Source organism: Pseudomonas citronellolis (assembly GCF_900112375.1).
GTDB classification, from domain to species: domain Bacteria; phylum Pseudomonadota; class Gammaproteobacteria; order Pseudomonadales; family Pseudomonadaceae; genus Pseudomonas; species Pseudomonas citronellolis.
The window spans coordinates 1-51,689 of sequence record NZ_FOLS01000045.1 but is presented as its reverse complement, the minus strand read 5'-3'; the positions used below and the strand labels follow the sequence as shown (position 1 = coordinate 51,689).

Annotated in this window: 39 protein-coding genes and 1 pseudogene; 29 read left to right on the top strand and 11 right to left on the bottom strand. The window is 64.1% G+C overall.

The window, feature by feature from the left end:
* A partial coding sequence (locus tag BM060_RS29545; protein WP_143096609.1) for an integrase core domain-containing protein occupies positions 1 to 308 on the top strand: 308 nt, incomplete at its 5' end.
* Between the two features lie 232 nt (positions 309 to 540).
* Here the strand turns inward: BM060_RS29545 and BM060_RS29540 are convergent.
* Positions 541 to 2,307 (bottom strand): acyl-CoA dehydrogenase C-terminal domain-containing protein, encoded by a 1,767-nt coding sequence (locus tag BM060_RS29540; protein ID WP_074985715.1) that lies wholly within the window; start codon positions 2,305 to 2,307, stop codon positions 541 to 543.
* 57 nt (positions 2,308 to 2,364) lie between these two features.
* Positions 2,365 to 3,987, bottom strand: a complete 1,623-nt coding sequence (locus tag BM060_RS29535; RefSeq protein ID WP_009620014.1) for an acyl-CoA synthetase — start codon at positions 3,985 to 3,987, stop codon at positions 2,365 to 2,367.
* Positions 3,988 to 4,153: 166 nt separating this feature from the next.
* Here BM060_RS29535 and BM060_RS29530 point away from each other — a divergent pair, with 166 nt between their 5' ends.
* From BM060_RS29530 to BM060_RS29510, 5 genes are all read left to right on the top strand, one after another.
* The gene (locus tag BM060_RS29530) at positions 4,154 to 6,406 is read left to right on the top strand and encodes a PAS domain-containing sensor histidine kinase (protein ID WP_074985713.1); all 2,253 of its coding nucleotides are present in this window, start codon (positions 4,154 to 4,156) and stop codon (positions 6,404 to 6,406) included.
* Between the two features lie 23 nt (positions 6,407 to 6,429).
* A complete protein-coding gene (locus BM060_RS29525; RefSeq protein ID WP_074985710.1) occupies positions 6,430 to 7,068 on the top strand; it encodes a response regulator transcription factor in 639 nt (212 codons plus the stop codon).
* 459 nt (positions 7,069 to 7,527) lie between these two features.
* Positions 7,528 to 8,139, top strand: a complete 612-nt coding sequence (locus BM060_RS29520; protein ID WP_074985707.1) for an eCIS core domain-containing protein — start codon at positions 7,528 to 7,530, stop codon at positions 8,137 to 8,139.
* 115 nt (positions 8,140 to 8,254) lie between these two features.
* Positions 8,255 to 9,151 (top strand): universal stress protein, encoded by an 897-nt coding sequence (locus BM060_RS29515; protein ID WP_074985704.1) that lies wholly within the window; start codon positions 8,255 to 8,257, stop codon positions 9,149 to 9,151.
* 11 nt (positions 9,152 to 9,162) lie between these two features.
* Entirely contained in the window at positions 9,163 to 9,402 is a 240-nt protein-coding gene (locus BM060_RS29510; RefSeq protein WP_009620020.1) for a hypothetical protein, read from the top strand.
* A gap of 10 nt (positions 9,403 to 9,412) precedes the next feature.
* On the opposite strand, the gene BM060_RS29505 is transcribed toward BM060_RS29510, so the two are convergent.
* Positions 9,413 to 9,601: a hypothetical protein gene (locus tag BM060_RS29505; RefSeq protein ID WP_074985701.1), complete on the bottom strand. Its 189-nt coding sequence runs from the start codon at positions 9,599 to 9,601 to the stop codon at positions 9,413 to 9,415.
* Positions 9,602 to 9,737: 136 nt separating this feature from the next.
* A complete protein-coding gene (locus BM060_RS29500) occupies positions 9,738 to 10,943 on the bottom strand; it encodes an MFS transporter (protein WP_074985699.1) in 1,206 nt (401 codons plus the stop codon).
* Between the two features lie 470 nt (positions 10,944 to 11,413).
* On the opposite strand from BM060_RS29500, the gene BM060_RS29495 reads away from it, so the two are divergent.
* The 7 genes from BM060_RS29495 (at position 11,414) to BM060_RS29465 (ending at position 19,044) form a co-directional block, all read left to right on the top strand.
* Positions 11,414 to 12,589 carry an acyl-CoA dehydrogenase family protein gene (locus tag BM060_RS29495; RefSeq protein WP_074985696.1) on the top strand — a complete coding sequence of 392 codons (1,176 nt, stop codon included), beginning with the start codon at positions 11,414 to 11,416 and terminating at the stop codon, positions 12,587 to 12,589.
* Between the two features lie 3 nt (positions 12,590 to 12,592).
* On the top strand, positions 12,593 to 13,228 hold the full coding sequence (locus BM060_RS29490; RefSeq protein ID WP_083426864.1) for a TetR/AcrR family transcriptional regulator: 636 nt from the start codon (positions 12,593 to 12,595) through the stop codon (positions 13,226 to 13,228).
* 114 nt (positions 13,229 to 13,342) lie between these two features.
* Positions 13,343 to 14,305 carry a hypothetical protein gene (locus tag BM060_RS29485; RefSeq protein ID WP_245322933.1) on the top strand — a complete coding sequence of 321 codons (963 nt, stop codon included), beginning with the start codon at positions 13,343 to 13,345 and terminating at the stop codon, positions 14,303 to 14,305.
* Positions 14,305 to 15,495, top strand: coding sequence for a CaiB/BaiF CoA transferase family protein (locus BM060_RS29480; RefSeq protein ID WP_074985689.1), 1,191 nt, complete (start codon positions 14,305 to 14,307; stop codon positions 15,493 to 15,495). The genes BM060_RS29485 and BM060_RS29480 overlap by 1 nt, the downstream gene beginning before the upstream one ends.
* 150 nt (positions 15,496 to 15,645) lie before the next feature.
* Positions 15,646 to 16,983, top strand: a complete 1,338-nt coding sequence (locus BM060_RS29475; protein WP_074985687.1) for an MFS transporter — start codon at positions 15,646 to 15,648, stop codon at positions 16,981 to 16,983.
* 287 nt (positions 16,984 to 17,270) lie between these two features.
* Positions 17,271 to 18,149: an alpha/beta fold hydrolase gene (locus BM060_RS29470; protein WP_074985684.1), complete on the top strand. Its 879-nt coding sequence runs from the start codon at positions 17,271 to 17,273 to the stop codon at positions 18,147 to 18,149.
* A 97-nt stretch (positions 18,150 to 18,246) separates the two neighbouring features.
* Positions 18,247 to 19,044: a substrate-binding periplasmic protein gene (locus BM060_RS29465; protein ID WP_255314713.1), complete on the top strand. Its 798-nt coding sequence runs from the start codon at positions 18,247 to 18,249 to the stop codon at positions 19,042 to 19,044.
* A 337-nt stretch (positions 19,045 to 19,381) separates the two neighbouring features.
* Here the strand turns inward: BM060_RS29465 and BM060_RS29460 are convergent, their stop codons facing one another.
* A complete protein-coding gene (locus tag BM060_RS29460) occupies positions 19,382 to 20,296 on the bottom strand; it encodes a LysR family transcriptional regulator (protein WP_074985681.1) in 915 nt (304 codons plus the stop codon).
* Positions 20,297 to 20,400: 104 nt separating this feature from the next.
* Here BM060_RS29460 and BM060_RS29455 point away from each other — a divergent pair, with 104 nt between their 5' ends.
* The 3 genes from BM060_RS29455 to BM060_RS29445 all read left to right on the top strand — a co-directional run bounded on the left by BM060_RS29455 (position 20,401) and on the right by BM060_RS29445 (position 24,684).
* A complete protein-coding gene (locus tag BM060_RS29455) occupies positions 20,401 to 22,140 on the top strand; it encodes an amidohydrolase (RefSeq protein ID WP_074985678.1) in 1,740 nt (579 codons plus the stop codon).
* A gap of 57 nt (positions 22,141 to 22,197) precedes the next feature.
* Positions 22,198 to 23,277 (top strand): C45 family autoproteolytic acyltransferase/hydrolase, encoded by a 1,080-nt coding sequence (locus tag BM060_RS29450; RefSeq protein ID WP_074985675.1) that lies wholly within the window; start codon positions 22,198 to 22,200, stop codon positions 23,275 to 23,277.
* 78 nt (positions 23,278 to 23,355) lie between these two features.
* Positions 23,356 to 24,684 (top strand): MFS transporter, encoded by a 1,329-nt coding sequence (locus BM060_RS29445; protein ID WP_074985672.1) that lies wholly within the window; start codon positions 23,356 to 23,358, stop codon positions 24,682 to 24,684.
* A 350-nt stretch (positions 24,685 to 25,034) separates the two neighbouring features.
* Here the strand turns inward: BM060_RS29445 and BM060_RS29440 are convergent, their stop codons facing one another.
* Positions 25,035 to 25,919, bottom strand: a complete 885-nt coding sequence (locus BM060_RS29440; RefSeq protein ID WP_074985669.1) for a DMT family transporter — start codon at positions 25,917 to 25,919, stop codon at positions 25,035 to 25,037.
* A gap of 261 nt (positions 25,920 to 26,180) precedes the next feature.
* On the opposite strand from BM060_RS29440, the gene BM060_RS29435 reads away from it, so the two are divergent.
* Positions 26,181 to 26,879, top strand: coding sequence for a B3/B4 domain-containing protein (locus BM060_RS29435; protein WP_074985666.1), 699 nt, complete (start codon positions 26,181 to 26,183; stop codon positions 26,877 to 26,879).
* 94 nt (positions 26,880 to 26,973) lie between these two features.
* Here the strand turns inward: BM060_RS29435 and BM060_RS29430 are convergent, their stop codons facing one another.
* From BM060_RS29430 to BM060_RS29420, 3 genes are all read right to left on the bottom strand, one after another.
* Positions 26,974 to 27,246, bottom strand: coding sequence for a hypothetical protein (locus BM060_RS29430; RefSeq protein WP_009620055.1), 273 nt, complete (start codon positions 27,244 to 27,246; stop codon positions 26,974 to 26,976).
* 404 nt (positions 27,247 to 27,650) lie between these two features.
* Positions 27,651 to 28,001 carry a hypothetical protein gene (locus BM060_RS29425; RefSeq protein ID WP_074985663.1) on the bottom strand — a complete coding sequence of 117 codons (351 nt, stop codon included), beginning with the start codon at positions 27,999 to 28,001 and terminating at the stop codon, positions 27,651 to 27,653.
* Between the two features lie 32 nt (positions 28,002 to 28,033).
* Positions 28,034 to 28,360: a low molecular weight protein tyrosine phosphatase family protein gene (locus BM060_RS29420; protein ID WP_024128409.1), complete on the bottom strand. Its 327-nt coding sequence runs from the start codon at positions 28,358 to 28,360 to the stop codon at positions 28,034 to 28,036.
* A 479-nt stretch (positions 28,361 to 28,839) separates the two neighbouring features.
* Here BM060_RS29420 and BM060_RS33630 point away from each other — a divergent pair, with 479 nt between their 5' ends.
* The 3 genes from BM060_RS33630 to BM060_RS29400 all read left to right on the top strand — a co-directional run bounded on the left by BM060_RS33630 (position 28,840) and on the right by BM060_RS29400 (position 34,545).
* On the top strand, positions 28,840 to 29,421 hold the full coding sequence (locus BM060_RS33630; protein WP_083426863.1) for a YkgJ family cysteine cluster protein: 582 nt from the start codon (positions 28,840 to 28,842) through the stop codon (positions 29,419 to 29,421).
* Positions 29,422 to 29,618: 197 nt separating this feature from the next.
* A complete protein-coding gene (locus tag BM060_RS29405; protein WP_074985655.1) occupies positions 29,619 to 32,915 on the top strand; it encodes a DEAD/DEAH box helicase in 3,297 nt (1,098 codons plus the stop codon).
* 40 nt (positions 32,916 to 32,955) lie between these two features.
* The gene (locus BM060_RS29400; protein ID WP_210147030.1) at positions 32,956 to 34,545 is read left to right on the top strand and encodes an LA2681 family HEPN domain-containing protein; all 1,590 of its coding nucleotides are present in this window, start codon (positions 32,956 to 32,958) and stop codon (positions 34,543 to 34,545) included.
* 409 nt (positions 34,546 to 34,954) lie between these two features.
* Here the strand turns inward: BM060_RS29400 and BM060_RS32755 are convergent, their stop codons facing one another.
* Positions 34,955 to 36,082: a PIN domain-containing protein gene (locus BM060_RS32755; protein WP_135499792.1), complete on the bottom strand. Its 1,128-nt coding sequence runs from the start codon at positions 36,080 to 36,082 to the stop codon at positions 34,955 to 34,957.
* A gap of 238 nt (positions 36,083 to 36,320) precedes the next feature.
* On the opposite strand from BM060_RS32755, the pseudogene BM060_RS29395 reads away from it, so the two are divergent.
* The 7 genes and pseudogenes from BM060_RS29395 to BM060_RS32745 all read left to right on the top strand — a co-directional run bounded on the left by BM060_RS29395 (position 36,321) and on the right by BM060_RS32745 (position 47,492).
* Positions 36,321 to 36,791, top strand: a pseudogene (locus BM060_RS29395) (TonB-dependent receptor domain-containing protein).
* A gap of 346 nt (positions 36,792 to 37,137) precedes the next feature.
* Entirely contained in the window at positions 37,138 to 44,247 is a 7,110-nt protein-coding gene (locus tag BM060_RS33560) for a two-partner secretion domain-containing protein (RefSeq protein WP_074985652.1), read from the top strand.
* 9 nt (positions 44,248 to 44,256) lie between these two features.
* On the top strand, positions 44,257 to 44,496 hold the full coding sequence (locus BM060_RS29385; RefSeq protein WP_074985649.1) for a hypothetical protein: 240 nt from the start codon (positions 44,257 to 44,259) through the stop codon (positions 44,494 to 44,496).
* A gap of 361 nt (positions 44,497 to 44,857) precedes the next feature.
* Positions 44,858 to 45,205: a hypothetical protein gene (locus tag BM060_RS29375; protein WP_074985643.1), complete on the top strand. Its 348-nt coding sequence runs from the start codon at positions 44,858 to 44,860 to the stop codon at positions 45,203 to 45,205.
* A gap of 703 nt (positions 45,206 to 45,908) precedes the next feature.
* Positions 45,909 to 46,268 (top strand): hypothetical protein, encoded by a 360-nt coding sequence (locus tag BM060_RS32750; RefSeq protein ID WP_135499793.1) that lies wholly within the window; start codon positions 45,909 to 45,911, stop codon positions 46,266 to 46,268.
* 278 nt (positions 46,269 to 46,546) lie between these two features.
* Positions 46,547 to 46,837: an immunity protein CdiI family protein gene (locus BM060_RS29370; protein ID WP_074985641.1), complete on the top strand. Its 291-nt coding sequence runs from the start codon at positions 46,547 to 46,549 to the stop codon at positions 46,835 to 46,837.
* Between the two features lie 499 nt (positions 46,838 to 47,336).
* Positions 47,337 to 47,492, top strand: a complete 156-nt coding sequence (locus BM060_RS32745; protein WP_342590294.1) for a hypothetical protein — start codon at positions 47,337 to 47,339, stop codon at positions 47,490 to 47,492.
* Between the two features lie 630 nt (positions 47,493 to 48,122).
* Here BM060_RS32745 and BM060_RS29355 read toward each other — a convergent pair.
* The gene (locus BM060_RS29355) at positions 48,123 to 49,082 is read right to left on the bottom strand and encodes a DMT family transporter (protein WP_174672463.1); all 960 of its coding nucleotides are present in this window, start codon (positions 49,080 to 49,082) and stop codon (positions 48,123 to 48,125) included.
* A gap of 88 nt (positions 49,083 to 49,170) precedes the next feature.
* Here BM060_RS29355 and BM060_RS29350 point away from each other — a divergent pair, with 88 nt between their 5' ends.
* Entirely contained in the window at positions 49,171 to 50,040 is an 870-nt protein-coding gene (locus BM060_RS29350) for a LysR family transcriptional regulator (protein ID WP_074985635.1), read from the top strand.
* Between the two features lie 136 nt (positions 50,041 to 50,176).
* Complete coding sequence (locus BM060_RS29345) at positions 50,177 to 51,067, top strand: SPFH domain-containing protein (RefSeq protein WP_009620067.1); 891 nt, start codon at positions 50,177 to 50,179, stop codon at positions 51,065 to 51,067.
* Positions 51,068 to 51,689: the final 622 nt, after the last annotated feature.

Here is a 51,689-nt window from a genome sequence, read left to right as displayed (position 1 = left end):
GTGGTAGCCAGTACGCCAGCGAGGTTTATCGTGCGCTGCTCAGGCGGCATGGCCTGGTGTTGAGCATGAGCCGCAAGGGAAATTGCTGGGACAACGCGGTCATGGAACGCTTCTTCCTGAACCTGAAAATGGAGCGGGTCTGGCAACGTGACTACGCCAATCATGCCGAGGCTATGACCGATATCGCCGACTACATCGTCGGCTTCTACAACAACGTGCGTCTGCACTCCAGCTTGGGCTATCTGCCACCCACCCGCTACGAGCGCAGGCCACCCAGACAACCTATCGAAGTGTCCGAAATTATTTGACCACCACAGGGTTTCAACCGGCAATCTCCGTGCTAGCCGGCTAACGCCGAAACACCAACGCACGCCGAACGGTCCCCTCTCCCTTCAGGGAGAGGGTTAGGGAGAGGGTGCTCTTCAGCACAGGCACCACCCACGACCGGCAGAACACCCTTCGCGAGCAAGCTCGCTCCTACGAAATAAAAAAGCGCGGCACACCCCGAAGGACTGGCCGCGCAACACGCTCAACAGGGAATCAGAACTGCTCAGCCTCCAGCGCATAGAGGCTTTCGCTACCGGCCCGCACCGCACTGGCCAGAGACTCGGTACGCGGCAGCAGGCGGGCGAAGTAGAAACGCGCCGTAGCCAGCTTGCCCTGGTGGAAGTCATCGGCCTGGCCGCTGGCGGCGCGGGCCATGCGCGCCCACATGTAGGCGTAGGCGGTGTAGCCGAACAGGTGCAGGTAGTCCACCGCCGCGGCGCCGGGTTCGCGCGGGTCTTGCTTGGCGCGTTCCTGGAGTTGCCGGGTGAGGGCTTCCAGCTGGTCCAGGGCTTCCACTAGCGGGGCGCTGAACTCGTCGTCCGCCGCGGCTTCGGCGAAGGCGCGGACTTCCCCGGCGAACAGCGCCAGCAGCTCGCCGCCGTTGGCCAGCACCTTGCGTCCGACCAGGTCCAGGGCCTGGATGCCGTTGGTGCCTTCGTAGATCTGCGCGATGCGCACGTCGCGCACCAGCTGTTCCTGGCCCCATTCGCGGATGTAGCCGTGGCCGCCGAACACCTGCTGGCCGTGCACGCAGCTTTCCAGCCCGGTGTCGGTGAAGAAGGCCTTGGCCACCGGGGTGAGCAGCGCCACCAACCCTTCGGCGCGGCTGCGCTCTTCTGCGTCGTCGCCGTACTTGGCGATGTCCAGTTGCTGCCCGAGGTAGGTGGCGAAGGCGCGGCCGCCCTCGGTCAGGGCCTTCATGGTCAGCAGCATGCGGCGCACGTCGGGATGGACGATGATCGGGTCGGCGGCCTTGTCCTTGGCCACCGGGCCGGTCGGGGCGCGGCTCTGGATGCGCTCGCGGGCGTAGCCCACGGCGGCCTGGTAGGACATCTCGGCGCAGCCGATGCCCTGGATGCCGATGGATAGGCGCTCGTAGTTCATCATGGTGAACATCGCCGCCAGGCCCTTGTTCGGCTCGCCGACCAGCCAGCCGGTGGCGCCGTCGAAGTTCATCACGCAGGTGGCCGAGGCCTTGATGCCCATCTTGTGCTCGATGGAGCCGCAGCTGACCGGGTTGCGCGCGCCGAGGGAGCCGTCTTCGCCGACCAGCACTTTCGGCACGAGGAACAGCGAGATGCCCCGCGAGCCGGCCGGCGCGTCGGGCAGCTTGGCCAGCACCAGGTGGATGATGTTCTCGGTCAGGTCCTGCTCGCCGCCGGTGATGAAGATCTTGGTGCCGCTGACTTTGTAGCTGCCGTCGGCCTGGGGTTCGGCGCGGGTGCGTATCAGCCCCAGGTCGGTGCCGGCGTGGGGTTCGGTGAGGCACATGGAGCCGGCCCAGCGGCCTTCGTACATGGCCGGCAGGTACTTCTGCTTCAGCGCTTCGCTGGCATGGGCGTCCAGCGCCAGGCAGGCGCCGGCGGAGAGGGTGGAGTAGAGGGCGAAGCTGGCGTTGGCCGCGTAGACCATTTCCTCGAACTGCACCGAGAGCATCTTCGGCATGCCCATGCCGCCGAAGTCCGGGTTGCCGGCCAGGCCGACCCAGCCGCCCTCGGCGTAGGTGGCATAAGCCTCGCGGAAGCCGGCCGGGGTGCTGACCGCGCCGTCCTTCCATTGCGCGCCCTGTTCGTCGCCGCTGCGGTTGAGCGGGGCGAGCAGGGTGCCGGTGATTTTCGCCGCTTCTTCGAGGATGGCCTCGGCGGTGTCGGCGTCCACCCGCTCGGCCAGGGCCGGCAGGCGGCGCCACAGGGCCGGGGCGTCGAACACCTCGGTGAGCAGGAAGCGCATGTCGCGCAGCGGAGCCTTGTAGTCGGGCATGAATGTACCTCGGCGCCCCGGTCTGGCCGGGGCGCTATCGCAAGTGGGAAGGGGAGGTCAGAGCTTCTGGGCCCAGTCGCGCAGGACGAACTTCTGCACCTTGCCGGTGGAGGTCTTCGGCAGCTCGGTGAAGACCACGGTCTTGGGCACCTTGAAGCCGGCCAGGTGCTCGCGGCAGAAGGCGATGACCTGCGCCGCCTCGGTGTCGGCATGGCCGGCCTTGAGGGTGACGAAGGCGCACGGGGTTTCGCCCCAGCGCTCGTCCGGGCGCGCCACCACGGCCGCTTCCAGCACCGCCGGGTGGCGGAACAGCACGCCCTCGACCTCGATGGTGGAGATGTTCTCGCCGCCGGAGATGATGATGTCCTTCAGCCGGTCGCGGATCTCCACGTAGCCGTCGGGGTGCCACACCGCCAGGTCGCCGGTGTGGAACCAGCCGCCGGCGAAGGCTTCCTCGGTGGCGCTGGGGTTCTTCAGGTAGCCCTTCATCACGGTGTTGCCGCGCATGAAGATCTCGCCGACGCTCTGGCCGTCGCGGGGCACCGGCTCCAGCGTCTTCGGATCGGCGACCATCACGCCTTCCAGTGTCGGGTAGCGCACGCCCTGGCGCGACTTGATCCTGGCCCGCTCGTCCAGCGGCAGCTCGTCCCATTCCTCGTGCCAGGCGCACACGGTGACCGGGCCGTAGACCTCGGTGAGGCCGTAGACGTGGGTGACGCGGATGCCCATTTCCTCCACCGCGCCAATGACCTTGGCCGGCGGCGCGGCGCCGGCGACCATGGCGTGCACCGGGTGGTCGATGGCGGCCTTGGCCGAGTCGGGCATGTTGATCAGCGCGTTGAGCACGATGGGCGCGCCGCACATGTGGCTGACGCGGTGCTCGCGGATCAGGGTGAGGATCTTCTGCGGGTCGACGCGGCGCAGGCACACGTGGGTGCCGGCCAGCGCGGTGACCGTCCAGGGGTAGCACCAGCCGTTGCAGTGGAACATCGGCAGGGTCCACAGATACACCGGGTGCTGGCCCATGGACCAGGTCATCTGGTTGCCCAGCGAGTTCAGGTAGGCGCCGCGGTGGTGGTAGACCACGCCCTTGGGGTTGCCGGTGGTGCCGGAGGTGTAGTTCAGCGAGATGGCGTCCCACTCGTCGCGCGGCCAGGCCCAGGCGTACTCGGGGTCGCCCTCGGCCAGCAGGGCCTCGTAGTCCAGGCTGCTGACCGGCTCGCCCTCGCCGTATTCCGGGTCGTCGACGTCGATCACCAGCGGCGGGTGGTCGAGCATGCCCAGGGCGGCGCGGATCACGTCGTGGAACTCACGGTCGGTGATCAGCACCTTGGCCTCGCCGTGCTGCAGCATGAAGGCGATGGCCTCGGCGTCCAGGCGCACGTTGAGGGTGTTGAGCACCGCGCCGATCATCGGGATGGCGAAGTGCGCCTCCAGCATCTGCGGGGTGTTGGGCAGCATCACCGCGACGGTGTCGCCACGGCCGATGCCGCGCCAGGCCAGGGCCGAGGCCAGGCGGCGGCAACGCTGGTAGGTTTCGCGCCAGGTGCGGCGCAGGCTGCCGTGGATCACGGCGGTGCGGTCGGGGTAAACGCTGGCGGTGCGTTCGATGAAGCTCAGCGGGGTCAGCGCGGTATGGTTGACCGAGGCAGGCGCGAGACCCTGTTCGAAGATCGACATATGGACACCCTGTGGCTGATTGTTAGCTCATTGTTCTTGGCTGCCCGCAGGCGGGTCGGGCGGCTGATGGGGCGATTTATAGCAATGCCGAGATAGTTATGGAAGTACAACCATATGCTTATGGTATAAATACTATATTCCAATAAAAGCGCCCGGAACTGCCTCCATGCCTGAACTCAACACCCTGGTGCGCCTGCTCCGCGAGCCCGCGCCGGCGGCCGCCCAGGCCGATGCGCTGCTCGCCCTGTGCCGCGCCCGCGCACCCCTGGAACGCGCGCTCTACCTGGCCTGGCGGCCGCGTTCGCGCAGCTACGAGGCGCTTGGCGACGAACGCCTGCCGCCGGGCGCCGGCGACCCGCTGCAGGCCAACGACGAGGCCCTGCATGCCGCCTGCGCCGGCCGCCGCGACATGCCCCTGGACGAACTGCTGGCGCTGCCCGGCTGGCTGGGCGGGCGCCTGCGCCGCGCCGGCTGGAGCCATGGGCTGGCGTTGAACCTGGCCCTGGGCGGCGAACCCGGGCTGTTGCTGCTGGCCGCGCGGGATGCCGCCGCCACGCCCTGGCTGGGCTGGGTCGGCGAGCTGCTGGGTGAAGTAATGGCGCTGGCCGGCGGCGCACGCCGCACCGCGCCGCTGCTGGCCGCCGAGCCGTTGCCGGCGTTGCTGCTGGATGGCGACGGGCAGTTGCTCGACGGCAACCCGGCGCTGCATGGCCTGGCCGCCGAACTGGGCCTGGACGACGTGCGCGAGCTGCTGCCGAGCAACCACCGCGAGCTGCTGCGCAGTTGCCTGGCCCAGGCCCGCGCGGTGCAGGACGCGCCCAGCGAGCAGGGCGGCCGGCACTTCCTCTGGAGCTTCATCCCCGACGCCGGCCAGGCCGAGGTGCTGGTGCGCGGCCGCGAGGCCAGCGCGCAGATCCAGGGCGAGCGCGAGGCGGCCCAGGCGCGGCGGCTGTACCGGCAGATCATCGAGAACACCAGCGACCTGATTTCCCGCCGCACCCTCGACGGCGTCATCCTCGACGCCTCGCCCTCGTCCTGGCCGCTGCTGGGCTACTGGCCGGAGGAGATGCGCGGCCAGTCGGTGCTGCCGCTGCTGCACCCGGGCGACCGCAAGCGCGTGGCCCGCCACACCCGCGACGCCCTGGAGCAGGACGGCTACGCGACCCTGACCTACCGCCTGCGCCACCGCGACGGCCACTACCTGTGGTTCGAGACCGCCAGCCGCGCCATCCGCGAGACCTACACCGGGGCGGTGGTGGAGGTGGTCAGCGTGTCCCGCGATATCACCGCGCGGGTGCGCGTCGAGGAGAACCGCCGGCGCCTGGCCGAGGTGGTGGAGGCCAACGCCGACCTGGTGCTGTTCGTCGATGCCGGCGCTCGCCCCAACTACGCCAACCCGGCGGCGCGCAAGGCGCTGAACCTGGGCGAGGACGGCTTGCCGGAGAGCCTCGCCGGGCTGTTCGACGAAGCCCTGCTGCAACGCCTGGCGGAGGAGGGCTGGAAGGCGGTGGACAGCCAGGGCGTGTGGCGCGCCGAGGGCCAGCTGCGGCCGCTGGGCGATGGCGCGCCGGTGCCGGTGTCGCTGGTGCTGCTGGGCCACCGCGCGGCCGGCGGCGAGCGCTACTACTCACTGGTGGCCCGCGACATGACCGAGCGCGAACTGCGCGAGCACCAGCAGCGCCGCCACCAGGACGAGCTGGCCCACAGCGCGCGCCTGGTCACCCTCGGTGAGCTGGCCTCGGGCATCGCCCACGAGATCAACCAGCCGCTGGCCGCGGTGGTCAACTACGCCGGCGCCAGCCAGCGCTACCTGGCGGCCCTGGGCAGCAACCCGGAGGCGGCGCAGCGCGTGGCCCAGGGCCTGGCGCGCATCACCGAGCACGCCAACCATGCCTCGGAAGTCATCCGCCGCCTGCGCGCCTTCCTGCGCAAGGGCCAGCGCCGCCTGCAGGCGCTGGACGTCAACGAGCTGGTGCGTGAGTCCCTTGGCCTGTGCGCCTGGGAAGCGGGGCAGGGCGGGGTAGCCATCGGCCAGGCGCTGGCGGAGAATCTGCCGCCGGTCTACGCCGACCGGGTGTTGCTGCAACAGGTGCTGCTGAACCTGCTGCGCAACGCCATCGAGGCCAACCGCGAGCGCCACGCCGGCGCGCCTTCGGCCATCGCCATCGGCTCGGCGCTGGAGGCGGACGGCCGGCTCTGCGTGTGGGTGGAAGACAACGGCCCGGGGGCCGACGAAGAGACGCTGGGGCGCATGTTCACGCCCTTCTACAGCAGCAAGCCGGACGGCCTGGGCCTGGGGCTGTCGATGAGCCGCGGCATGGTCGAAGGCTTCGGCGGCACCCTGGACGCGCGCCCGGCGGCCGACGGCCTGCGCCTGGAGTGCCGGCTGCCGGCGGCCGGCGAAGGGGGCAAGGCATGATGGAAAAAGCACAGGAGCAGGGCATGGAAGTACCGCAAGAGGCGGTGGTGTACGTGGTGGACGACGACCCGGGCATGCTCGAGTCCACGGTCTGGCTGTTCGAGTCGGTGGGTCTGAAGGCGCTGCCCTTCACCAGCGGCCGCGACTTCCTCGACGCCTGCCCGGCCGACGCCCACGGCTGCGTGCTGCTGGACGTGCGCATGCCCGGCCTGGGCGGCCTGAGCGTGCAGGAGGAAATGCGCCGGCGCGGCCTGGAGCTGCCGGTGATCTTCGTCAGCGGCCACGCCGACGTGCCCATCGTCATCCGCGCCTTCAAGGCCGGCGCGCTGGACTTCATCGAGAAGCCCTACAACGAGCAGCTGCTGCTCGACAGCGTGCAGCAGGCCCTGCAATCCCGCGCCCGCCAGCACGCCTCGCAAGCCGGCCTGGGCGAGGTGGACGAACGCCTCGCCGCGCTCACCCCGCGCGAGCGCGACGTGCTGCTGCCGCTGGTGCGCGGCTACACCAACCGCGAGGTGGCGGAGCAGCTGGATATCAGCGTGAAGACCGTGGACCTGTACCGGGCGCGGGTGATGAAGCGGATGCAGGCGCAGACGCTGGCCGACCTGGTGGGGATGGCTATTGCGGCGGGGTTGGTGGATCCGCTGCGGTTGCGGCCGTAGAGCACCCTCACCCCAGCCCTCTCCCGCAAGCGGGAGAGGGGGCTGTTCGGCGTCAACCTGTAGGAGCGGGCCCTGCCCGCGATTCGCGCGCAGGGCGCGCTCCTACAGGGGAATGGCGCGAGCGGGGCAGCGTAGGAGCGGATCTTATCCGCGATTGTGCTGCCCGGGATCGACATATCGCGGACGGAGTCCGCTCCTACGACCGTGCCTCCCTGGAGCCGTAGGGCGGATAACCGTTCGCGGTTATCCGCCGATACACCGGGGCCATAGCCAGCGCCAAGGTCAACCCTGGCGCCGCCGGAAGCCAGGGCCAAACGGCGGATAACGCCATAGGCGTTATGCGCCCTACGTGAAACGCCGCTGACCACCGAGGCATCCCCGGGGAGCTAACCCCCCACCGCCGTTGTCTGAAACAAGGCGGGTATACTCGCCCGCCTGCCCGAACCCCAGGAGCCACGCTTGTCGAAGTCCCGTCCGTCGCGCCCGCTGCTTTCACTGGTCCTTGCCGCCGGCCTCAGCGCCAGCGCGGCGCTGTATGCCTGCCCGGCCGGGCAGTCGGAGGTCTGCCTGGGCGGCTGCATCTGCGTTGCCGACCCTGACGGGATATTCGGCGTGCTCCAGGAAGACGCCCGCAACGTCGCCGCACCCGCCCTGGCGCAGTGGCTCAGCCAGTCCCGCGAGCGCATGGTGGCCGCCGGCGTGCAGCCGCTGCCGCTGGACCTGCGCGCGCAACTGCAGGCCTGGTACCCGGACGACCTGCTGCAGGCAGTGCGCTACCGCGTCGGCCAGGGCCAGGACGTCGACGCCGCCAGCGCCATGCTGCAGAACCAGGACGTGGTCGCCGTGACGCTGATCGACGTGGTGGTGTTCCGCAACGAGGACGACGCGCTGCACAACCTGGCCCTCTGGGCCCACGAGCTCAAGCACGTGCAGCAGTACCGCGAGCTGGGCGTGGACGGCTTCGCCCGCCAGTACGTGCGCAACTTCAGCGCCCTGGAAGACCCGGCCTACGCCATCCAGAACCAGGTCTCCCGGGAAGTGCGCAGCGCACGGGCGCCGGCCGGCGACTAGCCGGGTTCGCCGCCGGTTGGCAGGCGCTGCGGCGCGTTTGATGCACATCAAGGGGCCGATAACGACGAAGGCGCAGGCTTAGGGCACAACCCCTGTCCCCCTCCGGAGGTCCCCCATGAACGCCTACACGCGCCTGCTGCTGATCTGCGATCCCCTGCTCCGTGACTCCGCCGCCATGGCGCGGGCCAAGGCCCTGGCGCTGGCCGGTGGCGGCCACCTGCACATGGTTACCCTGGATGCCCTGCCGGTGGGCCTGGGCGTGCTCGACAGCGTGCTGCAGACCCGCGCCCGCGAAGAAACCCGGCTGCGCCAGGAGCGCTGGCTGGAGGAACGCGCCGGGGAGCTGCGCGCCCAGGGCGTCGAGGTCGGCGTCGAGGCGATCTGGACCGAGAACCCGCTGGAGGAGGCGCTGCGCCTGGTGGAGCAGCACGGCATCGACCTGGTGGTGAAGGACAGCCAGTACGAGCCGGCCCTGAGCCGGGCGATCATGACGCCCCTGGACTGGCAACTGCTGCGCCGTTGCCCGGTGCCGCTGCACCTGGTCAGCACCGCCGACAACCCGCGCCCGCAGCGGGTGCTGGCCGCGCTGGACCTGTCCCAGGACGACGTGCTCGTCGACCAGCTCAACGACCACATCGTCGAGTCGGCGCAGGCCCTGGCCCGGCAGTGCGGCGCCGAGCTGCACCTGCTGCAGGCCTATGACCTGGCCAGCGGTTACCTGGCCTATGCCGCCGGGCCCGTGGCCTGGTCGCCGGAAGTCGCCGAGCAGATGAGTGGCCGCTCGCGCCAGCGCATGGACCGCATCGGCGAGCGCTTCGGCGTCGGCCGGCCCTACCAGCACCTGGTCAAGGGCGCGGCCACCCAGGTCATCAGCGAATTCGCCAACGAGAAGCGCTTCGACGTGGTGGTCATGGGCACCCTCTATCGCCCGGGCCTGGCGAAGATCATCGGCAGCACCACCGAACAGGCGCTGTACCGGGTGCATTCGGGCATTCTCGCGGTCCGGCCCTGAGGCGCGCGGCCATGAAGATGGTCGCGTTCCTCGCCCTGCTGCTGTCGCTCTGGGCCATCGCCGTGGTGGCCTGGATGATGCTGCGTTACACCCCCGCCGGCGGCGACGCCCAGTACGTGTTCCTCTGGGACCGCTGGGAGAACCGCGTGTGCCTGGTGTCCATCGGCAACCCGTCGCGGATCATCTGCGACCCGCGCTCGCTCTGGGTGGAACAGCAGAAGGACGACGGGCCCACGGCGCGTCGTCCTTGATAGCAGGCGCTCAGCTGCCGTGGCGCCGTTGCTCGGCGTCGCGGCGACGGGCCTCGGCCAGCGCGTGGGGCGCGGACAGGCGTTGCTGCAGGCGCTCCAGGTAGTCGCGAGCCTGGGTTTCGTCGTGGAAGGGCACCCGGAACTGGTCGAGCTGGACGTAGCAGTGGCCATCGCGGGTGTGCAGCAGTTGCGTGCGCATGGAAGCCTCCTGGCGGAGCCGACGGGGAAGTGGACTGCAACCACTTGTACGCCGCGCAGGGGGCGACGGCTTGATCCGCATCAACCTAGCGCAGCGGGCGCTGCCGGCCACAGCCGGACGGCAGCGCGGCGCTTTCTCAGCAGTCGCCCTGCAGGGCGGCCCTTTCCTGGCGGCGGCTGGCGGCCAGGGAGATCGACCAGAGCACGAAACCGCCGATGGCCAGCAGGCTGCCCACCCAGCCCGGCGAGGTCCAGCCGTAGCCGGCGGCCAGGGCCAGGCCGCCGAGGAACGGGCCCAGGGCGTTGGCGAAGTTGAAGGCCGAGTGGTTCAGCGCCGCGGCCAGGCCCTGGGCGTCCTCGGCCACGTCCATCAGGCGCGTCTGCAGCACCGTGCCGAGGGCGCCGCCGAAGCCGACGAAGAACACGCAGACCGCGATGCTCCAGATGTTGCCGGCGGTGAACGGGAAGATCGCCAGCACCACCGCGCTCCACACCAGCAGGCCGCCGGCGGTGGGCATCAGCGCGCGGTCGGCGAGCACCGGGATGAACATGTTGCCGAGGGTCATGCCGACGCCGAACACCGCCAGCACCAGCGGCACCACGGCGGGGGAGACGTGGGTGACCGCGCCGAGGATGTCGGCCAGGTAGGTGTATACCGCGAACAGGCCGCCGAAGCCGATGGCGCCGATGCCCAGGGTCAGCCACACCTGGCCGCGCTTCAGCGCGCCCAGCTCGCGCAGCGGGCTGGCGCCGGCCTCGGGCGGCGAGTACGGCGCCAGCAGGCGCACGCAGAGCATGGTGGTCACGCCCAGGGCGGCGACCAGCGCGAAGCTCCAGCGCCAGCCCAGGGCCTGGCCCAGCCAGTTGGCCAGGGGCACGCCGATGATGGTGGCCACGGTCAGGCCGAGGAACATCCGTCCGACCGCCACCGTGCGCCGGTGCGGCGGCACCAGCGAGGCGGCCACCAGCGCGGCGATGCCGAAATAGGCGCCGTGGGGCAGGCCGCTGATGAAGCGGAACAGCAGCATCCAGTGGTAGGTCGGCGCCAGCGCGCTGAGGCCGTTGCCGATGGCGAACAGCCCCATCAGCAGCACCAGCAGGGTGCGCCGCGGCAGGCGCGCGCCGAGCACCGCCAGCAGCGGCGCGCCCACCACCACGCCCAGGGCGTAGGCGCTGATCACATGGCCGGCGGTGGGCGCATCGATGCCCAGGGCCGGGGCGAAGAGCGGCAGCAGGCTCATGGTGGCGAACTCGGTGGTGCCGATGGCGAAGCCGCCCACGGCGAGGGCGAATAGCACCAGGGCCGCACCGCGGCTGCGCGGTTCGGTTGTGGAGGTAGTCATCAGGGGTCCTTTGGTCTTATGCGGTGCGCCGGGGCGCGGCTGTCACGGGGAGCACGGTCAAGGCAGTGACCGACAGCGAAAGGACGCACAGGATAGCAGAAGGTTCCGCCGGGGTGGACGGAAGGCTCGGAATAGACGGGTAGGGCGTTGGTCGTTTGGACTGGGTAAAGCGGCATCCATGTTTGTAGGAGTGTTCCTGGTAGGTGTGGCTATCAGGGTGATGGGTATCGCTTCGCTCTACCCATCCTACGTCAGGGTTTGTGCTGCTTTGCGGGATGGGGGCTGGGTCGGGAAGCGTCGGCGGAAGGGGGCTGGAGAGGGGCGACACCTTGCTTGGCGGGCAGCGGGGGCGGGCTGCCGGCGGGGCGATGACGGATTTGGATACTGAGTAGTATGTTGATTGCAAGACGGGATTCCGGCCTGCCCGGGATTCGTCGTCACTTTTCGAAACCTACTCGGTAGTATTTCCCATGAGCATCATCTGGAGCCCACCGCTGACCGCCGACGAGCGCCGCTGGCAGGAGATCGCCCGGCTGCTCGGCGAACGGCATTTCCGCCCGCTGGCCGCCGAGATCGACCGCGACCAGCGCTACCCGCTGGAACACCTGCCCGTGCTGCTGGAAAACCGCCTGAGCGGCATGTTCGTGCCCCGCGAACATGGCGGCGAAGGGGCGTCGCTGTGCGCGCTGGTGGCCGTAGTCGAGGAGCTGGCGCGCGGCTGCGCTTCCACCGCCGCGATCATGGCGGCCTTGTCCCTCGGCGCGTTCCCCGTGCTGCTCGGCGGCAGCGACGCGCAGAAGCGCCGGCTGCTGGGCGGGCTCGCCGAAACCGGGGCCGCGGTGAACTTCGCGCTCAGCGAGCGTGGCGCGGGTTCCGACCCCGCCGCCCTGCAGACCACCGCCACCCGCACGGGCAAGGGCTGGCGGATACGCGGCGAGAAATGCTGGCTGGGCAACGGCGGCCACTCCCGGCACTTCATCGTCTTCGCCGCCACCGGCGAGAACGCCGGGAGGAAGGCCATCAGCGCCTTCGTCGTGGCCCGGGACGCCGAGGGCGTGGTGATCGACCACTACGAAGACAAGCTGGGCATCCGCGGCACCACCACCACCAACCTGAAGCTGGACACCTACGTCGAGGACGACGCCGTCGTCGGCGAAGCCGGCAAGGGCCTGGGCCTGGCGCTGGCCACCCTTGGCGTGGGGCGCGTGGTCATCGCCGCCCAGGCCAACGGCATCGCCCTGGCGGCATTCGAGGAGGCCGCGGCCCATGCGGTGGAACGCAGCACCTTCGGGCGCCCGATCATCGACCACCAGGGCGTCGGCTTCAAACTGGCCGACGCCGTCACCTCGCTGTCCGCGGCCCGCATGCTGACCTACGAAGCCGCCCGCGCATACGACCGCGGCGACGACATAACCGGGCTGGGGGCGATGGCCAAGCTGTTCTCCAGCGAATCTTCCCACCGCATTGTGGACGATGCCCTACAGATTCTGGGTGGCCGGGGCTACGTAAAGCCCAGCGCGATGGAACGTTATTATCGCGACCAGCGGATCACCGAAATCTACGAAGGCACTTCGGAGATCCAGCGGGTGGTCCTGGCGCGCCAGGTAAAACATTCGTTGTGTGCAAACCCGAACAAGAAGGAATGAAGTGTGGCTAATAAATCCGTCCGTTACGAAAACATGCCGCTGCGTCAGTCGGCGATATTGGATGCCGCGGCAGAGGCGTTTTCCAGAGTTGGTTATGAAGCAACTTCGATCGATTACGTGGCGGATCAGATACAGGCTACCAAGGGCAGTGTTTATTACTACTACCGGAGCAAGGGGGACCTGTTCGCCGCCGTGCACCGGCGGGCCATGGAAATGAACCTGGAAAGCGTTGCGCCCATCGCCGCGGACGTAGCCCTGGGCGCGGACCAGCGGCTGCGGCGGATGGCGATCGAACATACCCGGCTGATGATGGAATACACGTCCTACCAGCGGGTGACCGTGCAGGGCGTCGAGATGCACCTCACCGGCAGCCTGACCGATGCCCAGCGCGCCGAGATGCAGCGGCTCATCGTCATGCGCGACGAATACGAAGCGCTGTTTCGCGAAGTGATAGAGGAGGGAATCGTCGCCGGCATATTCAAGTCCGTCGATTCGCACCTGTTGGTCAAGCCGCTGTTGGGGGCATTGAACTGGACGACCATGTGGTATCGCCGGCAACCGGGCGAAACGGATATGCAGCGGCTGAAAGTTGCAGAAGATATTGCGGATTACGTCGTAGATGGTCTCAGGCAAACCTAAAACAACTAGAAGGTAGTAGAGATGAATACGGTAGTCGATAAAGAAACCAGCGAGGCATGGCATGCGGTAGCGCACTGGTACCACTCGTTTTTCACTGGGATGGTACTTTCCTCGGTGACCCGGCAAGGCACATCCCGCGCGGCGGAACTGGTCTACCAGGTGTTCTGCCGCCAACGCTCGGAACGGTTCCTCCAGGGCCTGGCGAAACTGGGCATCGACAAGCTCCCGCCCGCGGTGGCCGCCGCGCAATATCACTACCTGTCGAACAACATCGGCGGCGTCTGCGTCGAGTACATGTACGAGAGCGACCGCAAGGCCTGGGTGCGCTACACGCCGCCGCGCTGGATCTGGTCGGGCACCGCGCTGTGCGGCATCCCCTCGGAGGTTTCCGCGGCCATGCTGCGTGGCTGGCATGCGCAGAACGGCGTCACCCTGGGCAACCCGCGCCTGGGCTTCGTCTGCACCAAGCAGACCGCCGACGGCCAGTCCGGCCTCGAAGGCTACTACTACGAATACGACGCGCCCCTGGCGCCCCACGAGCGGCTGCGCTTCGCCCGCCACGAAGACGCCCCGGACTTCGACCCGGCCGCCGCGCCCACGCTGCCCTCCAGTGATTGGCCGCAGGCGCGCATCGAGAAGGCCAGCCGCAACTATGCGATGGAATACGTCCGCTCGACCCTGCCCACCGCCGTCGACCTCTTTGGCCCCAGCGAGGCGGTGAACGTGCTGCGCCTGTCGGCGCGCCAGGTCGCCATGCAGTGTTATCACGAGACGGCGGCGCGTCTGGGCGTGGCGCAGGACAAGTCGCTGCACGCCTTCGTCGACTTCCTGGCCAGGCTGGCCCGGGCCCAGGGCGACGAGGTCACGGTGCAGGAAAGCGCCGACGGCTACGCCATCACCCAGCATGGCTGGACGCTGTTCGGCCAGGCCCGGGCCCTGCACCCGGCGGTCTTCGACATCTGGAACGGCCTGCTGGAAGGCGCCGCCGATGCGCACAACCACCGGCTGGCGCTGAGCGTCACCCACAAGGACCTGGCCAACGGCCGCTTCACCTGGCACGTCGGGGGAGGTGTGTGATGGCCGGCGCACTGGAAGGACTGCGCGTCATCGACGCCTCGCGGGTTCTCGCCGGGCCCTTCGCCGCGCAGATACTGGCGGACCACGGCGCCGATGTGGTCAAGGTGGAAGGCCCCGAGGGCGACGAGTGCCGGGGCTTCGGCCCGCCGTTCGTGGAGGGCAGCGCGGCCTACTTCAACGCGGTGAACCGCAACAAGCGGGCGATCACCCTGGACATGGGCTCCGAGGCCGGCCGCGAAGTGTTCTGGACGCTGCTGGAAAGCGCCGACGTGCTCATCGAGAACTTCAAGGCGAGCACCTTGCGCGCCTGGGGCATCGAGTCGCCGCTGGAGATCACCCGGCGCCTGCCCAGGCTCGTGCATTGCCGCATCACCGGCTTCGGCGACGACGGCCCGCTCGGCGAACTGCCCGGCTACGACGCCGTGGTCCAGGCGCTGTCCGGCCTGATGAGCATCAATGGCGAACCCGGGCGGCTGCCGGTCAGGCTGGGCTCGCCCATCGTCGACATGTGCACCGGCATGAACGCGGCGCTCGCGGCCCTGCTGGCGCTGCACGAGCGCAACGGCAGCGGCCGCGGGCAGATGGCCGACGTCGCCCTGTACGACAGCGGGGTGAGCATGGCGCACCCGTACCTGGCGAACTTCCTGGCCTCGAAGGTGCCGCCCAAGCCGGTCGGCAATGGCCATCCGAACATCGTGCCCTACGACCTGTTCGAGACGGCGGGCGCGCCGATATTCGTCGCCGTGGCGAACAACCGGCAGTTCCGCCTGCTCGCCCAGCTGCTGGGGGCGCCCGGCCTGGCGGACGATGCGCGGTACGCCAGCAACGGGCTGCGCGTCGAGAACCGCGCCGCGCTCGAAGTCGAACTGAAAAGGCTGTTCAGGCAAGTCCGCGGCGAGGCGTTCGGCGAGGAGCTGCTGCGCAAGGGCGTGCCGGCCGCGGCCATCCTCGACGTCGGGACGGTGGCGCAGGCGCCGCATACGCTGCATCGCCAGATGGTCATGGACGAGGAGGGCTACAGCGGCCCGGGCATCCCGGTGAAGCTGGCGCGCACGCCGGGCGCCTTGCGCAGGCGGCCGCCCCGGCTCGACGAGCACCGCGACGAAGTGCTCATGGCGTATGGCTTTTCCAGTGCGCAGATAAAGGCGCTCGCCGAGCGCGGCGTATTCGGCGCCGAACGGGAGCCTTGAGGCTGCCCGCGCGCCTTTCGCGCCTGGGCCGGCCGCAAGGCTGACCCGCACTCACCAGCACGATCAATCGAATAGCGGCTGTCCCTCTGCGAAGAGCGGGCAAGGGCCTTTGCATGCTTTTCGCAGGCAGCCAACGGGTGGAGAACAACGATGCAATCAGCAACCCCCGCAATAACGCTGGCCGATCTGAACCCGTCGGACGTCGACGCGACCTATCGGAAACTCAACCTGAGAATCCTGCCTTTCCTGTTCATCTGCTACGTGCTCGGCTTCATCGACCGGGTGAACATCAGCTTCGCCCACCTGGAGTTCAGCGCCGACATCGGCCTCAGCGAAGCCGCCTACGGCTTCGGCGTGGGCCTGTTCTTCGTCGGCTACATCCTCTTCGAAGTGCCGAGCAACCTGTGCCTGCAGCGATTCGGCGCGCGGGTCACCATCTCCCGGATCATGATCCTCTGGGGGCTGATCTCCACCTGCATGATGTTCGTGCAGACCCCCATGCAGTTCTACGTCGCGCGCATAGCGCTGGGCTGCGCCGAGGCGGGCTTCCTGCCCGGGGTGATTCTCTACCTGACGTATTGGTACCCGTCCGGGCGCCGCGCCCGCGTCACCTCCAGGTTCATCCTCGGCATCGCCGCGGCCGGCACCATCGGCGGCATCGTCTCCGGCTGGATCATGCACAACATGGGCGGCGTGTACGGGCTGAAGGCCTGGCAGTGGCTGTTCCTGCTCGAAGGCTCGCCGTCCATCGTCGCCGGCGTGGTCGCCTACTTCTACCTGGCCGACAAGCCGGAGCAGGCGAAGTGGCTCAGCCCGGCGGAAAAGGCCATCGTCCAGGCGCACCTGGCCGAGGACGCCAGCGCCAAGGCCGCCGTCGAGAAGGGCCACGACTTCTCCGCGGCGCTGCGGAACCCGTGGGTCTACATCGCCGCCTTCGGCTACTTCGTCATTCCCTGGGCCGGCTCGGTGCTGAACTTCTGGGCCCCCACGCTGATCAAGCAGTCGGGCGTGACCAACGTCTGGTACATCGGACTGCTGTCCGCGCTGCCCTGGCTGGTCGGCGCGGTCGGCATGCTCATCGTCTGCTGGAACTCCGACCGGGTGGTGGAGCGCCGCTGGCACTTCATGACTTGCATCCTGGTGGTGGCCGGGGCCGTCGCCGCCATCGGCTACCTGCCGTCGAACTGGACGCTGTCGATCGTCCTGCTGTCGATCATGTGCGTCGGCTATCTCTCGGTGACGGCGCTGTTCTGGACCATTCCCACCGCGTTCCTGTCCGGCACGGCGGCGGCCGGGGGCATCGCGCTGATCAGCAGCCTGGGGCAGGTGGGTGGGTTGACCGCGCCCATCGTCATTGGCTGGGTGCGTGGGGCGACGGGGAGCTTGTCGTGGGGGATGTATACGGTTGCGCTGGTGTTGATCGCGGGGGGCCTGACCATTCTGCTGGGGATTCCCAGGCGTATGTTGCGGGAGAACAAGGCGAAGTAGGGGGCTTTTCACCGATGGGGCCGAGGTGCTTTTCGTAGGATGGGTTGAGCTTGCGAAACCCATGCGGTTGCGTTGATGGGTATCGCTTCGCTCAACGCCATCCTACGGGGCGTTGTGTTCACCGGTGGCTTCGGTGTTTCGGTTTGGCGCCTTTCCCTCTCCCTGAAGGGAGAGGGCTGGGGAGAGGGCGCGGAGTCGACCAGACACACCAAGACAACAACATATCGCTGATCTGAAAATAATGATTATCATTCGCCACCTACCGCCACACCCCACCAGGACACCCCATGCCCCCAGCCCCCGCCCCAACCCAGGGCACCCCCGGCCTGGCACTCACCCGCGACGGCCGCGAGCTGTTCTACCAGACCCTCCCAGGCCCGACAGAAGGGCAGGCCCCCACCGTGGTATTCGAAAGCGGCCTGGCCGCCAGCCGTTCCTTCTGGGGACTGGTCCAGCCTTTGGTGGCGCAGTGGACCCGCGCCGTGGTCTACGACCGCAGTGGCCTCGGTCGCAGCCCGGCGGACGCCCAGCCGCGCAGCATGCAGCGGATGGCCGACGACCTCAACGACCTGCTCGACCACCTCGGCCCCGGCCCCTTCGTGCTGGTGGCGCACAGCGGCGGCGGTCCCCTGGTGCGTGCCGCCACTGCCGCGCGGCCGGAGCGCATCGCCGGCCTGGTGCTGGCGGACGTCTCCGACGAAGCCTGCGAGCTGATCTTCACCCCGGCCTTCCGCCGCCTGGAGAAGTTCGCCCACGCGGCCAGCTGGCTGCTGGCCCGCTGCGGCTTGCTGGAGCGCTGCTACCGCAAGGCCATCGCCGTACTGCCCGAGGACGTACTCGCCGACCTGCGTCGGGAAGGCTTCAGCATGCCGGTGATGCACACCCGCGGCGCCGAGCTGGCCGGCCTGGTGGCGGCGCTGGAAACCTATCGCAACCAACCGCCGGTGCTGCCGGACATCCCGCTGACGGTCATCTCCGGCGCCCTGGCGGACTTCGGCATGAGCGAGCGCATCCGCGCGGCGGCCAACGCTGCCCATGCCTACCGCGCCCGGCAGTCGCCCCAGGGCCGCCATGTGCTGGCCGAGCGCTCGGGCCACGGGCTGATCCTCAGCGAGCCGGCGCTGGTGGCCGAGGAGATCGCGCGGCTGCTCGGCGTGGCGGTCTAGCCCGGCGGTTGCTTTTGCCTGACGGAATGGTCTTACGGCTCTGGCTGACAGAGGCTGCGAACCACTAGACTCGCCGGACACAAGAATGCCGAGAGCCGTGACCTTGTCCCGAGCCGTAACGAGATTCGCGTCCCTGCTGCCCCGCCTGTGCCTGGCGTTGCTGGCGCTGCTGCCGGCCCTGGCGCCGGCCTGCGACAAGACCCTGCGCTGGGACGACGACCCGCCCTTCAGCATGCTCCTGCCCAATGGCGAGATCGGCGGCATCAACGTCGACATCAACCGGCTCACCCTGGAGCGCCTGGGCTGCCAGGTGACGCTGGTCAAGCTGCCCTGGGCGCGGGCGCTGAAGGAGCTGGAGCAGGGCCGCCTAGACGTGTTGCCGGGCGCCTTCCGCCGGCCGGAGCGCGAGGTCTACGCCTACTTCTCCGGGGTCATCCTGCAGCCCTCGCGGAACATCCTGTTCATGCGCAAGGGCGACCCCGCCCGGGACGGCCTGCATGGCCTGCTCGACCTGCTGGGCACCTCGTTCCGCCTGGGCGCGCAGGTCGGCGTGAGCTACGGCGAGTCCTACCAGCAACTGCTCGCCAACCATGACTTCGCCAGCCGGGTGTTCTTCAATCCCAGCCGCGGCAACCTCTGGCACATGATCGACAAGGGCCGCCTCGACGGCATCATCGCCGACGAGAACAGCGGCCTCTACGAGCTGGAGCAACTGGGCCTGAACGAACGCATCGGCCCCACCGCCGTGGTGGTTTCCAGCGACGCCGCGGAAGTCGCCTTCAGCAAACGCACCACCACGCCGGCGTTCGTCGAGCGCTATGCCCGGGCGATGCGCGAGCTGGTCGAGGGCGGGGAGTACCAGGCGATCCTGCAGCGCTATCTTAGCCCCCTGTAGGAGCGCGCCCCGCGCGCGAATCGCGCTCCTACAGGTCAGGCACGGTAGTCCTCTCCCCGAGCGGACCTTGTCCGCGATAGCCGGACATATCGGCGCGATTCGCGGATGAGATCCGCTCCTACGCTGCTCCACCCACACCATTCCCCTGTAGGAGCGCGCCCTGCGCGCGAAATCGCGGACAGAGTCCGCTCCTACAGGTCAGGCACGGTAGTCCTCCCCCCGTAGGAGCGGACCTTGTCCGCGATAGCCGGAGGTATCGGCGCGATTCGCGGATGAGATCCGCTCCTACGCTGCCCCACCCGCACCATTCCCCTGTAGGCGCGTCATGCGCCGGGCCTCAGCCCAACCCCTGCGCCCGCAGGTGCGCCTTCAGGGCCTCGATGAACACCCGCACCTTGCGCGTGTTGCGCCGGTGCGGCAGGAACAGCACGTGGATGGTGGCACCGAAGGCGCTCTGGTCGCGCCAGCAGTCCGGCAGCTGTTCCACCAGTTCGCCGCGGGCCAGGTAGGGCAGGGCGCTCCATTGCGGCAGGAACTGCACGCCGCGGCCGGCCAGCAGGCAGGCGAGCAGGAAGTCGTAGTTGTCGCTGGCCAGGCGCGGCACCGGCTGCTTCAGGCGGATGCGCTCGCCGTCGCGGTTCACCCACCAGAAGTTCCGGTTGAGCATGGGGTGGCGGAAGATCAGCCAGTCGTGCTCGGTGTAGTTCTCCAGGGTCACGTCCATGCCCTTGCGCGCCAAGTATGCGGGGCTGGCGCACAGCAGCAGGTGGTTTTCCAGCAGCGGCTGGGCGATCACCCCCGGCAGGTCGACAGGGCCGTCGCGCAGGGCCAGGTCGTAGCCGCCTTCCACCAGGTCGGCGAACTCGTCCTGCAGGTCCACCTCCAGGCGCACCTGCGGGTATTCCTCGAGGAAGGCGCCGCACACCTGGTTGAGGAAGGCCGGGGCGAAGGAGGGCGGGGCGGCGATGCGCAGGGTGCCGCGCAGGTCCTTCTGCAACTGCTCCACTTCCGCGCCGGCCGCCTGCAGGTGCAGCAGCGCCTGGCGCGCGCCCTCCAGGTAGATCTGCCCGGCCTCGGTCAGCGCCATGCGCCGGGTGGTGCGCTCGAACAGCCGCGCGCCCAGTTCCGCCTCCAGCTGCGCCACGCCCTTGGTCACCGCCGAGGGCGTCTTGCCCAGGTGTTCGGCGGCGCGGCTGAAGCCGCCGTGGTCGGCGGTGGCGACGAACATGGTCAGGGCGGTCATCTTGTCCATTTATCTATTCCTGTCAGGCACAGAAGTTGTGCAAAAAATCGGCATTAAAGCCGTGCCGGGCTTTGGTTAACCTGCGTTCACACAACAAGAACCTGGGCGAACCCATGAAAATACTGATTCCGGCGCTGGTGTCCATGGCCTGTGTTTTTTCCTCAGCGGAAAGTATGGCCGCCGCTGACCTCATCCTCCACGGCGGCAAGGTCTACACCGCCGAGCCCGGCCAGGGCCTGCAACAGGCGGTGGCCATCGAGAACGGCAAGGTCCTGGCGGTGGGCAGCGACGAGCAGGTGCTACGCCTGAAGGCCGCCGGCACCCGCGTCGTCGACCTGCAGGGCAAGGTGCTGATGCCCGGCTTCATCGACTCCCACAGCCACACCGTGAAGGGCGGCCTGCAGATGCTCCAGGCCAACCTCGACGGCGAGCTGCTGCCGGTGCCCGAGCTTGAGAAAAAGCTGCGCGAATGGCGCGACAACGGCAAGGCGAAGCGCGGCGAATTCCTCAGCGTCGGCGGCCTGCCGTCCACCTACTGGGGCGACATCCCGGCGCTGGAGAAGACCTTCAACCAGGGCGAATGGGCCCAGGTGCCGATCCTCTTCGTCGGCTGGGACCTGCACACCGGCTGGGCCAACCAGGCCATGCTGAAACTCGCCAAGGTGGACGCGGCGAAAGTCGCCACCCTCAAGGGCGAGGAGAAAGCCACCCTCGGCGTCCATGCCGACGGCACCCCCAACGGCTTCCTGGTGGACGCCGGGCTCTACCCGCTGCAGGCGCTGCTGCCGCTACCCAGCACCGAGGAACTGACCCGCGGCGCCTACGCCGCGCTGCGCTACTACAACAGCCTGGGCATCACCGCCTGGATGGACCCGCTGGCCAACGAAATCCCCGGCGCCGACATCACCAACGCCTCCACCGGTGTGCTGCCGATCTACAAGGCGCTGGCCGAGAAGGGCGACCTCTCCGCCCACGTCGCCGCGTTGCTGATGGCCGACTCCAAGGCCACCCCGAAGGACCTCGACGAGCTGGACAAGGTGCGCCAGCAGTTCCTCGGCGTGCCCAACCTGACGCTGCCGGGCATCAAGATTTTCGCCGACGGCGTGGCCGAAGTGCCGGCGCAGAGCGCGGCCATGCTCGAGCCCTACAAGAACTCGCACAAGTTCGGCGAACTGCTGATCGACCCCAAGCACTTCGGCGAGCTGGTCAGCGCCGCCGACGCCCGCGGCTGGCTGGTGCACGTGCACGCCATCGGCGACCGCGCCATCCACGAGTCGCTCAACGGCATGGCCCAGGCGCGCCGCGACCGCCACAGCGGCATCCCGCACTCCATCACCCACCTGCAGATGGTCAACCCCAAGGACTTCGACCGCTTCAGGCAGTTGGACGTGATCGCCTCCATGCAGCTTTACTGGGCCAGTGCGGATGAATCGAGCATCGACCTCGTCAAACCCTACGTGGACGCCATGGTCTTCATGTACACCTACCCGGCCCACTCCCTGCTCAAGCACGGCGCCACCCTCGCCGGGGCCAGCGACTGGCCGATCACCACGCCCGACCCGTGGAAGGCCATCTACCAGGCGGTGACGCGCAAGGGCCCCAAGGGCGTACTCAACGCCGACGAGGCCATCGACCGCCAGGTGATGTTCCAGGCCTACACCCTCAATGCCGCGCGGATGATCCGCCTGGAAGACAGCATCGGTTCGCTCAAGCCCGGCAAGCAGGCCGACATGGTGGTGCTGGACCGCGACGTCTTCACCGCGGAACCCGAAGCCTTGCGTGACACCCAGGTGCTGACCACCTGGTTCGCCGGCCGCGAAGTCTACAGCCGGCCGCTGACAGCCCAGCGCTGATCAGCCGGGCGGGGAAACCCGCCCACTGTTTTTCCAAATCGACAAAGGAGCCTTGCAGTGATCATCCATTCCTTCGTGAGCGAAACCCGCGAGCCGTTCGAGCGCGGGCGGCAGATTGGAGAGCGGTGGGCGGAACAGATTCGGCGCACGGTGGCGCTGTACCTCGACTTCTTCCCCCGCGTGGGCGTGCCCGCCGAACAGGTGCGCGGCATCGGCGAGGCCAGCCTGGCCGCGCTGGACGCTTGGTGCCCGGCCCTGGCCCGTGAGGTCGAAGGCCTGGCCGCCGGCGTGCAACTGCCGCTGTGGCAACTGGCGGCGCTGAACGCGCGCACCGAAATCCTCGCGGTGATGCCGGCGCTACCGCTGGAAGGCGAGTGCTCCACCGCGGTCTACGCGCCCCATGGCGCCGCCGCGCCGCTGAGCATCCAGACCTGGGACTGGCACGACAGCCTGGTGCCCCACGGCCTGCTGCTGCAGCTGGTCGCCGGCAGCGGCCTGACGGTCAAGCTGTTCACCGAGTTCGGCATGCTCGGCAAGATCGGCGTCAACAGCGCCGGCCTGGGCATGCACTTCAACATCCTCCACCACGCCGGCGACAACGCCGAAGCCGGGGTGCCGGTGCACGCCATCGCCCGCCGCGTGCTGGAAGAGGCTACAAGCGTGGCCGAGGCCATCGAGCTGGTGGGCTCGGCCCGCGTCAGCGCCTCCACCGTGCTGACCTGCTTCAGCCGCGACGACGCCGAACTGCGCGCCGCCAGCATCGAGATGAGCCCGGCGGCCACCGCCGTGGTGCCGCCGCGCGCCGACGGCTGGGTGCTGCACACCAACCACTTCGTCGACCCGCAGCAGGCCCGCGGCGAGCGCACCGCCGACGTTTCCACCACCTACGCGCGCTTCGACCATCTGGCGGCCATGGCCCCGGGCATGGCCCGCGAGGGCCTGGCGCAGCGCGCCGAAGCCTTCTGCGGCGAGGCCGGCGAGCAGGCGGTGGTGTGCTTCCACCCGGACCTGTCGCAGCCGGACACCGAGCGCTGGGAAACCCTGCTGACCATCGGCCTGGACAGCATCGGCTGCAACCTGGAGTACCACGCCGGCAACCCGAAGGCCCTGGCCCGCGACGGCTTCCAACGCTTCTGAGCTGAACGACCCACCCCCGCGGCGGCCACCCGGCCGCCGCGCGGAACACTGCTGCCACAAGAACAAGAGCAGACCACCATGATCGACCACACCCCCACGCCCGGCTCGCGCTCGGCGTTCAAAACCTTCTGCGTCTCCGGCATGGGCACCGCGCTGGAGTTCTACGACTTCGTCATCTACGGCTACGCCGCCGCTCTGGTCTTCCCCAAGCTGTTCTTTCCCGGCATGGACCGCCTCACCGCGGTGCTGGTGGCCTTCGCCGCCTTCGGCGCCGGTTTCCTCGCCCGGCCCCTGGGCGGCGTGGTGTTCGGCCACCTGGGCGACCGCTACGGGCGGCAGAAGGCGCTGGTCGCCACGCTCCTGCTGATGGGCGTGAGCACCCTGCTGATCGGCTTCCTGCCGGACTACGCCAGCCTCGGCATCGCCGCACCCATCCTGCTGGTGGGCCTGCGCCTGGTGCAGGGCTTCGCCGCGGGCGGGGAGTGGGGCGGCGCCGCGCTGTTCGGCATCGAAGTGGCACCCCGCGGCCGCCGCGGCCTGTGGGGCAGCTTCACGAGCATGGGCATCGGCATCGGCGGCATCTTCGGCTCCGCGGTGTTCGCCCTGGTCAGCCTGGCCTTCGACGACGATCTGGGCGGCATCGCCTGGCGCATCCCGTTCTGGCTCGGCGGCGTGCTGGTGCTGGTCGGCCTCTACGCGCGCCTGCAGAACCCGGCGCCGGCGCAACCGGCCAAGGCCCAGCCCAAGGCGCGCCTGCCGTTGCTCGAAGCCCTGCGCCAGCACCCGCGCGAACTGCTGCTGTGCACCGGCATCGCCTTCGGCTACATCACCGTGGCCTACATCAGCACCTTCTTCCTCGCCTACGCCACCGACATCGGCTACAGCAGCAGCCAGGCCCTGCTGTTCGACTTCGCGCTGTCCATCGCCATCGTCATCTCGGCGCCGTTCTTCGGCCACCTGTCCGACCGCTATGGTCGCCGCACAGTGATGATCTTCGGCGCGGCCATCATGGCCCTGGGGCTGTTCGCCTTCTTCCCGCTGCTGGGCACCCACCACCTGGCGCTGGCCCTGCTGGCCTACCTGGCCGTGGGCTTCTTCATGGGCGCCACCCAGGGCCCGATCCCGGCCTTCCTCGCCGAACAGTTCCCGCGGCGGATGCGCTACTCCGGTATTTCCGCCAGCTATCAGCTGGGGGCTGCACTGGGTGGTGGGACTGCTTCCAGCGCGGCTACTGCGATCCTTATCGCCAGTGGTCACCAGCCGGTCTACGTGGCGCTGTATGGCGCGGCGGCGATGGCGCTGGTGGCGGTCTGTTCGTTGGTGATGCGTGAGACGGCGTATCTGGAGATGGAAGAGGTGGACAGGGGCGTGGCGTCGACGGGGGAGGGGGTGCGTAGCTTGTCCTGAGGCGGGGAGCTTTTTGTTTTTTGTAGGAGCGAGCTTGCTCGCGAACAGGGCTCCGAATTGGGCATGGTGTGGGCCCTGAAGAGCGCCCTCTCCCTAACCCTCTCCCTGAAGGGAGAGGGGACCGTTGGGCAGATGCTGATAGTTCGGCGTTAGTCGGCTAGCACAGTGATTACCGACTGAAACCATTCCTTCTCTCGGCACGGACAAGCCCCCTCTCCCTTCAGGGAGAGGGCTGGGGAGAGGGGACGGAGTCAATCCGAAGTACCACAGCTACCGGGTAACTCTGTTCGCGAGCAAGCTCGCTCCTACAAAAGCCCAAAGCCCAAAACCCAAAACCCAAATCCCCAACCTCAAACCACCCCCCGCCGCCGCACCCCGGGCACCAACCCCAGCACCAACGCACACCCCGCCAGAATGATCAGCGCCCCCAGCCCCTGCACCAGCGACAGCGGCTCGTGCAGCCACAGCGCCCCCACCAGCACCGCCACCACCGTCACCACGAACTCCACGCTGATGGTGCGAGTAGCCCCGATGCGGGCGACCAGGTGGAAGTACACCACGTAGTTGAAGGCGCTCATCATGCAGCCGCACAGCAGCAGGTAGAGCACGTCCAGCGCCGAGGGCACGCCCGGCGGCGGCACCCAGTACAGCAGCGGCAGGGTCAGCAGCCCGCCCACCAGGAAGGCGCCGCAGGTCACCTCCCAGGGGCCCGCCGTGCGCAGGCGCAGCGCCGCGTAGTTGCTGCCGAAGGCCGCGCACACGCCGCCGAAGATCGAGGCCGCGCAGCCGAGCATGAAGGACGGCGTCACTGGCACCGCCGGGAAGCCCACCAGCAGGAGCATGCCCAGCAGCCCCAGGGCCAGCCCGGCGGCTCCGGCCAGGGTGATGCGCTCCAGCCCCCAGAGGCGGCCGATGACCATGGAGAACAGCGGGATGGCCGCCACGAAAATCGCCGCCATGGCGGTGCCGATCAGCGGCGTGGCGAAGGTCATGCCGATCAGCTGGCCGGCCACCGTGGTGGCGCCCACCACGCACAGCGGCCGCCACAGGCCGCGGAAGTCCAGCACCCGGCCGCTCAGCCGCGCCGCCGCCAGCAGGGTGAGGCTGGCGATCAGCGCGCGGAAGCTCACCGCGCCCACCCAGCCGAAGCCGGCTATCGCCTTGAGCAGCACCAGGAACGACAGGCCCCAGGCCACAGCGAGATACAGGTAGGCGACGAGATCGCGAGGTTGCATGGGGCACCGGCAGAAAAGGGAAGGGGACACGCGCGAAAGCGCCCCGGCGGGGCGTGCCTATCTTGTCCGAACGGCCAGCTCGGCGGGAAGGGGGCTGTCGCTTCTGGCTGCCTGCATGCCGCAGCGATGCCGGCCGGCGTGTATTAGGAAAACTGATCGCGCATTCGCTTAAATCATCGGGATCGATCTGGAGTGCGCCCCGCCGCGGTGCTAGAAATAGCCCGCGCCAGCCCCTTCGACCGCCGATAGAGAGATGCCTCGATGCAACCCGTACTGCCCCTGATCGACCCTGAGGTCGCCCGCCTGGCCCCCGGCTTCCGCGCCCTGAGCCTGACGGTCGAGGCCGCGCCCATCCTGCGCCCAGAGGTCGCCCGCCAGGCCGTGGAGCGCGCTTGCCGGGTGCTGCTCGATGGCGGCCCGGCCTGGGCCGAGGCGCACATCGCCGCCTGGGCCGAGGTGTTTCGTGGCTTCGGCGCCAAGCCCCAGCGCACCCCCTGCTCGGTGGAAGCCCTGCGCAAGCGCGTGCTGCGCGACGGCAGCCTGCCGAGCATCGACCCGCTGGTGGACCTCTACAACGCCATCAGCATCCGGTACGCGCTGCCGGTGGGCGGCGAGAACCTGGCCGCCTACGTCGGCACGCCGCGGCTGGCCATCGCCGACGGCAGCGAGCCGTTCGACACCTTCAAGGAAGGCCAGCCGGCCAACGACCCGCCGCTGCCCGGCGAAGTCATCTGGCGCGACGACCTGGGCGCCACCTGCCGCCGCTGGAACTGGCGCCAGGGCGTGCGCACGCGCCTGGACGCCGAGGCCCGGCAGATGTGGTTCATCCTCGAAAGTCTGCCGGCCATGCCGCTGGAGGCCCTGCACGAAGCCGGCGAGCGCCTGGCCGAGGGCCTGCGGCAGATGATGCCGGGCGTGCGGGTGGAGCAGCGGCTGGTGAGCGCCACCGGAGCGAACTGACCCGGCTACCCATTGCCCATCAAAGCCGAAGGCCGGAGCCCGCGCCTCCACAAGGAAGCACAGGCCCCGGCCTTCGGCCATCCAGGCGGCGCGATCAGCCGCCGCTACGCTCGGCCCGTTGCTGGGCCAGCTCGTACAGGTGCCGCGCCTCGCCGGCCAGTGGCACCAGCGCCGAAGCCAACCGCGAGGTTTCCTGCACCAGCACGTCGTCGCCATCGTGGCATTCCAGCACGTGCAACAGGTCCTCCAGCGCCGCCAGGCGGCGCGCGGCGGCATCGTACAGATGCGCCGCGGGCGCGCCGGCATTCACGAACAGAACATCCTCGAAGGACTGATGGTGCAGCGGCACCAGTTTCGGATCAGCCATGGCACACCTCCAGGGCGAGGGCGCAGGGCAGGGGGGACGGCAAGGTGAACACAGCAAGATGTAAGCGACAGTGCATTTCCGTTGCTCCTTCTGGGAGGGAGAAACCGCCAGCCTGGAAAGAGGGGCGGCGGATCGTGCGGGGGTCGCAGTACCGGGACGAAACGCGCAAAGAACCGGCCAGGCTTCGGGGCCTGCCCCGCACGACCCGCCATGACTGCACGATGCAGCAGGCAAGAAAAAGCGCCTTTGCAGGTGCCGAGGCGCTTCGTGCACGCAATTCATCCGACGGGCTGCGACACCCGGCCACGGGATTGACCGTGACAGGGAGCGAATCTAGCGACGGCCTTTGTAGGCCCACAAGGGAGAATGTGGGTGGGAAATTTCAGGTGAATCCGCAGCTCGCGTCACAGGCCCAAGAGGTAGCCCAACACAGCCGCCGTCATGGCCAAAGCCGCCACCACAAAAGCCGGCCTGGACGTAACCAGCCTCAGGAAAAGCTGTCGGTTCCGCCGACGTATCTCCACCAACTCCCGCGCCGCCTCCGGATGAATGTCCCGGAGAAGCTGCTGGCTGCTATAGATCAAATGCCGCGCCTGCCCAAGCTCGCTCGCATTCAGGCAGACAATGGAAAACATCGCCTCACCCTCCGGGCTGACGCCGGTGTTGAAGACATAAGAGTCCAGCCCATGCCTGCGCAGCGCCGAGTTCAGGTACTCGGCGAGGGCTTCTTCCTTGAAGTCGAGGAGGGTGTACATGGGGTAGTCCGCCTATTCGTTTTGTGCGCGCCTCAGACGGCAAGGCAGGACGTCACCATATCGTCGAGCATGTCCACCAGTTCAGGATCCATGAAGCGGTAGTCATCGGGAATATCCAGAACGTGAAGCCGCTTGTGTTCAAGCAGGCGGGCATATTCCGCCCGCAGACGATTCAGGTGCTTGCGCTCCATCACGAAGATCACATCGGCCCAACGGATATCCGCTGGGCCGACGGGTTTGCGGGCGTTCGGGCTGGTGCCTGCCGAACGGGCATCGAAGCCGGGCCGGCGGCGCCAGATAGCTTCCGCGGTGGGGCTGCGCCATTGATTTCGGCTGCAGATGAAAAGCAGGTTGGTCACTCTTGATCCAGCAGTTGTCGGACAGTGCGGATGGGATAACCCAGGCCAAGTTGGCGTGCCCTGAACAGCTTGTCGGCACGGGTGTATAACAGCTTCCAGTTCTTTTCTGGCCGGGGCCGCGGCGGATGAAACGCCTTTTTGGGGGCATGTCTGTGGGCCTGCGAGCGTCTCCAGGCGCGAGTTCTTTCCATGGTCATATCCTCATGAATACCGGGTTCAGCAGCCGCGGTAATACGGGATGGGGCGTATGGTAGGCGTGAATCGAGGCGGTGGCCAGGATGGCGAGACGGCGGTTGCTCCTAGCCGAGCCTGGAACTGCCATGTACTTGTCTGTTGTTTACTGCAAGCGCCGGATTTGGGTCGGTAGCTACCTCTCGCCAGAGGCAGAAAACGGCCAGAAGCAGACGGTCGTATTTGGCGGCATTTAGGCGATAGAGGCAGGTAGCCATCGCATATGCCTGATCGGTACGATTGGCTCTATGTTTCCAACAAACGAGAGGGACAACATGGGACTTAAGGAAGATCAGGAGTTCGCCCGCATCGCCTGTGAACGTCTGGTAGAGGGCCTACCTGTCAAGCTCATAAAGAAAGAATCTTTGATTGCATCCCGCCTCGCTCAGGCAAAGTTGTCTCCCTTGAAGAAGCTCGAAGCCATCTACGAACTTCTCGACGAATTAGGCTCCTATGTGGCGTCATCAACGCCTTGCAGAAAGGGATGCTCGTCCTGCTGTCACTATGCAGTTACGGTATCTGAGGTCGAGGTACAATTTATCGAGGCCCACACAAGGAACAAGCGGTTAAAGCAGGAACTTCCCAAGCGAGACTATCATGGTCATGCTTGCCCCTTCCTCAAGAATAATGCCTGCAGCATCTACGTCGCCCGCCCGTTCGTTTGCCGCCGGTTCCATTCTCTAGCACCATCAGCTGAGTGGTGTGAGCCTGAAAGATCCTTCGCCGGCGACTTTCCCCACCTCAAATCTAGTGAGCTGGACGTAGCTTTTGATGCTCTCCGTGTCGACAGTCCAGTCCAAGACATTCGCCAAGTCTTTCGGCCACAGTAGTTGGTGTCAGACGGCGTAGCACCTGTGTACAGGGAGGTGATGTGCTTCAAGCAGAAGTAGGTTAAACCTCAGGCTCCTAGAGAAGCCATAACAGCCCAAATGATAGTACCGACCTGGGCTGGAAAGGCTTGGTTCTACACAAGTTGGGCTCGACACTCCAAGCAGAAATCAAATTTCAATTTTTGGCGGAGCTTCACATGAGTCTGTTTGCAGTCTGGCGCGGCACCCTTGATTTACCAGCTCTTCCTGAGCGTGGCTTGAAGGTCGGCGGAAATCGCATAGTGCAGCGCATCTTTGACGGTGTTTCCATCAAAGCGCAGATCGCACCATCGCAGATCAGAGGGCATGATCTCATCACTACGGAACTCAGCCCTCCGTACCGAGAGATCCTCCTTCGCCGAAAAGGGGCGAACCGGGTAGACACATCATTGCCCGTGCTCGTGGCACCCGGAGTCGACGATCCGGACAATCTCCCCGTGAACTTTGAGATTCAGTGGGACTCTCAAGGCGAGTTGGTGACATACGCCAACACACCAGAAAAGGTGTTGGATTCATGGATTAACAGGTTCGACTTTCGAACCGAGGACGAGGAACGCGACCTTCCAGGTCTGCGTACGCCGCAGATAGGGGCACTTCATGCGATCTCCGCCCACTTTGCAGTTGGCTCCACCTTTGAACCAGCCACTGTGGTACTTCCTACCGGAACGGGCAAAACAGAAACCATGCTGGCGACGCTCGTCTATCGACGACTGAAGCGTACATTGGTTCTCGTTCCTAGCGTCACGTTGCGAACTCAAATCTCTGAGAAGTTCATAAGCCTCGGTGTTCTGCCTGACGCGCAAGTCATTCCTCATGACCTTGCGAAACCTCATGTCGCGATCATCACTACTGGTATCAAGTCGACGGAGGAACTAGATGCGATCATCCAGAACGCAAACGTCATCGTTGCCCTTCCCAATGTCCTAGAAGCATCGGATGCCGAAATAGTCTGCCGTCTCGCAGACGCTTGCTCCGACCTCATTGTTGACGAGGCACACCACATCACTGCCGATACCTGGCAGCGCGTCCGGGTGCACTTCGCCACAAAGCGGATCCTCCAGTTCACCGCAACGCCTTTCCGGCGCGACGGCAAACGCGTCGATGGCAAGATCATTTTTAACTACAAGCTAGGGGATGCGCAGGCCGCAGGCTACTACCGCGCCATCAATCTCAGAACGATCGAAGAGTACGGCGACGAGGAGGCTCGCGACGTTGCGATCGCCAAAGAAGCCATTTCCGTACTCCGACATGACCGAGACTACCTGAAGCTCGACCACCTGTTGATGGCACGAACATCGTCGAAGAGCCGTGCCGAAGCAGTGGGCCGCATCTATCAGCGCCTCGCTCCAGACCTCAAACCGGTAATCGTGTACTCAGGTTCCGGACGCACCTTGATCAATCGTATGGCAATGACACAGCTCTTTGATCGGAGCGACGCGGGCGCTCGAATTGTCGTCTGTGTCGACATGCTGGGCGAAGGATTCGATCTTCCTTATCTAAAGGTCGCAGCTCTTCACGACACTCATAAGTCGCTGGCCGTGACACTCCAGTTCATCGGTCGCTTCACCCGAAAAGGCCCTGCTGACAAGATCGGTGAAGCCTCGGTCGTCGTTAACATTGCCGATCCCGATGCCGAAGCGAAGCTTGCCAGCCTCTACGCGGAGGGGGCTGACTGGGACCGGCTCATTAAACGCTTGAGCGAGGAAAGAATTGCACAGGAGTTACGTCTACAAGATGTCGTGCTCGCGCTCAAAGAGTCTGGCAATCTCCATACAAATCTTTCTCTTTGGAACCTTAGGCCGGCGCTTTCAGCGCAGCTCTTTCGGACGAGATGCTCGGAATGGAGCCCTTTAGCCTTTAGGTCAGTACTTCCGAAAGGCTCAGAGAGCTGGTACGCGCTCAGCGAGCCTGACAACGTCTTAGTTTCCGTGGTGTGCCGCTCTAGCGATGTAGCCTGGGGCAATTACCAGAATTTCTATGACACTATCTATGACCTTCTGATTATCAAGTGGGACAAAGTTTCCGGAGCACTTTTTATTTTTGCAAGCGATTACGATGCGTTGCGATCTGAGAAAATAGCTAAAGCAATCACAAGTGAGGAAACAGCCCTCGTTTCGGGGACGCCCATATTCAACATTCTCAACAATGTTGAACTGCCGTTGGTGAAGAGTCTTGGTTCATCGCGAATCGGCGCAATCAGCTTCACCTCGTACTTTGGTCCTAACGTAACGGAAGGACTTGCCAGTATTGAAAAAGCCGAGTCATCACTGAACAACCTTGCCTGCCTTGGGTACGAAAATGGAGAACGTGTCCTATGGGGGGGAACCCAGCGTCGCGGTAAGGTGTGGCAGCAGAAGTCCGGCACAATATCGGATTGGATCGAGTGGACCACCTCTACGTGGGTGAAGGTCTCGTCCGAAGTAGAAAGCGAGAGCAATATCGTCCGCGATTTCCTTCGCCCAGAAAAAATCGCAAGACCGCACTCTGCGTGGCCAATATCGGCTCAATGGGGCGAGCAGGCGCAAATGCGCTTCAATGATCGGCAGTTCGTCATCTTTGGTTCATCCGAGATTCCGGTATTCGCTGTTGATTTGACTCTCGGAGATGTGGGTACCAACGGCGAGATTGTCTTTCGTATCGAAAGCGATGAAGCGAAGTCCGAATACGCTCTCGTCATCAGCGAGGAAATTCCAGGCGGATACCGACACGACCATATTTCCGGCCCAGCCGTTACGTTCCGGCATGGCACACTTACAGCAGTGCCGCTGGAGGAGTACCTTCAGAAGGATCCCTTTATCGTTCGATACTCTGACGGGACTTACTCCTACAACTGCTACCATATTCCTGTAAAGCTCGATGCAGGGCTTTACCAGCGCGATAAGCTCGAGTCTTGGGACTGGGATGGCATCGAGCTAAACAAGGAATCAATGCATAAGGTTGGCAACCAAAAGACTATACAGTTTCGGACTTTTGAGCAGATCAATGGCGAGTTTGACATCATCTTCAATGATGATGGCCATGGCGAGGCCGCTGACCTCGTGTGCCTGAAAGATGTGGATGACAATACGATCCGGTTATGCCTCGTCCACTGCAAGGGCGCGCATGAAGCTAGAGTGTCGAAGGACATCCGAAACTTTTACATTGTCTGTGGACAAGCACAGAAGAGCATCGCAGCAAAGCACGCCGGCCTTCCTGCGCTATATCATGACCTTAAGAGGCGACAGGAAACCTGGGTTCGCGAAGGCCATAACCGCTTCCTGAAAGGAAACATCAAAGACCTTTCCTACTTTAAAGAAAAGTCGCGTCGAGCGAGACTCGAGTTCGAAATGATTCTTGTCCAGCCAGGTGGCTCGGTTGCCTCCATCACAGATGACGCTTTGCGACTACTGGCAACGACCGAACTTTATCTGCTCAAGACCACTCAGGCGAAGCTCCGAGTCGTGCTCTCACCCTAGGTGCGAGCTCGCCCCGCCCATCTATGGAACTATGAAGGCGATGACTACCAATCCAGGCCTCGAGAGCCTCAACAAGCAGTGCGAACGTAGCATCACGAAAATGAGCGATGCAGATGCGTTAGCACACATCGGCCAATTGATCGACGATGCCTTCGACGCATCATTTGAGCGAGCCGCCAAGCGTGCGCTTTATTTGCTCGACGAATTATCCAACCGTGAACTCATCGACAAGGATGGCGCACTGGTCGAGTATTTCCGAGCCAATGCATGGGCGGCACTGTCGCATATCGCGAACGTCCGACGATCCTGGTCCTGGGAGGCTCCCGAGCGGCAGGCGGAACTGCTTGCGCTGTCGCGCGCCTCAAACCATGCCGGCTTTGCGAGCCTCGATAAAGTCCGTCAATGCCAGATACTCACCAACCACGCGAATCTCCTCAATATGGTCGGGCGCACGATCGATGCGATCACTGTCTGGGACGAAGCTCTTAAGATCATTCCGGGCTTTGCGATGGCGCGAGGCAACCGTGGTTTTGGACTCAGATGCTATGCCGGTATGGTGGTTGATAACCGCGAGCGCGCGATCCTGGCTTTGCATGCGTTCGATAGTCTTCGTTCTACGATGGCCGAGGACGCAATCTATGACTCCGAGGATCCGCGAGCCGCACTAACCTACTTCGCCGGTCAGGCGATGGAGCTCTCCGGTGTCGTTAATATTGATGCAGTTCGGGCGATGCAGAACCTCGATCATGGCAACGAAGGTCGGTCGAAGGCTGAACGCACCTATCGCCGCTGGTGTCTTGAGCACCGTCTCTTTCTATGTCCTTTGAACGATCTTGGACCACATCTTGCGGCAGCCACTGATGACTTGATGTTGCCGCCTCTGATCGAAGGGTTTGACGACCGTCCTGACAGACATTTTCCTCCACCAATCGTTGGCTTCTTCAGTCAGATGAAACAAGAGTACGTTTCAGCACGCTTCATGCTGTTCGAGGGAGTAAGTAGTACGCAGGTTCACTTTTCCGATCACAGAGTCGCACTCACTGACACGCTAGATTATCCACTCTATTCGTTAGCTAGTGAGCGAGTACGCACAGCGTTCCGCACTGCTTACTCGCTACTCGACAAGGTCGCCTTTCTCGTCGATCGCTACTGGGGCTTGGGCAAGATTCCAGATAGGATTAGTTTCAAGAACGTCTGGATGGTCGAGAAAAAGACGCGACTGCTGCCTCAGTTTGAGGAGCGCGATAATTTGCCACTGCGAGGATTGTTCTGGCTATCGAAGGAGCTGTTTGACGAACAGCTAAAGCAGACTACTGCTGCCGATGCTCGTGAACTGCACGGTATCCGCAACGCATTGGAGCACACCTATCTGCGTGTAAGTGAAGGCTGGGCCAAGCCTTTCATGATCAATGGAACGAACAACAGCGGCTTCGGCATCTCCATCGGCAGTGATGAACTTGAAGCCAAAGCGATCCGAGTCATGCAAATAGCGCGATCCGCGCTGTTCTACGTATCCTTCGCAATTGGTGTCGAAGAGCAGAAGAAGCGACTCGCAAATCCCGGCCAACTTATCGGATCAATGCCACTCTATGGCCTCGATGATAAGCGGAAGCGACGCGATCCCCTATAAGTCAGTGCGAGGCAACCTCCTGCGTACGAGGTTACTGGGGCAGCCCCTAGCACATCTCCATGAGACAGCTTTCCTACAGCAATAAGCCTAGCCCCAGTTCTTATAGACACTTTTGAGCGTCCGCTTCTGGCCGATTCTGTTGAAAAAGTCGGCTCCATCCCGACGCACTCGCCTGAAGCCAGAAAAATGCCCGATTGACGCGTTGCTATACGAAATCTGGAGCAATTCAGTGCCGGCAGTGGCTCAGATTTCAACGTAGGCCGCCCACTTTCGCGGGCGAAAATCACAGAGGGACTTTTTCAACAGAATCGGCCATTAGCAGCCTCTCGCGAAAGTCTTCTATTGGCCGCTAGTTGCCCTCCATCAAGGGCAGCTATCGGCAAACAGCAGGTCGCCATGGGCTGTATACCTAGTGATCTTCTGTCACGCTCTGGGTTAGCTCGTCTGGTGTAATTGCTCCCAAGTCTAAAGTCGTTTTCGCGTCAAAGTTAACTTCGACATCAATACATTCGCCTGCTATCTTGACAATTGAAATCGTGGGTATGGGCAAGAAGTGATAATAGCTACTGCAGCCAATATAGCTTTCGTCATCATTAAAAAAATCAACATCTACGGCAATATGGCATACAGCGTCTAACTCAAGCGCCCAAATCGTCTTGCTTAAATCATCCCGGATTTTTCCGAATGTTTTATCCTCTCCGTGGGTAATGGAGACAATCTTTATGCTTGAACAACGAGCGTTGTAGAAATAGTTGGTCCTAGCAGTAAAAAGCAACTCGCGCTTGAGCCTTTCGATCAGGTTATCGCTAATTGCTGCCTTGAGACCTCCGCCATCATTGAGTTTCTGAAACTGTAAAGAGCGTTGGCTAGCGATCTCCTTGACATCAGTTTCTATTGAATTTATCAGCGAAAGTGCAGTTGTCAGGTCTGGTATGCAATGAAGTCTTTTATTTTCAGAACTGTTGCAGAATTCAATCCAGTCCTTGTCCGAGGAGACGACTAGAATACCGCTGTTCTCTGCATATGCTTCCAGGCTTAAAAGCGCCACCGCATCAGGAAATTCGTATTTTTTATCGTTGCCTTTGTGGAAAGGAGGCTTGTTATTAAAATAAAGCTCAAAGAGATTGCTGATGGATATTTCGTCGTAGAATGCTAGTTCGGCATTCGTCGCTAGGAAAAAATCATTTACTTCATGAAAGGCGATTTGCTTTGGGGTAGCCCTTGCTTGGAGTTCTTCACATATCTCATCAACTAAATCATCACTCAAATTCTGGGCTACAAGCGCAAATGCGTCATCAACTCGCTTCTGCCTTGCACTGTGCATTTCAAGCATATGTTTTTCTGCCTCGTCACGAACCAACTCAGTGATAATCAGTTGGATTTTGGAGTTTTTTATCTGTGCCAGTTGTGCTAAGAGCCCCTTCCTGAAAGTTCTGCCGTTCCTGTCAAATACCTGTGTATCAAAGGTGAGTGCAGTAATAGCACCTGAAATAAGCATTTCGCGCAATTTTTCAAAGTGTTCAGGTTTAATACTCATAACTTCTTCATTGGGCGCAGACAAAGCTCCACGATACCGTAATGCCACGATAGATGAGTAGAAGTAATTCAGACTGAGTAAACCACCCCTGTTCCCGTAGGAGTTTCAAACCGTCGTGCGGCCAACTGTGGCTGTAGGCCGGCTGGAGTCCTAGGCGATGACTGCAGAGGGTCGAAAACTATCCTCATTGGACGGCTGCTTCTGGCCGGTTGTTGCCTGCCACGACTGATCGGCCACCATCTTCCAGCTGGACCAGGAAAACCGCGCCAAGGCCATCACCGACCAGAGCCTTTGCCCCAGCTATCCCACCACTTCCTGCTACGAGGCGGCCGGCGAGGTACGCAGCAAAGGCATCGAACTGGAACTGCAAGGGCAACTCACGCCCAACTGGCAACTGGGCACCGGCTACACCTTCACCGAAGCCAAATACCGCAAGGATGCGAACAAGGCCAACGAAGGGCGCCTGTTCGATACCGACATACCGTGACACCCGTTCAAGATGAGCACGACCTACACCTTGCCCGGCGCGCTTGACCAATGGCGCATTGGTAGTTCCCTGTACCGGCAGAACCGCATCTACAACAAAGGCACCACCTACATGATCGAGCAGGACGCCTACACGCTGGTGGACTTCATGCTGGGGTTCAAGCCGACTGCCCATATCGATGCGCAGCTGAACCTGAACAATGCGTTCGACAAGAAGTACTAAAACTCGCTGAGTTCCTCCGTCACGGTGCCAAGCAACGTGTATGGGGAGCCGAGGAACATGATGTTGTCGGTCAAGTACAGTTTTTGAAGCGGAGCGCCGGGATGCTCTTCGTACGAGCGAGCAGTGCCCTAAACACAACGTCCCGTAGGATGGGTTGAGCGAAGCGATACCCATCGCCACAGCCGCATGCGAAGTGCGCCCTGGCGCACCTGGGGGCGGGGAGTTCCGCCAGGCGGCTTGATTCGGAAAAGGCTTACGCAAGGGGGCTGGAAACCCTCAAGGCCCCATGCCGAGTAGGGGAATAGAGTCCGCCGGGTCAACGATTACCCCGCGCGAGCCCCCCGATATGGACATCCGCCGCCCCCTCCACCAGGCCATCGCCAGCGCCCTGGCCGGCCTTCTGTTCCTCAATCCGATAGTCGCAGCCGCCGCCCAACTGGCGGTGGATGCGGCCGCCGGCGGCAACACGCAGATCGGCGCGGCGGGCAACGGCGTGCCCATCGTCAACATCGCCACGCCCAACGGCAGCGGTCTCTCGCACAATAAATTCAGCGACTACGGCGTTGGCCAGCAGGGCCTGATCCTCAACAACGCCACCGGCAAGACCCAGGGCACCCAGCTGGGCGGGATCATCCTCGGCAACCCCAACCTCAAGGGCCAGGCGGCGCAGAAGATCCTCAACGAAGTCACCGGCGGCAGCCCCTCGCAACTCAAGGGCTACACCGAAGTGGCCGGGCAGGGCGCCCACGTCATCGTCGCGAACCCCCACGGCATCACCTGCAACGGCTGCGGCTTCATCAACACTCCGCGCGCCACCCTCACCACCGGCAAACCGATCCTGGCCGGGGAGCGCCTGCAGGGCTACGACGTGGATGGCGGCGAAATCGCCATCGAAGGCGCCGGCCTCAATGCCAGCAACCTCGACCAGTTCGACCTGATCACCCGCAGCGCCAAGCTCAACGCCGACCTGTACGCCAAACAGCTTACCGTGGTGGCCGGGCGCAACACAGTGGACGCGCAGACCCTGGTCGCCACCGCCAAGCCCGACGACGGCAGCGCCAAGCCGCAACTGGCCATCGACAGCTCCGCCCTGGGCGGCATGTACGCCAACACCATCCGCCTGGTCGGTACCGAACAAGGCGTGGGCGTGAAACTGGCCGGCAACATGGCGGCCAGCGCCGGCGACATCCGCATCGATGCCAACGGCAAGCTGCAGCTGGCCCAGGCTTCGGCCAGCGGTGATATCGCCCTGAAGGGCCAGGACGTGGCGCTGAACGGCCCGGCCTATGCCGGGGGCAGTGCCAGCGTGCAGGCCAGCGGTGCGCTGAGCAATGCGCAGAGCCTGGCGGCGGGTTCGGCCATTGAACTGAAGGCCAACCAGCTCAGCAACAGCGGCGTGATCGAGGCCGGCGTCAATGCCGACAACAGCCGCAATGCCCGCGGCGATGTGGCGATCGATGCGCAGAACCTGCGCAATAGCGGCAGCCTGATCGCCACGCGCCAACTGCAGGCCCGCACCGCCGTGCTCGACAACCGCAACGGCCAGATCGGCGGCCAGCATATCCACATCAGCGGCGGCGCCCTGGACAATCGCCTCGGCCTGTTCGCCGCCGAACAGAGCCTGCGCCTGGACCTGGCCAGCCTGGACAACCGCGAGCAGGGCCTGCTGAGCAGCCAAGGCGGGCTCACGGGACGCGTCGGCAGCCTGAACAACCAGCAGGGCGGCATCACGGCCCGGGCCGTCGAACTGCAGGGCGACAGCCTCGACAACCGCGGCGGCCAACTGTACGCCGAGACCGAACTGGCGCTGGACCTCGGCGCCAACCTGGATAACCGCGGCGGGCGCCTGGAAGGCCAAGGCGTGCGGGTGCGTACCGCCAACCTGGACAACTCCGCCGGCGGCATCCTCAGTGGCGCCGGGGGCTTGCTGCAACTGGCCACCGGACACTTCGACAACCGCGCCGGCATCGCCCAGGGCGCCGCGCTGCTGCTCGACGCCAACAGCATTGCCAACAGCGATGGGCACCTGGCGGCCACCCACGGCGACGCCCGGGTGAACAGCGCCGGCTTCGACAACCGCGCCGGCGGTCTCTTCGCCAGCCAGGCCCTGGCCCTGTATGCCGGCGACTTCCTCAACCACGGCGGCCAGGTCGGCGCCCGGGACATCGACTTCAGCCTGCGCGGCACGCTGGACAACACCCACGGCCTGATCGAAGCCGGCAACCAACTCACCCTCACCGCCGCCGGCCTGTCCAACGCACAGGGCCGCGTGCGCGCCCTTGGCCAGCAGGGCGCCACGCGCCTGAGCATCGGCGGCCTGCTGGACAACCGCGAAGGCCTGCTGGAAAGCGCCGCTGCCGACCTGCTGCTTACCAGTGGCGACCTGCGCAACGATGGCGGCAGCGTGCGCCACCTGGGCAATGGCGGGTTCGGCATCGACCTGGCGCAACTGGGCCTTGCGGGCGGCAGCTTCGTCACCAACGCCGCGCTGAACCTGAGCGCGGCCAGTTGGACTAACCGCAGCAGCCTGCAGGCGCGCGAACTGACCCTGGATATCGGCCAGCTGGAACAAGCGGCCGAGGGACGTCTACTGGCCAGCCAGGCCCTGCGCGGCACGGGTGGCGACTGGCGTAACGCCGGCCTGATCGCCAGCGACGGCGACCTGGCGCTGAACCTGGGTGGACGCTACAGCGGCAGCGGCCAACTGAGCAGCCTGGGTAAGTTCGGCCTCGATGCCGCCAGCCTTGCCCTCGATGGCAGCGCCAGCATCATCGGCGGTGGTGCCACCCGCATCGGCATTGGCGGCAGCCTGGACAACGCCGGTCGCATCACCGCGGCCGGCGACCTGCTGGCCCGCGCGGCCAGCCTGAACAACACCGGCACCCTGGGCAGCGCCGCCGACCTGCGGATCGAGAGCGCGGACCTGCTCAACGAAAACGGTCTGCTGTTCAGCGGCGGCGACATGGCGCTGCGCGTGGAGCGCTTCGTCAACCGCTACGCCGACGTCTACAGCCTGGGCGCCCTGGACATCGCCGCGGACGACCGACAAGGGCGCGCCCGTGTGGTGGAGAACCGTTCAGCCACCCTGGAGGCGCAGGGCGACCTGGCGATCGCCAGCGACAGCCTGAAGAACACCCAGGACAGCTTCCGTCTCGGGCAGAAGCTGATCTCCGGGGAAATCATCGTTCGCTGCTACGACTGCTCCGGCGACCACTACAACGTCGACTACATCGCCCGGGAGGTCTATGCCAGCGAGGTGCAGGAGGCATCCCCGGCCGCTTTCATTCAGGCCGGCGGCAACCTGCGGGTGGATGCCCAGGACTTCGAGAACACCGCGAGCACCCTGGCCGCCGGTGGCGACATCGCCATCAGCGCCGGTAGCTTCGTCAACCAGGGCATCAGCGGTGGCGAGAGCATCCGCACGCGGATATTCAACAGCGGCAGGGTCACCGACGGCACCGTCGAACGCTTCGTCGGCCATTACGTCCTGCCCTACAACCTGGCGAACAATGCCGATCCCTCGGTGTTCAGCTACTGGGACAACCTCATCGGCGGGCTCAACCAGGGCACGGTGACCCCCACCGAACTGGCCAACGGTCTGCTTCTGCACGTCTACCGCGACGCCAATGGCAACCTCCACCGGCCGATGCACGTGCCGGACTACCAGGCCAACCACTACGACCCGGACAACCTGCTGGAACTGCCATCGGCGCTGTACGACCTCGGCTTCCTCAGCGACGTCTGGGAATACCGGCCGGGCGGCGCCACCTCCGCCAATGCCGTCATCCAGGCGGCCGGCGCGGTGCAGATCAGCGCCGGCGAGCGCCTGGACAATGGCGTCATCCACCCCGGCATTGCCTACGACGGCGGGGTGGCGCGGATCGAGGCCGTTCAGGTCGACGGCCAGTCGCAACCCCTGGTCGCGGTGCTCAACCCACAGCTGCCGCCGGACCTCGCCCAGCAGGCGGTCAACCCCATCACCCTGCCGGGTTTCCGCCTGCCCCAGGGCGAGCATGGCCTGTTCCGGCTCAACGCCCCGGACAGCGGCCACCCCTACCTGATCGAAACCAACCCGGCGCTGGCCGGGCTCAAGCAGTTCCTCGGCTCCGACTACCTGCTGGCCCAGCTGGGCTACGACCCGGCCCAGGCGCAGCAGCGCCTGGGCGACGGCCTCTACGAACAGCGGCTGATCCGCCAGGCGCTGGTGGCGCGCACCGGCCAGCGCTTCATCGCCGGGCTGTCCAGCGACGAAGCGCTGTTCAGGTACCTGATGGACAACGCCATCGGCTACAAGGACCGCCTGGGCCTCAGCCTCGGCGTGGCCCTGAGCGCCGAGCAGGTGGCGGCGCTGACCCACGACATCGTCTGGCTGGAAGAGGCCGAGGTGAACGGTCGCAAGGTGCTGGTGCCGGTGCTCTACCTGGCTCAGGCCGAGCATCGTCTGGCACCCAACGGCGCGCTGATCCAGGGGCAGGACCTGGCGCTGATCAGCGGCGGCGAACTGAACAACGCCGGCACCCTGCGCGCCAGCAACGACCTCGGCGCCACTGCCGCCAACATCGGCAACAGCGGCCTGATGGAAAGCAACCGGCACCTGCAACTGCTGGCCACGCAAAGCATCCGTAACGCCGCCGGCGGCATCATCAACGGGCGCGATGTCAGCCTCGCCGCGCTGACCGGCGATGTCGTCAACGAACGGACCCTGACCCAGGCGCAGGGCCAGGCCAGGGGCGCCAGCCTGCAGACCAGCCTGCTCGACAGCGCCGCGCGCATCGAGGCCGGCGGCGACCTGTCGATCAGCAGCGGGCGCGACCTGCTCAACCTGGGCGGCCAGCTGCAGGCCAAGGGCGACATCCAACTGCAGGCCGGGCGCGATGTGCTGATCGGCGCCGTCGAATCCGTCGACAGCAACGCCCGCCAGGACAAGCGTCATAGCTGGGAACAGACCGAGGTCCTCCAGCACGCCGCCGGCGTCCAGGCCGGCGGTGACCTGCAGATCAGCGCCGGCCGCGATATCGGCGTGCTGGCCAGCCACCTGGAAGCCGGCGGCGACGCCAACCTGGCCGCCGCCGGCAACCTGCTGCTGGGCGCCGCGCAGGAGCAGAGCAGCCGCGAATACCACTACCGGCGCAGCGGCAAGAAGGTCGACAGCGAAGACAGCCGCGTCAGCCAGCGCGGCACGACCCTGAACGCCGCCGGCGACGTCACCCTCAGCGCTGGCCAGAACCTGACCCTCGAAGCGAGCCAGGTCGGCGCCGGCAAGGAAGCCTTCCTGGTGGCTGGCGACAAGCTCCAGCTGCTGGCCGGTCATGACAGCGAACACTCGCTGTACCAGAAGCAGAAGAAGGGCAGCCTCGGCAGCAAGAGCTTCAAGCGCGACGAAGTCACCGACGTGAAGGCCGTGGGCAGCCAGGTCAGCGCCGGCGGCGACATCACCCTGCTCAGCGGCGGCGACCAGAAGTATCAGGCCGCCAGGCTGGAAAGCGGCAACGACATCGCCATCGTCAGTGGCGGCAGCGTGACCTTCGAAGCGGTCAAGGACCTGCACCAGGAAAGCCACGAGAAGAGCAAGAGCGACCTGGCCTGGCAGTCCGCCAAGGGCAAGGGCCAGACCGACGAAACCCTGCGCCAGAGCCAGCTGATCGCCCAGGGCGAACTGGCGATCAAGGCCGTGGAAGGCCTGAAGATCGACATCAAGCACATCGACCAGAAGAGCGTCGGGCAGACCATCGACGCCATGGTGCAGGCCGATCCCGACCTGGCCTGGCTGAAAGAGGCCGAGGCGCGGGGGGATGTGGATTGGCGGCGGGTGCAGGAGGTGCATGACAGCTGGGAGTACAGCAGTTCGGGAATGGGGCCGGCTGCACAACTGGCGGTAGCGATCGTACTCAGCGTTGCCACATATGGGGCCGCAAGTACCGCAGTCGGCACAGCAGCAGGGGCCACCGCAGGTTCCAGCACCGCTATGGCCGCTGCGGGAGTCAGTGCAACGGGGGCAACAGTCGCGGCGGGTTGGGGCAATGTGGCGCTGGCCAGTGGAGCGGCCTCACTCGCCTCTACTGGCGGTGTCAGCGCCATCAACAATAAAGGCGATATCGGTACAGCGCTAAAGGACACCCTGAGTAGCGACGGCCTTCGCCAAGCGATGATCGCTGGTGCGCTAGGTGGATTGACCACGGGCTACTTCGACGATCTGGTCGGCACCCAGACCAAGTTCGTCAACGGCAAGGTGGTCGTGGACCTGAGCAGCCCGAATGGCGTCGCCGCCTTCGCAGCCAACCAGGCGTTGCAGAACATGACCAGTGCCGCCCTGAACAAGGCCACCGGTGGCTCGGCCAGCTTCGGGGATGCGCTCAAGGGCAGCCTCTACAACACCTTGGCGGCGGCCGGCTTCAATGCCGTGGGTGATTTCGGCCAGGCCCACAAGCTGGATACCGGCAGCGGCCAGATGGTGGTCCTGCACGCCTTGATGGGTGGCCTGGCTGCCGAGGCGCGAGGGGAAAGCTTCGCTACCGGTGCGCTGGCTGCTGGTCTCAACGAAGCCGTGGTGAAGGATCTAGACGCGCTGGTCAGCAGTTACTCGCCCGAGAACCGCGAGGCCCTGCTGAGCATGAGTTCGCAGTTGCTCGGTCTGGTCGCCACGGTGGCGCAGGATCCGGATGCGGACACGAACAAGCTGGAAACCGGCTCCTGGGTAGCGAAGAACTCGACGCAGTACAACCACGAACTGCATCGAAAAAATGCCGAGAGTTTTGCTGAAGGCGCCCTGGATTTCTGCAAGAAGCAGCCGGCGTACTGTGGCCCTGGAGCCGATCAGGTCAGCGAGCAGGACATGATGGATGCCCTGGCTGCGACTGCGGCACACGGCGAGGGGATCGATAAGGTCAAGCCGGAAGCCCTGCGCTTGGTAAACCAGTTCCTGGTCAATCCGGACCTTGCGGATACACTGCAAACCGATCTGTTCGCCCCTACGGCTTCTGAACAGCAACGCCTGAACACCTTGGAAAAGGCGGAGCTGGCAGCAGCAGGTGTTTCAGCAGCGGCGCTGGCAAAGGCTGTAATGGCAGGTGGTGGCCAACTGCTGAGTAAGCTAGCTGGGGCGTTGAAGGGGCAGGACTCAAAAGGATCGGCGACGGCTCTTCAGATCTTCGGTGGCCGCCGTGTTGATGATCTTGCAGCAGCCGCTTCGAATCCGATTAATAAAGAGGGTTTAACACAGGCGGCTAGAGCATTGACTAAGCATGCATCCGGACAGAGGGAAACGGGGACATTCCCTAAACTTTCTGGCGGTATTAAGCAGCAGAATGAAACTGCTCAGAAGATAGTTGATGAGATTCTTAATAATCCTAAATCAACATTCACAAATTTGGGGCGAGGTGGTCTTGAGGTTCGAGCACCCGATGGCCGAGGGCTTCGCTATAATAGTGATGGCTCGTTCTCTGGGTTTGTGGATTAAGTGATTAGAATGATAATACTTGAAAGCAATCCTGATTTTGAAGTTGTGCGATATAGCGATTCGCGCTATGAGAATTTAACTGCTGAGATCCGGTACAAAGGAGAGCCAGTTGCGCAGGTAAATCAAGACATGGGAGTTGACAGTCTTGAGCTTGAGGTGTTTGCTGACTTAAAGGATTCTATATTACGAGTTCCATTGGATGGTTTTTTGGAGTCTTTAAAGCTGGCAAAAGAGTTGCTTGTTCAGTAATTTTTTGGTGCAAAAGGAATAGAAATTGCGCCGGGTAAGTTTGATTATCTATTTGGCCGTGTCGCTAGTAACTCCCATAATGCTGCTCGTTCAAACCAGCTTGCGCTCGAAATGAAAAGACTTGGTGTTCCAGACAATTCTGCTGGACGTCAGATGCTAACTGATCACTTGACGCTTTCTGCCAAAACTGAGGGTAATGTGATAAATACCTTTTCCAATCAGTACGGAAAATTTGAGGTCAGAGAATCATTTTTTATGGGGCCATCAGGTAAGGCTGCTAACTTCCAGAGCACGTTCCAGGTTCTTGATGATGGCACTCGTAAGCTCAGCAAAGTCATACCGCTTCACTGAGGAGGTCGCAGTGGAATTTCCAAGCCCAACCGATTTTTTGGAGGAGTTTGGTATCGAACCTGTTGAGGTAGATCCAAGCTTGGCTTTATGCCGTTATACAAGAAAATCAAAAAAATACGAGATCGAAATTGATATTTCTTTTAGCGCTGTCATGGAGTCGTTCCAAGTGGTTCTGAGACTTGCCATGCAGGAGTTGGCAATTTTTTCCTCGGAAAACGTCAAATCTATTGAAATAGTACGTGATAGTTCGGGAGCGGGAGTCCGAGTTGTTTTTGATAATTGCGGATCAACTTCGGAGGCTAGGGTGATGCTTGAACCTGAGGTGAGTCTTCGATGGTGGACGTTGCGTAACGTTTAAATTGCGGCAAAAGGGGTTATAGATGCTCCAAAGATCACTATCAGAGATCATTACCTGAACATGGTGGACGACATTAAAGTTCAGCTTTCGTCCCAAGAATACAGAGTTAATACGAAAGAAGTTTTTGGTAGTTCCCGCGGAGCTGGTCGCTGTAGACCAGGTATTGTGGCGGCACCCCTAGATGGAAAGCTGAGAATTATTGAGATTAAGACAGGAAATGCGGATTTGAGTATTCGGCAATCTGAAATATTCCCGCAGATTCGGGATGGTAGTTCAATTCCAAGAGAGAAAGTTGCTGATAGCTTCGGTCTGGCTCCAGGGGTGCCGCTCAGAGATCAGGGCTATCCAAACGGTATTCCTAGACGAAATCTGATGATATTGGAGCAATGCTAGTCTCGTTGGACTGGAAGATTTGGTTGAATAATTCGGGGCCTGCTGATCCAGCAGCATGGGGAGATTGGCTAGATGCTGTAAAAAAGCGCGGAAAGATAACCTGAAGTGGTAGTTTTGTCTTTAGGCCGAAAAGGGGCAGATTTATTTTTCCTGCTCTAAAGCTGGCTGACTGGACAGAATTAGGGTGTGAGAAATAAATCGTCCCTTTTGTTCTGGCAACGGGGAAATCACCGCAACCAACGAAAGGTCTTTCTAATGCTGAAAGGAAACAATGGATTAGAGAAAGAACGCATATTGAGCAGGTGAACTAATGTTTGATTTCCTAAGGGTTGTTATGTCTTTTCTTCCTCTCGATATAAAAAATGTTGAGTGGGATAGTGATTCCTTGGTTGTTTCTGGTGACGATTGGAGCTTTGTCACCACTAGTGCATGGCGGGTTTCTCAAGGTAAAGAGCTATTGTTTACATGCTGGGATAATCAGCTAGATGTAAATATAGAAGGTCTGGTAGGGCTTACAATTGTTGATGTTTCATGGGTCTCTGATGGTCAGCCAATTGATCCGTCATTTATTCTCTCTGATGGAAGAAGACTTGATGTGTTTTGCTCTTTTATTTGTGAGCCCTGGGTGATGAATCTTCCGGGTAACAGCGTTTATGTTGGGAATTCGTAGGTGGAACAATATTTCTTGTGCTCAACTCTGTAGAGTTTGGAGTACTTGATTAGGTTAAAATGATTATTAGTGTCAGTTAGTTGGCTAGGGTTGATATTGGATAAGGCCGAAAAGGGGGGCTTATTTTTTCTGCTCTAGAGCTAATTGATTGGGCAGTATTAGAGTTCACCCCTATTTTTCATCACATATAATGGTGTTTAGCAATATGTCTCAATTGGCGTCGACTCAAACGGTTTCGTGGTTCGAGCGAATCCAGTCAGCTCTTGGAGACCATTGCCATGATCAAGTTGAGATTAGCGAGTGAATATTTGGCTGGACCGATATTTTGTCCGGAGCCGGATATTATGGGGCACATTGATATTGACGACTTGCCCCTTTCTCAAGAACTGAAGGCTGAAATCACCGCATGGGACAGTGAGTATCAGGCGACGTTCAATAGCGACTACCCGCCTGATTCTGGGTTTAGCTCGCCTGAGGTGGCGTTTCGACATATAGCTGAAGGGCAAGAATTGGCCAAAAAATTACAGCAAGAACTAGGAGGGGGGTATGCGGTTGAGTACTGCCTATAACAGATAGTTCTTCGGTGCGAAAGGTAGCGTCGGTGCAGGGACCGAAATGCCGAAATGGGGGCGGATTTGAATGGCACTTACTTAAGCGCTAACTAATTTATTCAGAAAAGAAAGGCTGGTCTTGGTCTACGGTGATGGTTGCGAACACACCGAGCCCAAGGAGCCGCCCAGATGAATCCTAGGCGCCAGGCCGTCATTCATCAACAGCAGTGCGCCCGTCGGTATACATCGAATACGGATGCTTACGCCTTCTTCAACCTGCTAATCGGCCCTGAATTATTCGACCCTGTCGAGTTGCTGCTGCCGGTTCATCGGGAGCGCTTGTTCCCGCCGCCAGCCGCGAACACCAGCTGATCGGCGAAGGCCAGCTGTCCGGTCCCTTCGAGCTGTTCGACCGCCAGCACGAGCTGACCCTCGGCGCCAACTACGGCCGCTCGCACCTCAAGGCTGGCGCCGACACCATCGCCGCCAACGGCTACTACACGCCCTGGTGGACCTGATGGCCAGCTACGACATCGACAGCCACTGGAGCACGGCACTGAACCTGAACAACGTCACCGATCGCAAGTACCTGCTGTCGCTGCACGAAAGCACCACTACCGCCAACTATGGCGTGCCGCGCAACCTCACCGCCTCGGTCACCTGGAAGTACTGACCCGCAGCTCTCGGCTGCATGCCCGGCAGGTTCAACACCAACCTGCGGGAGCGGGCCCTGCCCGCGATTCGCGCGCAGGGCGCGCTCCTACATGGGAGCGGAGTGGGTGGGGAGGCGTAGGCGGATCTCATCCGCGAATCGCGCCGGAGCCTCCGGCTATCGCGGACAAGGTCCGCTCCTTCCGGTGGGCACCCCGGCGCGACCTGCAGGGCAGTTGCTCCTACGGGCAGGCATGGAACGGAGTGGCACCCGCCAGCGGCGGATAACCGCTAGCCGCGTTCCTCGCTGGGTGCACCTGATTCAGTCTTCCGCCTTCCGACGCCAATCGGGGAGGGCGGATCGCACAGGTTATGGCCGCTTTTGGCCCAAATCTGCCCGTGATGGCGGGAGCGCCTGGCAATCCAATTTGACTCGGCCTCTCTATAGCTATCGAGTCAGACTGAACTGAGCAACTGACAACTGCTGAGGCCAACAGAGACCCAAACTAGTTGTGGGACAGGATACGGGTTGCTTGGTCGCGGATGCTGCAGACTTCGTCTTCGGTAAGTGGAGAACCTTTTCTGTTTTCGGCAGCGGTGAGCAGTGTCATGAGAGCGGGTACAAAAACCAGGGATTGAGGATCGGCTGACATCAAGTCCGCTCCCTTTCCCCATTGCGCTCGGTGAACCAGATGGCAACGGCCATCACCGCAACGCCCGTCAGTTGCAGAGCACCCAGGCGCTGCCCGTAGAACAGCCAGTCGATGACGATGGCCACGGCCGGGTAGATGAACTGGTAGACCGCGATCCTGTCGGTGTTCAGGCGCGCCATGCCGGCGTACATCAGCGAATAGGCGAGCCCGGTGTGGATCAGCCCCAGGCCCGCGAGCCATGCCCAGGAGGAGCCCCATTGCGGCCAGCCGTGGAGCATGGGCCACGCCAGCAGGGCCAGCGTTCCGATCGCGCATTGCCACCAGGCGAGGATGCCGGCCGACATGTGCCGTAGCCGCCGGGCGACGATGGTGACGCAGGCGGTGCAGAAGGCGCCGACCAGGCAGAACGCCACGCCCCACCAGTAGCTCGCGGGGTAGGCCTGCTCCGCGCCGAACAGCGAAAGGTGCTCCAGTATGCCGGTCGCCAGCACCAGGCCGGCCATGGCGACGATCACCGATACCACGCGCCGCTTGGCGATCGGCTCCTTCAGATACCAGGTACCCAGGATCAGCACCCACAGCGGCTGCACATGGAAGAGCACCGTGGCCACGCCCGCCGAGGTGCGCTCGATGGCGGCGAAGAACAGGCTCCAGGCCAGCACCATCAGGCCGCCCGCCGCGAGCAGCGCGAAGGTCGCCTTCCTGCCCGGGAGCAGGCCGCGCAACTGGCGGCGACAGGCTGCCCAGAGCGTCAGCCCCAGCAGGCCGAAGGCGCAGCGGAACCAGGTCGCGGTCAGCGGATCGGCGCCGGACTGGTGCAGGAAGAGGCCGATGGTGCCCAGGACGACGCTGCCCAGTACGAAGGGCAGCGTTCCGCCGGTGGCGTCGGAAGCGGAGGGTGCGGTTCGCTGGCTGAAAGGCGAAGCCTGCGGCCCCGCTATCTGTTCATGTGTGTTCATGCGGCGAGTGTGGGGCTGGCCCGTTGGAACGAGAAGCGCATAATGCCGCATGCAAGTATTCGATAAACGAATGGAAAGGGCGATCAAGATGATGCCGCGTGACCTGCAGCTGGACTGGCTGAAGTGCTTCGTTTCCGTGGTCGATGCGGGCTCGCTGTCGAACGCTGCGAGCGAGGTGCATCGCTCGCAGTCGGCGGTCAGCATGCAGTTGAAGAAACTGGAAAGCGCCCTGGGCCGGCAACTGCTGGTACGCGGTCCGCGCAGCCTGCAGCTGACCGCGGACGGCCAGACGCTGCTGGGCTTCGCCCGCCGTATGCTCGACCTGCACGCCGAAACCCAAGCCGCCTTCCATGGCGAGGAACTCAGCGGCCGGGTTCGCCTTGGCGTGCCCGATGACTATGCGGCCAAGTACCTCACGCCGGTGCTCAAGCGTTTCGCCCAGCGCTATGGCAGCGTGGAAATCGAACTGAACTGCGAGCAGTCGACGGCGCTCATCCCGCGGGTGGCCAGCGGCGATCTGGACCTGGCGCTGGTTTCCCGCGACCACTCCCGGCGCGGAACGCTGCTGTTCCACGAACCCATGGTCTGGGTGGGCTCGCCGCAGTTCGAGCTTTGGCGGCGCGACCCGCTGCCGATCGCGGTCTACGAGAGCACGAGCCTCGCACGGCGCAGCGCGATCAACTCCCTGGCGCTGCAGGGCCGGCGCTACAAGGTGGTGTACAACAGCTCCAGCCTCGCCGGGCAGCTCGCCGCGGTGGAGAGCGGCCTGGCGGTGGCGGTGCTGACGCAATGCAGCGCCCCCGATCACTTGCAGATACTGGGCGTCGAGCAGGGGCTCGGCCCGCTGGAGCCCATGGAGGTCGCCGTCTATCGAAGCCGCGCTTCCCAGGGCTCCAAGGCCGTGGACAGCCTGCGGAACCTGTTGATCAGGACGTTGAGGTTGTCGAGCGAGGGCTGAAGGATTGCTGGTGGAGTTCGTTTCCTTCGAGGCGAGCGACATTCGATGCTGGTGCCGGCCCAGGTCAATCCGCTAGGCTTGCCGCTCCCGGCGCAGGTGCCGGGCCCCAGGAACGCCACTTTCAAGGAGATGCCCCATGGCGAACATTCCCCAGGCGCTGCCGCGCGCCTTTCCCCTGAAACTCGTCGCCGGCGGCCTGATCGGCCTGCTGGTGCTGGTCGCCGTGGGCGGCTCGTTCTACACCATCGACGAGAAGGAGCGCGGCGTGGTGCTGCGCAACGGCAAGCTGGTGGACGTGGCCGAGCCCGGGCTGGGCTGGAAGGTGCCGTTCATCGAGACGGTGAAGACCCTGTCGATCCAGAACCACACCAGCCGCTACGAGCAACTGCAGGCGTACAGCCGCGACCAGCAGAGCGCGGCGCTGGTGGTCTCGGTGTCCTGGCACGTGACGCCGGACGAGGTGGCGAAGGTCTACTCCGGCTATGGCGATCTGCAGGGGCTGGTGGACCGTCTGATCAGCCGCCAGGTGCCGACCCAGGTGGAAAACGTCTTCGGCCGCTATACGGCGATCCAGGCGGTGCAGAACCGGGGGCAGTTCGTTGCCGACGTGGCCACCGCGGTCAAGGCCGCGGTCAAGGGCCCGGTGGTGATCGACGGCGTGCAGGTGGAGAACATCGACTTTTCCGACGCCTACGAACGCTCCATCGAGGAGCGCATGAAGGCCGAGGTGGCGATCCAGACCCGCCAGCAGAACCTCGCCACCGAGCAGGTGCAGGCGCAGATCCAGGTCACCCAGGCGCAGGCCGAGGCCGACTCCAAGCTGGCCCAGGCCAAGGCCGACGCCGAGGCCACCCGCCTGCGCGGCCAGGCCGAGGCCGATGCCATCCGCGCCAAGGCCGAGGCCCTGGCCTCGAACCAGAACCTCATCGAACTGACCAAGGCCGAACGCTGGGACGGCAAGCTGCCGGAAACCATGCTGCCGGGCTCGACGCTGCCGTTCATCGATGTGAACCGCGCGCGTCCCTGATCCTGGCATCGGTTCTTTGTGGGGCCGGGCCCCGGTGGGTCCGGCGCCAACCTGTAGGAATAACTGTCTGCGCCGAGGCGCTTTCCGTAGGATGGGTTGAGCTTGCGAAACCCATGCGGCCGCGGTGATGGGTATCGCTTCGCTCAACACCATCCTACGAAAAGCCATGCTCGCTCATGCGGGAGCGGACTTTGTCCTCGATGGAGCGTGTCCTGAGCGGGGCCAATCGCGGACGGAGTCCGCTCCTACGTTCGTGTGTCCCTGGAACTGGACTGTGTTCCGTGCCGAGGTTGAGATCGGAGCGGGGGGCGTAGAAGAGCACCCTCTCCCCAGCCCTCTCCCGCAAGCGGGCGAGGGGGCTGCCCGGCATGCTCGGGGAGTTCGGCACCAACCTGTAGGAGCGGGCCCTGCCCGCGATTCGCGCGCAGGGCGCGCTCCTACAAGGGGCTTGGTGCGGGGCAACCCGTAGGAGCGGATCTCATCCGCGAATCGCGCCGGAGCCTCCGGCCATCGCGGACAAGGTCCGCTCCTACCCCCGCCGGCAAACCACCCCGTAGGATGGTGTTGAGCGAAGCGATACCCATCACCGCGGCCGCATGGGTTTCGCAAGCTCAACCCATCC

Bases quoted from the DNA above. Each gene is read 5' to 3' on its own strand.
- BM060_RS29540 (WP_074985715.1), bottom strand. From the start codon at position 2,307: ATGCCCGACTACAAGGCTCCGCTGCGCGACATGCGCTTCCTGCTCACC.
- BM060_RS29535 (WP_009620014.1), bottom strand. From the start codon at position 3,987: ATGTCGATCTTCGAACAGGGTCTCGCGCCTGCCTCGGTCAACCATACC.
- BM060_RS29530 (WP_074985713.1), top strand. From the start codon at position 4,154: ATGCCTGAACTCAACACCCTGGTGCGCCTGCTCCGCGAGCCCGCGCCG.
- BM060_RS29525 (WP_074985710.1), top strand. From the start codon at position 6,430: ATGGAAGTACCGCAAGAGGCGGTGGTGTACGTGGTGGACGACGACCCG.
- BM060_RS29515 (WP_074985704.1), top strand. From the start codon at position 8,255: ATGAACGCCTACACGCGCCTGCTGCTGATCTGCGATCCCCTGCTCCGT.
- BM060_RS29510 (WP_009620020.1), top strand. From the start codon at position 9,163: ATGAAGATGGTCGCGTTCCTCGCCCTGCTGCTGTCGCTCTGGGCCATC.
- BM060_RS29505 (WP_074985701.1), bottom strand. From the start codon at position 9,601: ATGCGCACGCAACTGCTGCACACCCGCGATGGCCACTGCTACGTCCAG.
- BM060_RS29500 (WP_074985699.1), bottom strand. From the start codon at position 10,943: ATGACTACCTCCACAACCGAACCGCGCAGCCGCGGTGCGGCCCTGGTG.
- BM060_RS29495 (WP_074985696.1), top strand. From the start codon at position 11,414: ATGAGCATCATCTGGAGCCCACCGCTGACCGCCGACGAGCGCCGCTGG.
- BM060_RS29480 (WP_074985689.1), top strand. From the start codon at position 14,305: ATGGCCGGCGCACTGGAAGGACTGCGCGTCATCGACGCCTCGCGGGTT.
- BM060_RS29475 (WP_074985687.1), top strand. From the start codon at position 15,646: ATGCAATCAGCAACCCCCGCAATAACGCTGGCCGATCTGAACCCGTCG.
- BM060_RS29470 (WP_074985684.1), top strand. From the start codon at position 17,271: ATGCCCCCAGCCCCCGCCCCAACCCAGGGCACCCCCGGCCTGGCACTC.
- BM060_RS29460 (WP_074985681.1), bottom strand. From the start codon at position 20,296: ATGGACAAGATGACCGCCCTGACCATGTTCGTCGCCACCGCCGACCAC.
- BM060_RS29455 (WP_074985678.1), top strand. From the start codon at position 20,401: ATGAAAATACTGATTCCGGCGCTGGTGTCCATGGCCTGTGTTTTTTCC.
- BM060_RS29445 (WP_074985672.1), top strand. From the start codon at position 23,356: ATGATCGACCACACCCCCACGCCCGGCTCGCGCTCGGCGTTCAAAACC.
- BM060_RS29440 (WP_074985669.1), bottom strand. From the start codon at position 25,919: ATGCAACCTCGCGATCTCGTCGCCTACCTGTATCTCGCTGTGGCCTGG.
- BM060_RS29435 (WP_074985666.1), top strand. From the start codon at position 26,181: ATGCAACCCGTACTGCCCCTGATCGACCCTGAGGTCGCCCGCCTGGCC.
- BM060_RS29430 (WP_009620055.1), bottom strand. From the start codon at position 27,246: ATGGCTGATCCGAAACTGGTGCCGCTGCACCATCAGTCCTTCGAGGAT.
- BM060_RS29425 (WP_074985663.1), bottom strand. From the start codon at position 28,001: ATGTACACCCTCCTCGACTTCAAGGAAGAAGCCCTCGCCGAGTACCTG.
- BM060_RS33630 (WP_083426863.1), top strand. From the start codon at position 28,840: ATGTTTCCAACAAACGAGAGGGACAACATGGGACTTAAGGAAGATCAG.
- BM060_RS29405 (WP_074985655.1), top strand. From the start codon at position 29,619: ATGAGTCTGTTTGCAGTCTGGCGCGGCACCCTTGATTTACCAGCTCTT.
- BM060_RS29400 (WP_210147030.1), top strand. From the start codon at position 32,956: ATGACTACCAATCCAGGCCTCGAGAGCCTCAACAAGCAGTGCGAACGT.
- BM060_RS32755 (WP_135499792.1), bottom strand. From the start codon at position 36,082: ATGAGTATTAAACCTGAACACTTTGAAAAATTGCGCGAAATGCTTATT.
- BM060_RS33560 (WP_074985652.1), top strand. From the start codon at position 37,138: ATGGACATCCGCCGCCCCCTCCACCAGGCCATCGCCAGCGCCCTGGCC.
- BM060_RS29385 (WP_074985649.1), top strand. From the start codon at position 44,257: ATGATAATACTTGAAAGCAATCCTGATTTTGAAGTTGTGCGATATAGC.
- BM060_RS32750 (WP_135499793.1), top strand. From the start codon at position 45,909: ATGTTTGATTTCCTAAGGGTTGTTATGTCTTTTCTTCCTCTCGATATA.
- BM060_RS29370 (WP_074985641.1), top strand. From the start codon at position 46,547: ATGATCAAGTTGAGATTAGCGAGTGAATATTTGGCTGGACCGATATTT.
- BM060_RS32745 (WP_342590294.1), top strand. From the start codon at position 47,337: ATGGCCAGCTACGACATCGACAGCCACTGGAGCACGGCACTGAACCTG.
- BM060_RS29355 (WP_174672463.1), bottom strand. From the start codon at position 49,082: ATGAACACACATGAACAGATAGCGGGGCCGCAGGCTTCGCCTTTCAGC.
- BM060_RS29350 (WP_074985635.1), top strand. From the start codon at position 49,171: ATGATGCCGCGTGACCTGCAGCTGGACTGGCTGAAGTGCTTCGTTTCC.
- BM060_RS29345 (WP_009620067.1), top strand. From the start codon at position 50,177: ATGGCGAACATTCCCCAGGCGCTGCCGCGCGCCTTTCCCCTGAAACTC.